45 protein-coding genes (2 of these 45 cut by a window edge) are annotated in these 57,671 nt (G+C 43.3%); 20 read left to right on the top strand and 25 right to left on the bottom strand.

The window, feature by feature from the left end; translation table 11 throughout:
* Positions 1–1,038: the 5' portion of an FMN-dependent L-lactate dehydrogenase LldD gene (lldD, locus tag L4C54_RS15845; RefSeq protein WP_428808921.1), read on the bottom strand. It extends 111 nt beyond the left edge of the window; 1,038 of the gene's 1,149 nt are visible here — the first part of the coding sequence; the start codon lies at positions 1,036–1,038; its stop codon lies beyond the left edge, outside the window.
* Between the two features lie 181 nt (positions 1,039–1,219).
* On the opposite strand from lldD, the gene L4C54_RS15840 reads away from it, so the two are divergent.
* Positions 1,220–2,119 carry a LysR family transcriptional regulator gene (locus tag L4C54_RS15840; RefSeq protein WP_428808920.1) on the top strand — a complete coding sequence of 300 codons (900 nt, stop codon included), beginning with the start codon at positions 1,220–1,222 and terminating at the stop codon, positions 2,117–2,119.
* A 108-nt stretch (positions 2,120–2,227) separates the two neighbouring features.
* Here the strand turns inward: L4C54_RS15840 and L4C54_RS15835 are convergent, their stop codons facing one another.
* From L4C54_RS15835 to L4C54_RS15795, 9 genes are all read right to left on the bottom strand, one after another.
* Positions 2,228–2,827: a thiol:disulfide interchange protein DsbA/DsbL gene (locus L4C54_RS15835; protein WP_428809062.1), complete on the bottom strand. Its 600-nt coding sequence runs from the start codon at positions 2,825–2,827 to the stop codon at positions 2,228–2,230.
* Positions 2,828–2,920: 93 nt separating this feature from the next.
* A complete protein-coding gene (locus tag L4C54_RS15830) occupies positions 2,921–3,250 on the bottom strand; it encodes a hypothetical protein (RefSeq protein ID WP_428808919.1) in 330 nt (109 codons plus the stop codon).
* On the bottom strand, positions 3,237–3,392 hold the full coding sequence (locus L4C54_RS15825) for a hypothetical protein (RefSeq protein WP_428808918.1): 156 nt from the start codon (positions 3,390–3,392) through the stop codon (positions 3,237–3,239). Before L4C54_RS15825 ends, L4C54_RS15830 begins: the two co-directional genes overlap by 14 nt.
* A 179-nt stretch (positions 3,393–3,571) precedes the next feature.
* Positions 3,572–5,050, bottom strand: a complete 1,479-nt coding sequence (locus L4C54_RS15820) for an efflux transporter outer membrane subunit (RefSeq protein WP_428808917.1) — start codon at positions 5,048–5,050, stop codon at positions 3,572–3,574.
* A 12-nt stretch (positions 5,051–5,062) separates the two neighbouring features.
* On the bottom strand, positions 5,063–8,158 hold the full coding sequence (locus L4C54_RS15815; protein ID WP_428808916.1) for an efflux RND transporter permease subunit: 3,096 nt from the start codon (positions 8,156–8,158) through the stop codon (positions 5,063–5,065).
* A gap of 9 nt (positions 8,159–8,167) precedes the next feature.
* Positions 8,168–9,268 (bottom strand): efflux RND transporter periplasmic adaptor subunit, encoded by a 1,101-nt coding sequence (locus tag L4C54_RS15810; RefSeq protein WP_428808915.1) that lies wholly within the window; start codon positions 9,266–9,268, stop codon positions 8,168–8,170.
* A 95-nt stretch (positions 9,269–9,363) separates the two neighbouring features.
* On the bottom strand, positions 9,364–10,245 hold the full coding sequence (locus tag L4C54_RS15805) for a LysR family transcriptional regulator (RefSeq protein WP_428802981.1): 882 nt from the start codon (positions 10,243–10,245) through the stop codon (positions 9,364–9,366).
* Positions 10,246–10,448: 203 nt separating this feature from the next.
* A complete protein-coding gene (locus L4C54_RS15800) occupies positions 10,449–10,766 on the bottom strand; it encodes an AzlD domain-containing protein (protein WP_428808914.1) in 318 nt (105 codons plus the stop codon).
* Positions 10,763–11,515 (bottom strand): AzlC family ABC transporter permease, encoded by a 753-nt coding sequence (locus L4C54_RS15795; RefSeq protein WP_428808913.1) that lies wholly within the window; start codon positions 11,513–11,515, stop codon positions 10,763–10,765. The genes L4C54_RS15800 and L4C54_RS15795 overlap by 4 nt, the downstream gene beginning before the upstream one ends.
* A gap of 369 nt (positions 11,516–11,884) precedes the next feature.
* Between L4C54_RS15795 and L4C54_RS15790 the strand changes: the two genes are divergently transcribed.
* From L4C54_RS15790 to L4C54_RS15775, 4 genes are all read left to right on the top strand, one after another.
* Positions 11,885–12,688 (top strand): ferredoxin--NADP reductase, encoded by an 804-nt coding sequence (locus L4C54_RS15790; protein WP_428808912.1) that lies wholly within the window; start codon positions 11,885–11,887, stop codon positions 12,686–12,688.
* A gap of 49 nt (positions 12,689–12,737) precedes the next feature.
* Positions 12,738–13,076: a TehB family protein gene (locus L4C54_RS15785; RefSeq protein ID WP_428808911.1), complete on the top strand. Its 339-nt coding sequence runs from the start codon at positions 12,738–12,740 to the stop codon at positions 13,074–13,076.
* Between the two features lie 157 nt (positions 13,077–13,233).
* Positions 13,234–14,226 (top strand): 2-hydroxyacid dehydrogenase, encoded by a 993-nt coding sequence (locus L4C54_RS15780; RefSeq protein WP_428808910.1) that lies wholly within the window; start codon positions 13,234–13,236, stop codon positions 14,224–14,226.
* Between the two features lie 246 nt (positions 14,227–14,472).
* Entirely contained in the window at positions 14,473–15,054 is a 582-nt protein-coding gene (locus tag L4C54_RS15775) for a sugar O-acetyltransferase (RefSeq protein WP_428808909.1), read from the top strand.
* A 91-nt stretch (positions 15,055–15,145) separates the two neighbouring features.
* Here L4C54_RS15775 and L4C54_RS15770 read toward each other — a convergent pair whose 3' ends face one another.
* The 5 genes from L4C54_RS15770 to L4C54_RS15750 form a co-directional block, all read right to left on the bottom strand.
* Entirely contained in the window at positions 15,146–15,649 is a 504-nt protein-coding gene (locus L4C54_RS15770) for a hypothetical protein (protein ID WP_428802974.1), read from the bottom strand.
* Positions 15,650–15,917: 268 nt separating this feature from the next.
* Positions 15,918–17,243 carry an ethylbenzene dehydrogenase-related protein gene (locus L4C54_RS15765; RefSeq protein WP_428802973.1) on the bottom strand — a complete coding sequence of 442 codons (1,326 nt, stop codon included), beginning with the start codon at positions 17,241–17,243 and terminating at the stop codon, positions 15,918–15,920.
* Positions 17,233–17,769: a cytochrome b gene (locus L4C54_RS15760; protein WP_428802972.1), complete on the bottom strand. Its 537-nt coding sequence runs from the start codon at positions 17,767–17,769 to the stop codon at positions 17,233–17,235. Before L4C54_RS15760 ends, L4C54_RS15765 begins: the two co-directional genes overlap by 11 nt.
* Before the next feature lie 489 nt (positions 17,770–18,258).
* A complete protein-coding gene (locus tag L4C54_RS15755) occupies positions 18,259–18,891 on the bottom strand; it encodes a response regulator (RefSeq protein WP_428802971.1) in 633 nt (210 codons plus the stop codon).
* On the bottom strand, positions 18,891–20,267 hold the full coding sequence (locus L4C54_RS15750; protein ID WP_428802970.1) for a sensor histidine kinase: 1,377 nt from the start codon (positions 20,265–20,267) through the stop codon (positions 18,891–18,893). The genes L4C54_RS15755 and L4C54_RS15750 overlap by 1 nt, the downstream gene beginning before the upstream one ends.
* 609 nt (positions 20,268–20,876) lie before the next feature.
* Here L4C54_RS15750 and L4C54_RS15745 point away from each other — a divergent pair.
* Positions 20,877–22,220: a carbohydrate porin gene (locus L4C54_RS15745; RefSeq protein WP_428802969.1), complete on the top strand. Its 1,344-nt coding sequence runs from the start codon at positions 20,877–20,879 to the stop codon at positions 22,218–22,220.
* A 189-nt stretch (positions 22,221–22,409) separates the two neighbouring features.
* Positions 22,410–24,446, top strand: a complete 2,037-nt coding sequence (locus tag L4C54_RS15740; protein ID WP_428808908.1) for a methyl-accepting chemotaxis protein — start codon at positions 22,410–22,412, stop codon at positions 24,444–24,446.
* Positions 24,447–24,498: 52 nt separating this feature from the next.
* Here L4C54_RS15740 and L4C54_RS15735 read toward each other — a convergent pair whose 3' ends face one another.
* The 3 genes from L4C54_RS15735 to L4C54_RS15725 form a co-directional block, all read right to left on the bottom strand.
* Entirely contained in the window at positions 24,499–25,629 is a 1,131-nt protein-coding gene (locus L4C54_RS15735; RefSeq protein WP_428802967.1) for an HDOD domain-containing protein, read from the bottom strand.
* Positions 25,610–27,676 (bottom strand): MHYT domain-containing protein, encoded by a 2,067-nt coding sequence (locus L4C54_RS15730; RefSeq protein WP_428808907.1) that lies wholly within the window; start codon positions 27,674–27,676, stop codon positions 25,610–25,612. The genes L4C54_RS15735 and L4C54_RS15730 overlap by 20 nt, the downstream gene beginning before the upstream one ends.
* 75 nt (positions 27,677–27,751) lie before the next feature.
* Positions 27,752–28,936, bottom strand: coding sequence for an HD domain-containing phosphohydrolase (locus L4C54_RS15725; RefSeq protein WP_428808906.1), 1,185 nt, complete (start codon positions 28,934–28,936; stop codon positions 27,752–27,754).
* A 463-nt stretch (positions 28,937–29,399) separates the two neighbouring features.
* Here L4C54_RS15725 and L4C54_RS15720 point away from each other — a divergent pair, with 463 nt between their 5' ends.
* From L4C54_RS15720 to L4C54_RS15690, 7 genes are all read left to right on the top strand, one after another.
* Positions 29,400–30,407 (top strand): LacI family DNA-binding transcriptional regulator, encoded by a 1,008-nt coding sequence (locus L4C54_RS15720; RefSeq protein ID WP_428809061.1) that lies wholly within the window; start codon positions 29,400–29,402, stop codon positions 30,405–30,407.
* Positions 30,408–30,425: 18 nt separating this feature from the next.
* Positions 30,426–31,670, top strand: a complete 1,245-nt coding sequence (locus tag L4C54_RS15715; RefSeq protein WP_428802964.1) for an ABC transporter substrate-binding protein — start codon at positions 30,426–30,428, stop codon at positions 31,668–31,670.
* Positions 31,671–31,736: 66 nt separating this feature from the next.
* A complete protein-coding gene (locus L4C54_RS15710; protein WP_428808905.1) occupies positions 31,737–32,726 on the top strand; it encodes a carbohydrate ABC transporter permease in 990 nt (329 codons plus the stop codon).
* A 73-nt stretch (positions 32,727–32,799) separates the two neighbouring features.
* Complete coding sequence (locus L4C54_RS15705) at positions 32,800–33,621, top strand: carbohydrate ABC transporter permease (protein ID WP_428809060.1); 822 nt, start codon at positions 32,800–32,802, stop codon at positions 33,619–33,621.
* Between the two features lie 14 nt (positions 33,622–33,635).
* The gene (locus tag L4C54_RS15700; protein WP_428808904.1) at positions 33,636–34,988 is read left to right on the top strand and encodes a GH1 family beta-glucosidase; all 1,353 of its coding nucleotides are present in this window, start codon (positions 33,636–33,638) and stop codon (positions 34,986–34,988) included.
* Entirely contained in the window at positions 34,988–36,088 is a 1,101-nt protein-coding gene (locus L4C54_RS15695; RefSeq protein ID WP_428808903.1) for an ABC transporter ATP-binding protein, read from the top strand. The genes L4C54_RS15700 and L4C54_RS15695 overlap by 1 nt, the downstream gene beginning before the upstream one ends.
* Before the next feature lie 122 nt (positions 36,089–36,210).
* Positions 36,211–38,628, top strand: coding sequence for a glycoside hydrolase family 94 protein (locus tag L4C54_RS15690; protein WP_428808902.1), 2,418 nt, complete (start codon positions 36,211–36,213; stop codon positions 38,626–38,628).
* Positions 38,629–38,707: 79 nt separating this feature from the next.
* Here L4C54_RS15690 and L4C54_RS15685 read toward each other — a convergent pair whose 3' ends face one another.
* Positions 38,708–39,670, bottom strand: coding sequence for an aldose 1-epimerase (locus tag L4C54_RS15685; protein ID WP_428808901.1), 963 nt, complete (start codon positions 39,668–39,670; stop codon positions 38,708–38,710).
* Between the two features lie 67 nt (positions 39,671–39,737).
* On the opposite strand from L4C54_RS15685, the gene L4C54_RS15680 reads away from it, so the two are divergent.
* A complete protein-coding gene (locus tag L4C54_RS15680; protein WP_428808900.1) occupies positions 39,738–42,815 on the top strand; it encodes a GH116 family glycosyl hydrolase in 3,078 nt (1,025 codons plus the stop codon).
* Positions 42,816–43,063: 248 nt separating this feature from the next.
* On the top strand, positions 43,064–44,077 hold the full coding sequence (locus L4C54_RS15675; RefSeq protein WP_428802957.1) for a LacI family DNA-binding transcriptional regulator: 1,014 nt from the start codon (positions 43,064–43,066) through the stop codon (positions 44,075–44,077).
* Positions 44,078–44,263: 186 nt separating this feature from the next.
* Here the strand turns inward: L4C54_RS15675 and L4C54_RS15670 are convergent, their stop codons facing one another.
* The 4 genes from L4C54_RS15670 to L4C54_RS15655 form a co-directional block, all read right to left on the bottom strand.
* Positions 44,264–46,801, bottom strand: a complete 2,538-nt coding sequence (locus L4C54_RS15670) for a choice-of-anchor D domain-containing protein (protein ID WP_428808899.1) — start codon at positions 46,799–46,801, stop codon at positions 44,264–44,266.
* A gap of 176 nt (positions 46,802–46,977) precedes the next feature.
* Positions 46,978–48,297 (bottom strand): TRAP transporter large permease, encoded by a 1,320-nt coding sequence (locus tag L4C54_RS15665; protein ID WP_428808898.1) that lies wholly within the window; start codon positions 48,295–48,297, stop codon positions 46,978–46,980.
* Positions 48,287–49,012 (bottom strand): TRAP transporter small permease subunit, encoded by a 726-nt coding sequence (locus L4C54_RS15660; RefSeq protein ID WP_428808897.1) that lies wholly within the window; start codon positions 49,010–49,012, stop codon positions 48,287–48,289. The genes L4C54_RS15665 and L4C54_RS15660 overlap by 11 nt, the downstream gene beginning before the upstream one ends.
* 52 nt (positions 49,013–49,064) lie before the next feature.
* Complete coding sequence (locus L4C54_RS15655; protein WP_428802953.1) at positions 49,065–50,081, bottom strand: TRAP transporter substrate-binding protein; 1,017 nt, start codon at positions 50,079–50,081, stop codon at positions 49,065–49,067.
* Positions 50,082–50,316: 235 nt separating this feature from the next.
* On the opposite strand from L4C54_RS15655, the gene L4C54_RS15650 reads away from it, so the two are divergent.
* From L4C54_RS15650 to L4C54_RS15635, 4 genes are all read left to right on the top strand, one after another.
* A complete protein-coding gene (locus L4C54_RS15650) occupies positions 50,317–51,744 on the top strand; it encodes an NAD-dependent succinate-semialdehyde dehydrogenase (RefSeq protein ID WP_428808896.1) in 1,428 nt (475 codons plus the stop codon).
* A 66-nt stretch (positions 51,745–51,810) separates the two neighbouring features.
* Entirely contained in the window at positions 51,811–53,097 is a 1,287-nt protein-coding gene (gene gabT / locus L4C54_RS15645) for a 4-aminobutyrate--2-oxoglutarate transaminase (protein WP_428808895.1), read from the top strand.
* Between the two features lie 146 nt (positions 53,098–53,243).
* Positions 53,244–55,016, top strand: coding sequence for an aminotransferase-like domain-containing protein (locus L4C54_RS15640; protein ID WP_428808894.1), 1,773 nt, complete (start codon positions 53,244–53,246; stop codon positions 55,014–55,016).
* A gap of 149 nt (positions 55,017–55,165) precedes the next feature.
* A complete protein-coding gene (locus tag L4C54_RS15635) occupies positions 55,166–56,146 on the top strand; it encodes a DUF4382 domain-containing protein (RefSeq protein WP_428808893.1) in 981 nt (326 codons plus the stop codon).
* 76 nt (positions 56,147–56,222) lie between these two features.
* Here the strand turns inward: L4C54_RS15635 and L4C54_RS15630 are convergent, their stop codons facing one another.
* Positions 56,223–57,299 (bottom strand): GGDEF domain-containing protein, encoded by a 1,077-nt coding sequence (locus L4C54_RS15630; RefSeq protein ID WP_428808892.1) that lies wholly within the window; start codon positions 57,297–57,299, stop codon positions 56,223–56,225.
* Positions 57,300–57,332: 33 nt separating this feature from the next.
* Positions 57,333–57,671, bottom strand: the 3' portion of a protein-coding gene (locus tag L4C54_RS15625; RefSeq protein ID WP_428802947.1) for a putative pterin-binding protein. It continues 135 nt past the right edge of the window; 339 of the gene's 474 nt are visible here — the last part of the coding sequence; the start codon falls outside the window, past its right edge — the gene reads right to left on this strand; the stop codon is at positions 57,333–57,335.

Genomic DNA, 57,671 nt, shown 5'->3' with positions numbered 1-57,671 from the left:
GTTCTCGACACCCGCCTGACCTTGCGCCGCTAGAGCGTAGATGAATGAGCGGCCGAGTAGGGTGCAGTCTGCGCCCAGAGCGAGCATTCTCACCACATCTAACCCTGACCGAATGCCTGAATCGACGAAGATTTTTAGATCCCCTTTCACTGCGTTTGCAATGCTAGGAAGCGCCTTAGCGGTTGACAAAACCCCATCAAGTTGGCGGCCACCGTGGTTAGACACCACAATACCGTCCGCACCGAAAGAGACCGCATCTTTGGCATCTTGCTTGTCGAGAATGCCTTTAATGACCATCGGACCTTCCCAGTAATCTCTAATCCATTCTAAGTCTTTCCATGAGATGGATGGATCAAAGTTATCACCGAGCCAACCGATGTAATCTTCGAGTTTGGTTGGTTCACCTCGATAAGTCGATATATTACCGAGATCGTGTGGCTTACCGAATACACCGACATCGAATGCCCATGTTGGGTGACGCATGGCTTGAAATACACGACGAGCAGCGGCATTAGGGCCGCTCATGCCGGAATGCATATCGCGGTAGCGAGCACCGGGTACGGGCATATCAACGGTGAAGACTAAGGTTGTGACGCCCGCGGCTTTTGCACGTTCTAAGACATTCTTCATGAAGCCACGGTCTTTTAACACGTAAAGTTGGAACCACATCGGACGTTCAATAGCCGGAGCGACTTCTTCAATTGGGCACACCGAGACGGTCGACATGGTAAAAGGAATGCCTTTGTTCTCGGCGGCTTTCGCTGCGAGAACCTCGCCTCGTCGAGCGTACATACCAGTGAGACCAACAGGTGCTAGTGCGATAGGCATGGATATTTTCTCACTAAAAACTTCGGTTTCAAGGCTCAGATCTTCCATGTTGTTCAGCACCCGTTGCTTAAGCGCTATGTTGGCAAGATCTTCAGTGTTTTTTCTAAGGGTATGCTCACCGTAAGAGCCGCCATCAATGTAGTGAAATAGGAAAGGGGGTAATTTCGCTTTCGCAGCAGCTCGATAGTCAGTAGAAGCAGAGATGATCATGGTTCAATCCTATTAATGAGTTAGTACGACTGCTTCTGGTTGGGAGGGGCAGGCTCATCCCATTACCTGTTTCATCTTTTCGAAGAGTGCCGTGATGTTAATGTTATGTAAATTACCTCTTTCAATTTTGTATATATAGGGAAATAATGAAAATGATTATTTCCAAAATTGGCATAATGAGATGCGAGCAGATGATTTGATCCTGTTTTCACAGGTCGTAGATCTAGGCAGTTTTAGTAAGGTAGCTGAGCAAAATAACCTTACAAATTCGGTGGTTAGCAAAAGAATTGCTCGCTTGGAAGAGCAGCTTGGCGTTCAGTTATTATATCGAACAACGCGTAAATTGACGCTAACTGAAGCTGGAAAGGCGCTGCTGCACGGAGCCAAAAATGTGAAGTTAGCCACGCAAGAGGCTATGGATGCAGTTTCAGGCTTTGGCGAAAATATCAGTGGCCATATCAAAATGTCGGTGCCTACAATATCGGGTGATTTGATCTTGGCGGACGCGGTTGCGGAGTTTTGCGATATGCACACTGGGCTCAGTGTTGATATGTCGTTAGACAATAAGTTTGTTGATCTCGTCGATGGGGGTTTTGATCTGGTGATTCGTACCGGATATTTGGAAGATTCAAGTCTGATTGCACGCCATATTCTCGACTCGCAGTGGGTCGTTTGCGCCTCCCCTTCTTATATTGCCAAGAATGGTAAACCTTTACAGCCTAAGCAGTTGGCGGAGCACAATTGCCTGCAATACGCCTATCAAACCACAGGGGCGAGTGAGTGGGAGTTTAAGGGTACAAAAGGGAATTACATTGTCCGAGTTTCGGGCAGCTTTACTACCAATAACGCGACAGCATTGCGTAAAGCGGCACTAGGTGGTTATGGCATCGCCTACGTTCCACGCTGCTTGGTTTACCACGACATTCGAAGTGGTGAATTGGTGGATATTTTTCCTGAACTGGTTGGCAAAAAACTTGGCATTTATGCGGTCTACCCGTTTACTCGTCAACCGCCAAATAAAGTGAAGCTATTGATTGAGCATATTCGAACCCGTTATTTAGCGATTTCTCACTATTTTTAATAGCCTTCTATCTTGATAGAAAATGAAAAGGGTAAGCTGATATGAGCCTACCCTTTTGGTTTATTTGAGATTTAGACTATTAACTTCACACCTTTCTCAATGGTGCGATTACAGCGTAAGAAGGTAGTTCACAAGCGCGTTGTACTCATCAAAGCTTTTGATGTTGTCTGGCTTTACAATGTATTTGTTGTTGACCAAAACGCCAGGTACACCCGTTAGCGTGCTCGCTTCAAATTGCTTGTCGAATTTACGTTGCATAGAATCAACGACAAAGCCGTTGTAAGCAGAGTCAAACTTCTTGCCATCCACACCGTAATCAACGAATAGTTGGCGAAGTGCAGCTTCATCTTTTGGTGCTTGGCTTAGCTGGTGGATCTGCTTAAACATCGCTGGAACCATCTCTTTTTCCACATCTAACGCGACCATCGTTGCGTACGATTTTGCCATTGGAACTGCCATGTTATTGCCCATAAATGCTACGTGAACTTTTTCAAATTTAGCATCTTCTGGTAGCGACGTTTTTAGATGCTCAACCACGCCTTCAAACTTGTAACAGTGTGGGCAGTAGAATGAGAAAAACTCAGTAACGACGGGCTTCTTGGCTTTTTCTACATCCAATATTTTGAAGTGTTTTCCTTCTTCAAAATCAGCGGCATTAACGGTTAAGGCGATAGCCAGTGTAGTAACAAGCGTAATTAATTTTTTGATCATGATTCATTTCCAAATGTAGATAAACAGACGCAACAAGTCACTTGTGCGTTTAATCGATATTGACTTGGCACCCTTTAAAGAGCGCGTAATTTAAGCTGGATATGAATGAATAGGGGGGCGATAGAGTGTATCGATCCGAGCTTGCGTGGTCGGGTTTTGATCGGGCACTATAAGAGCAAGTGAATGTGACTGAACTGCCAAAATAACGCCAGATTGACTCGTTGGTATTTTAAAAAGGCATGATGACCCACAACCGTGTTTGCTTTGCGCGTTGTGAGAATTCTGAACGGGGTGTTCTTGATCTGGGCAATCTGAATTTATCGAATCAACGATAAAGTTACTTGAATCCGAAGGAAGGCGGCTCGCGTTTGCTAGTGATTGGCCAACCAGTGAAGGATCTGATTCGTTACTTTGATTCATGCCAATTGGAGTTATCTTTATAGGCGCGACTCGGGTGACCTGAGCACTGATTACGAATGTTGTAATCATCATCAGAGTGAGCAGCAAAAAAGATAACCAAATAGGTCGAGAAGCCTTGTTCATGAATCGCAGTGTGTTCCATACAGGTTGAGAGCCTGCATCATACCCCAATTGCGATCGTGAATTAAATAGTGTTGTGAGAAGATAGGTCACACTCTGACTTTGAATCGCTAGAGGTGACCTATGTTGTTGTCGGGAAAAATCGGCTCGAATTTATCTAGGCTGACGTTATACAGGGACAGTTTATAAAAAAGAGTCTGGTTATATCTGCCAATCGCCCCCTAGCGCCTTATACACCAACACGGTAGCTTGGGCTGTTTGAAGGCTTGCTGCGATTTTTCTATCTTGCATCATCTTTTGTTGTCTTTGTGCATCAAGCACAGACAGGTGATCGACGAGACCTGCTCGATAGAGTGATTTGGCTTTGCTGACCGCAACGTCAGAAGCGTTATTTGCACGAGCAATACGGTCGTGATTCTCTTGAGCTCGGCCATAATTAAATAAGGCAGAATCTACCTCTGCAAACGCCGAATCAACCGCATGTTGATATCTCATGGCGGCAATCTTAAAGCGAGACTCATTGAGCTCTACCATCGCTTCACCACGCCCCCCATCAAAGATATTCCAACTCACTCCAGCTGCGCCAGCCCAACCAATTGAGTCGCTACTAAATAGGTCATCAAAGCTGCTTGCTGTTACACCGGGTGCTCCTGTTAAGAAAAACTTCGGATAGCGATTGGCAATAGCAGCGCCAACTTCCTCATTAATCGCAGCCATCTCTCTCTCTGCGACACGAATATCAGGGCGACGAGTGAGCAGATCAGACGGCAATCCAGTTGGGATCACATCATTCATTTGTGGAAGTGATTGATGTGTAGCTAAGCGAACGTCGACCTGAGAAAGCGGCTCGCTTAAAAGAATTGCCAAACGATGTTTGTGAACCTGTTGCGCGCTTTCAAGCTGAGGGATCATCGATTCAGTCGCAGCCAATAAAGCTTGAGCTTGGGCCAAATCTAGCTCAGAACCATATCCGCTATTGACCACCTTTTGCACTAAATCAAGTGTCTTTCGTTGATCTTCAATATTAGCCTGAGCTAACTCTGTACGTTCTTGGGCACCTCTGTATTGTAGGTAGTTATGGATTAAATCCGAAGTGATGAGCGTTGTGAGTCCACTTTGGAAAATCTCAGCTTGTTCTACTCGTATTTTCGCTGCATTCGCTTGTCTATCTAAGCGGCCGAAAATGTCGGCCTCCCATGCAATGCTTGCCCCAATAAATCCGCCATCGTGCTGATTGTCGCTTAGTGTCATTGCCCCAAGCTGTGGTGGCAAACCGCCAACGCTATCACCAATTGGATTTAGCGCAGGGCCAAGCATCGAATCGTTCTTAGAGAGCTGATAATTAAAGTAGCCCGCGCCAATATTAACCGTAGGAACCTTAAAAGATTCAACAATAGATTGATAAGAGTTCGCCATTGAAATTCGCTCAGCCGCCACTGTTAGTGGGATGTTTTGCTGCTGAACATCTCCAATCATTTTGTTGAGGGTTTCATCGTTAAATTGATGCCACCAGTAATCGCTATCGGCATGCTGCTCGCCACTGGAATACTGCTGATTATCGGCATGAATGTAGGTGGTTGCTAAATCGACCTCTGGTGGTTGATAGTCAGGACCAACGGCGCAGCCTGTCATCAACATCGCAATAACGATAGGGGTTAATTTATGAGTAAGTGAAGTCATATTAGTCTTCTCCTATGCGTTATTAACGTTAAGTTCAGGGTTGGCCATTACTGAGCTTTGCGTATTGTCATTATCAGGCTCAGAAGTGACGGGCACATCTTTATGACAGAGGCGATATAGCGCCGGCATCACGACCAAAGAAAGTACTGTTGCCGCTGCCAATCCACCGATAATCGTTGCGGCCATTTGGTCAAACAATCGGTCGCTAATCAGGGGAATCATGCCTAGAGCTGTGGTGAGAGCACCCATTGAAATAGCCATGGTTCGGTTAACGGTGGCTTCTTTGACCGCATCTGCTAGTGCTCGGCCATTTTTTCGCTCAAGCTCAATTTGGTCCATCAAGACGATGCCATTTTTTATGATCATCCCGGTTAGGGTGACCGCGCCAATCAGCGCCATAAAGCCAAATGGTTTATCAAAGCCAATCAGTGCAAATGTGGCTCCTGTTGCTGCAAGTGGTACGGTAAACAAGATAATGGCAGGTTGGACAAAGCCGTTAAACATCGCGACTAGAATGATCACCATGATCAAAATGGCTTTTGGTAGTTGCAACAAAATATCGGTGACGGCTTTATGCTCGTCGTAATATTCGCCTCCCCACTCCATGCTGTATCCGGGTGGTAGTTTAATAGCTTCTATCTCAGCGATCACCGAGTTACGAACAATTGCAGGGGTAGTATGGCTAGCAATCCCTGCTTGAGCAGTAATGGTTTTAACCCGGTCGCGACGCCAGATCATCCCTTGCTCAGTTTTAAGTTCAAAGCCATCAATGACCTGACCTAAAGGCACAGTATGTAGACCAACTAAAGATTTGACCGGTAATGTTTCTAACGACGCCATGTCTTGGTTTGACCCGCGCAATTGAATTGGGATCAACTCATCATTGAGGTTCATTAAACCCAGTGGCATTCCGTCGGACGCACGCTTCATCGCAAATGAGATATCAGCACGATTAATGCCCGCTTTTCGAGCCTTCTCTTGATTGATGATGGGTACGAGCACTTTGCTTTCTTGACGCCAATCGTCTCGAACATATTTTGTATCAGGGTTTTGAGAGAAAATAGCTTTCGCTTGGTTAGCTAGTGTATACAGAACATCTTCATCTGGCCCTGAAAAACGGGTTTCAACTGAGTATTTGTCAGATGTGGCTAGCTTCAAACTGCGGAAGCGAGGCTCAGCATTAGGAAAGCTCTCTGCGATCCAGATATCCCCGCGTTTAACCAACCCTTCAATTGACTCAAAGTTCTTAGCGTTGACTAAGATCTGACCATATGAAGCATCAATCGGCTCTGGTTCAACCGTAACTGAGAAGCGAGGTACGCTGGCACCAACCGCTGTTGAAAGGCTGTCTACTTCTGGCTGCTCTAGTAGCCATGTTTCGATTTTAGCCATATCTTCAGAAGTTTGTTCAATGCTCGCTCCGGTTGGTAGCCAGTAATCTAAGAAGATAATTGGGCGGTCTGACTGTGGAATAAAGTTTACTGCAACATGAGGGATAGCTAGAAACGTTGCTAATACCAATGGCGTTAACGCAGATAGAGATTTAATTGGGTTATCGACACTCCAGTTAATAAAGCGGCGATAAACACTTGGTTTGCTCTGCTCTTTTTGTTTGATGGGCTTTAGAAATAGCCAACATAGCAATGCTGTGAAGGTCATGGCAACAAACCAAGACAGCAGTAGGGATGCAGCGATGATATAAAAGACGGATTGAGCAAATTCTGCCGCATCAGTTTGAGAAAATAGTACCGGGCTTGCACCCATAATAGCAATGACTGTTGCGCCAAGTAGCGGCACTACGGTCTCTTTTACCGACTCGATGGCAGCCTGTGTTCGTTCCATGCCACGATTGAGCTTAGCTTGCATCATATCGGTGATGACAATCGCGTTATCAACCAACATACCCAGTGCGAGAATAAACGTGCCAAGCGATACTCGGTGAAGGTCAATTTGGTTGATGTTCATGTAGATCAGTGTGATCAAAATGGTGAGTAGTAAGCTACCCCCAACAATGGATGCGCTTTTGAGCCCCATAAAGATCAGCAAAACAATAAAGACAATCGAGACACTTTCAAGCAGGTTCATGACAAAATCATCAATCGCTTTTTGTACTTCTTCGGGTTGGTAAGCTACCGTTGAAATATCCACACCGAGTGGCAGTTGTGCCTGATAGTCGTCTATTACACTGCGAATAGTGTCACCAAGTGATACAACATTGATGCCGTTGACCGGGCTGACAGCAAGTGTCACCGCAGGCTCACCGTTAAAGCGATTCTCAGTAAGCGCAGGGGTTTGGTATCCCATCGTCACATCAGCAACGTCACCCAAGCGGATCAGCCCTGAACCCAGTTCACTCACTCCCCCTTTTAGGATTAGGTTCTGGATGTCTTCGAGCGATTGCAGCGCACTGCTATTGTGAATTCGAATGCGTTCTTGACCTGCATTGAAACTGCCGGTTTCAAAGGTCAAGTTTTGGGTATTCAGTTGATTCCAAACTTGAGCAACGGAGAGACCATACTGCGCAAGACGTTCGTCGGCCATATCAATATAAACGGCTCTTGGTTGAACACCATGAAGCTCAATCTTTTTAATTCCATCGACGGCTTTGATGCGGCGTTGCAGCTCTTCGGAGTAGCGTCGAAGCTCTTCAGGAGTTGCATCTTGACTATGGATAGAGAACAGCATGCCATAGACTTCTGAAAACTCATCTTGAACAATACTAATCTGCGCGGTTGAAGGTAGAGTGAGTTTCACATCGTTGACTTTACGGCGCAGTAAATCCCACTGTTGAGGTAGCTCTTTGGAACTCAAGCTCTCTTTGAGATCAACAAAAACCATTGAAACACCAGGGCGAGAGAGGGACCGCAGGCGATTAAGCTCACCCATCTCTTGCAGCTTCGTTTCAATGGTATCTGTAACTTGATGTTCGACTTCTTCAGCAGACGCTCCGGGGTATAGGGTGACCACGACGGCCGTTTTGACTGTGAAACTTGGGTCTTCAAGCTTTCCAAGATCAAAATAGGAGTAGAGACCGGCGATCACACACAGTACAGAGAAAAACAGTACAAAAGTACGTTGGCGGATCGCGAATTCAGCTAGGTTCATCATGCTCATTCCTTATAACGTTCGCTCAATGACGTGAAAAACCGCTTCACCATCTTGCAAGTAAGCTGAGCCGCTGATCACAGCAAGTTCACCGTTATAGAGTTTGCCCGAAACACAGGTATGGTGGGCATCAATAGTCTCAACATTGACAGGAACGGATTCAATTTCATTTTCGCGAACGACATTGACATGCAGTGCTTGTTTTTGACCGACTAACGCAGAGTAAGGCAAGCAAAAAGAGCCCTTGCTATCATCTAAATGAGTGGTAACGGTAACTGACTTTCCGGGAAATAACTGAGCATCACTTGAATTATTGGCAGCAGCATCAATGGCGAAAGTCACCGTATAGGTCTGCTTAATACGGTCAGGTAGGGTCGTGAGTTCAGATACGGTGGCATTAATCTTTTGATCAGATTGATACCACGAAACTTGAGCATCTTGGCCAATGGCGAAGTGTTGAATTAGATTTTCGGGTACGTCAATATTAACCTCAACGTGGTCCGTTTGATGCAGAGTGAATGAGGCGATGCCGGGCAGTACTTGTTCAAACTGTTCCACAGAAATATCACCAATGACGCCATCGAAAGGGGCAGTAAGAATCGTGTATCCAAGGGCATCTTTTGCTCGTCTAATGTTCTTATTCACGACCTTTACTGCTGATAAGCTGCGCTCGTATCCACTTATTGCTCGGTCAAGAGTGACGCTTGCGATAGCATCATCGGCAATGGCTTGTTCTATGCGTGTTTTTTCCGCTATGGCTAGCTTGTGCGCAGATTGAGCTTCAAGCATTTTGGATTCAAGCTCTGCGACAACCAATTGATAATCGTGCGGATCAAGTTTTGCGATGACTTGACCTTTCTTAACGCGGTCACCTCGATTGACTAAAACATTTTCAACGGTTCCGGGGACACGAAATGATAAATTAGCTTGCTCTTGTGAATGGACAACACCATTAAAGCGTTTGGCTGAAAGAGAGGCCGAGTCGGTCAGTTTCACCACTTGCAGCGGGCGGGCTTGAGGCTCGATAACTTGTACCGAAGTAGGGCCTGTTTGATTACAGGCGGTGAGACTAAGTAGTATGGCCCCACATAGAATGTTTTTTGAATAATTCATGATAAAAAGCTCCTAATGTTGGCGCTATTTTATCGTTGATGCCCAAGAAGATAATCGAGCGTTTGATAGAATGACTGTCTCAATAAATGAGACAATTAAAAGACCTTTGGAATCTCTGTCACAAGGTGGTTAATCATTAATCGACAAGTTTGAGTGAGTGTTTTTGCTTGCGTATGAAGTAGCCAACCATGCTCTTCGATAGGGGTAAGGTTGGGTAGCAACGCAACGAGCTGTCCACTTTCTATATCTTGCTCTATGAAAATTTTGGGTAAGAAACCAATACCACGATGACGCAGAACAGCGCTTTTAATAAATCCAACGCTGTCGCTAATGATCTTAGGTGATACGGTGATGTTGTCGCCGTTAAAGTGCCAAATATTGTCGACATCCCCATTTGGCCAGCGGAAACAGATGCAGCTTCGTTGGTGAAGTGTGCTTAGTTCGTTTATTTCACCGGCTCTATCTAAGTAGGTAGGAGAAGCGACTAATATACGGTCAAGCTTGATTAATTTCCTGGCGACAATATCAGAGTCTTTCAGTGGCCCGCCATGAAAGGCAATATCTAGCCCTTGAGGAAACATATCATCAAAGGCGTTACTGATATTACGAATATCCAACTCGACTTCAGGGTATTTATCTAAAAAGGTAAAAAGCAGCGGCTGTAGTAGATCGTAAGTTTCAGGTAATACTCCAATTTTTATTACGCCTCGAACAACATCCGACTGTGTCGCGACGTTATGATGAGCCGCGTCAAGCATATCAAGCGCTTTAACCAGTTCATCCTTGTAAGCTTTGCCTTGGTTGGTCAATGACAGGCTGCGTGTGGTTCGATGAAATAGAGTGGTGCCTAGCTGCTTTTCAAGGTCGCCAATGCGTCGGCTTACGTTTGCTCTCGGGATATCGAGCGCATTGGCTGCTGCGGTAAAACTGCCTAGTTCAATCACTTTGATAAACAGTTTCAAGTCGTCAATCTTCACTCTATATTTCCTGTTCTGTACTAAAATCGCTATGCAATTTGTTCAGTAGATGTTTGTATCCGACACTATCATTTGTCTGGAAATTAGAAAAGATATGATTGGAATTAGTGACAATTGCTTAGGTTGGAATCAACTCAATCTCAATAGTCTCTTGGTGCGTAGGCTATTGAGATCGTTCTAGGAAGATACTGCTATCAATACAGCTACAACAGCCAATTATGTAACGTGAAAAACAGCATCATGCTAATGACTGTTGTGAGTAATACATTGCCTGTTTTCCATGCCAAGATGACCGCTAGAATGGCACTGATTAAATAAGGGTTTACCAAAGGCAGCAACTCGTGTGTTTCTGCATCCAAAGCCATAATAGGCGCAAGAATGGCAGTTAGAATCGCAGGGCTGGAGAACTTGAGAAAGCGCTTCACCTCATAGCTTAATTTAAGTGGAAGGGTGGGTTCTAAAAAGAGGTAGCGGCTTAGAAATACAACCACAGTCATAGCCAAAATTGACAGTAAGATCATAGTTGCTCTCCTTGTTTCTCGTCAGATACTTTATTTACTTCCTTAGGTGGGGGGGAGAATCGTTCGGCCAAGTAACCCACTGACATTGCCATCAAACTAGCGATGACCAGTGCGCCGTTGACTTGCCACTTATGCAGCAGGATTGAGCTAATCAAAGCTACGATGACGGAAAGAAAAATAGGCTTAGATTTTATATTAGGGACCACAAGAGCAATGAAGGTGGCGACTATCGCAAAATCTAATCCGAGTGAATCAAGGTTGGGTATGTAGCTACCACCGATAATGCCAACGAACGAAGCAATGTTCCATATAAGGTAAAAGCTTAAGCCTGCCCCAAGCGCATAGAAACGGTTAAACTCTTTTGGTTTGTGTCCAATAAGGGCAAAAAGCTCATCAGTGAGTAAGAACCCAAGACCTAATCGCCAGCGTAGTGGCAGTGGACTAATGGTGTCTCGCATTGCAACGCTATATAACAAGTGACGAGAGGTGATGAAAAAGGTAGTGACGAGCATAGTGACTAAGCTAGCCCCTGATTTAAACATGCCGATAGCAACGAGCTGCGCTGCACCTGCAAACAAAATAGCAGAGAGGGCTTGAGCTTCAAGAACCAATAGACCCGACTCGACCGCGTAAGAACCTGCCAGTAATCCCCATGGAATAACGGCAATACTTAACGGCATCATAGCGAGTGTGCCGCGCCACATTTGCTTCCAGATACTTACCTGAGCTTGATCCATCATTTCTGACATTAGTTTTCCTTTTCGCTCTTCTCTCTAATTGAGAGATTCATCAACTCAGATATGAGGCATATGTTACGAAACTTCAAGTCTTGTTGGTTGTTTGTGGTGATCTGTGCGCTTCCCATGCAAATAATCAGGAATCTTGGTTTCAACACGCTCCATCTTCCTAATTGTTTGTGTTATTTGGATTCTTTATTGTCATATGGACTTTATTTGGCTTGGTCATTTTGACACGAAATAAATACTTATTTGTATGAGCGGTAGTATTGATAAGCATTCTCATTAATGGCATGGTAAATGCAGCTCCAAAAAGCAGATAGTTGAGTATGCTTAATTAGATAACTTTCCTAAGCAACGTAAGTAAGCAAAGGTGATGATATGACAGATATTCCCCATGGTTTAGTCACAGGTAAAGTCGTGCACAAGACGCAATGGACCGATCAACTGTTTTCACTCCAAGTAAGCGCGCCTGTGTCACCTTATACAGCGGGTCAGTTTACCAAATTGGGTTTACTAAACAGTGACGGTGAATTTGTTAGGCGCGCCTATTCGATGGTGAATGCGCCAGAGCACAGCCTCGGGCTGCATCACCTTGAGTTCTTGATTATTAAGGATCAAAACGGACAACTCTCCCCGAAGTTACATCAACTCAATGAAGGGGATGAAATATTTGTCGGGAAAGATCCAAGCGGATTCATGACGCTAGAAGAGATTCCCTCTACCGTGAAAGATCTATGGATGCTCTCTACTGGGACAGCTGTCGGGCCGTTTATCTCTATTCTTGAAAGTTTGCAGATACAGCAAGAAAAGAGTGAAAACTCAACCGCCTATCGAACATTCAACCGTTTGGTTTTGGTACATGCGGTAAGAACCAAGCAAGATCTCACCTATCAAGACCGTATTGCTCAACTTGTTCAACATTACCAAGGGAAACTCATTTATGTGCCAATTATTTCTAGAGAATCAGTCACCGGAGCTTTGCGCGGACGAATCCCAAGCTTGCTACTTGGAGGCGGCCTTGAGCGAGCCGCGTCTAGCACTATCAATAAAACCGATAGTTTCATCTACCTTTGCGGTAATCCGCAGATGGTTCGTGATACAAGCGAAGCATTAAACACACTGGGGCTAGAGAAGCATTTACGCAGAAAGCCCGGCCATTACAGCAGTGAGAACTACTGGTAATTCAATGCGTTTTTTACCGATCATACAGAACAAGCTAGAGAGGTTATCTATGAGTCATTTAAGAATTCCGTCACACTGGAAAATTCAACGTTCAACGCCGTTTTTCACCAAAGAGAACATACCAACTGCGTTGCTTAATCATCACAACACCGCAGAGGGTGTGTTTGGCCAAATATGCGTCATGGAAGGCACGGTAACCTTCTATGGCTTTGCAGATGCCGACGCCACTCAGCCTGAAAGTGTTATCGAAATAACAGCGGGGCAGTTCGCTACAAGTCCACCTCAATATTGGCATCGCGTCGAGTTAAGTGACGACGCACAATTCAACATTAACTTTTGGTCAGAAAAAGAGACGAAGAAAACGTTTAACACACGCAAGGACAGATAAAAAGTCTTGTTGGGTGACCTAACTAAAACAGTAGATGATAAATAACCATAATAAATACAATGACTAATGATGATAGACAAAACAATAAAACGCGACATACTGAAGGCATTGTTCGTTTGAACACTTGATGTTCATATTTTAGGTAAGAGAGGAAGCCATGATCAACATTGCTTTTTTTAGCTCAAAATCATACGACGAGAAATCATTCCATCTTGCGAAAGGTGAGCTCAAGGCAGAGTTTCATTTCCATGATTTCAGACTTACAACCACCACCGCAAAAATGGCACACGACTGTGAAGTTGTGTGTGCTTTTGTCAATGATGATTTGTCACGAGATGTCCTTAAAATTTTGGCACAAGGTAGCACTAAGCTGATTGCTATGCGCTGCGCTGGGTTTGATAAAGTGGACCTTGAAGCTGCCAATGAATTTGGCTTGCAAGTGGTGCGAGTTCCGGCTTATTCGCCAGAGTCGGTAGCTGAGCATACCGTGGGTATGATGATGTGTTTAAACCGTAAACTTCACAAAGCGTATCAACGAACTCGTGATGCTAACTTTTCTCTTGAGGGCTTGGTCGGTTTTAACTTCCACGGAAAAACGGTAGGGGTTATTGGTTCAGGAAAAATCGGGTTAGCGACAATGCGTATCTTGAAAGGGCTAGGTATGAACATACTCTGTTATGACCTATACCCTAACCCATTGGCTGAAGAGCTGGGTGCTCGATATGTTGAGCTTGATGAGCTTTATCAAGAGTCAGATGTGATCTCTTTGCATTGCCCGATGAGTGAAGAGAACTACCATTTATTGGATGAGAAAGCGTTCAATAAAATGAAAGATGGCGTAATGATCGTTAACACCAGTCGTGGCGAGTTGCTTGATTCAACTGCGGCCATCGAAGCCTTAAAACAAAGTAAAATTGGCGCGCTTGGATTAGATGTTTACGACAACGAAAAAGAGCTGTTCTTTCAAGACAAATCAAACGATGTAATCGTGGATGATGTGTTCCGCCGCTTGTCTGCGTGTCACAACGTATTGTTTACAGGACACCAAGCGTTCTTAACCAAAGATGCTCTGTACAACATCGCACATACCACGCTCACCAGTGTCGATGCTTTCTTTAGCAATAAAAAGAGCGGTAACGAACTCATCTAAACTTAGCCGTACGAATAGAGCCACGATGACGCTTCAAAGGATGCGAAGTCGTGGCTTTTTAGTTTATATACGCTTTTGTCGTTAGCATGTTTATTTCGTGAATAAGTTGTTTCACAAGGTTTCATCAAGCCTGTTTAGATGTGAGCGATTAGACAGGTTTTTTCTTTAAGGATTATTCTACTTTCTCCAAGGGAGGATACCCTTTATAACAGGGTGAATAATTGAAGTTTGATGGAATTTACTATTATGTCTGAAGAACGGAAAAGTATGTCTGAGAAGCAAAAAATGCTCGCTGGTGAGCCTTACCAAGCATGGGATGAAGAGCTATTCCAATCACGAATAGAGTGTCGAAAAATTCTTCGAGAATTGAACAACAGTATTCCTAATACCAGCGAGTGGCGAGCAGCTTCAGATGAGCTGATCCCAAATGCGCCTGATGCGTATCTAGAGCCACCTTTTCGTTGTGATTACGGTTCGAACATTAAATTAGGTAAGAATTTTTACGCCAACTTTAATTGCGTGATGCTCGATGTTGCCGAGATTACGATTGGTGACAATGTCATGCTAGCGCCAAATGTACAGCTATATACCGCAAGTCATCCCTTAAATGCCAAAGAGAGAGTCGTCGATGGCGTAGAGTTTGGCGTACCGATCACCATTGGTGATAATGCGTGGCTTGGTGGTGGCGTGATTGTTTGCCCAGGTATCAATATTGGGGAAAACAGTGTGATTGGCGCTGGTAGCGTAGTGACAAGGGATATTCCTGCCAATGTTGTTGCCGCTGGGAACCCATGTCGTGTGATCCGTGCTATCAATGACGATCAATAGATATTGATTGTGATATTTGAGCTTAACAAAACACCAGATAATGTGTCGGAACACTATCTGGTGACTTTCTTAAAAAGTAGTAGAAAATGAGTTATTCAGAAGGGGATGATGCTGTCACTACCATAGATAATACGTCGCGGTCAGTGTCTTTTTCTCCCCAGCCGTAAGATTTGATAGCAAGATAGTTGTTAGACTCTTTCATTAATGCCCAGTCCCATTGATAGCCATCGTCAAAAGCCAAATGCAGGTTTCCTTTATCAGTGAGTGACCAGTTAATGGTCTCTGAGAAGTCTTTATCAACTTTCGTATAGACTGCTGTACCGTCCTCATTTAGCGTCATCATCCGTTTCTTTTTCCCTTTATTAAATGAGAAGCTTAACGTTTTATCAATCAGCATATCTTCGGTGAATATCTCATACCCACCGCACTCCATTATGGCTGCTTTAAACGCATCCATTGTGTATTGTGTTCCAGAGCCATCTCCCGTTATACAAAGGTTTGATGTCATGGCCTCTTCTTCTGGAGAAGACGAGGTTGATTGGCACCCACTCAGGAAGACCAATGTTGCTGTTGCAAGCAATAATTTATTATTCATAGCCATTTCTCGTTGTTAGTTTTGTATGTTTTATAGGTGTTGTCGATTTACGACTCATAAAGAAAAGGCTAGGAGTTAGGCTTCGTCAAATAGGGATGCATGTCACGTAATGAAACTGTGCTCAGTGCAACAAATATACAAATATTGTGAGTTGAAACGCGTTATTTGCTTGGTTCTTGCATGGTCAACGTATTGAAGAAGTTGGGAATAAAAAACCAGCGCTATTGAGCAAATAGGCTGGCTTAATATTAGTGAATGACAGTTATGATTATTTAACGGTTGTCGTTACGACATCACCTTGAGCTGTTTCACCTATACCAACAGTAAATGGGAAGGTCACATAGTGAAAACGTGTGGTTGTTTGACCATCGTGGATTGCGATGTTGAAGTCATACGTTCCGCCTATTTCCATGATTTTGTCATCTTGTGGATGACCAGTATCAAGCTTACGTTTGAATATCACTGTGTATTGACCATCTTTCCATTCAGAGAAGATCTCGTTGTTATCGCCCGCAGAGCCTTTACCTAGGCGGTTTATACGCCCTTGCAGGTACTGACCTTCTTCGATCTTGCTTGCATCGTATGGCATGGTGTTCACGCCTTCAATGAGAGCAATGCGTTTCGTTAGGTCGTCGAAATCTTCTTCGTTAAGTGCGTAGAAGCCCGTAACCGACTTATCGAACATGTACTTAGGTAAGTTTGTTTTGCTGTCGAAGTTCCATGCGAAGATGTTTGTACCTTCATCAAACAGGCGATATTCCAGTACGTATCCATCATCTGCGTTATTGTTCGGCGCAGAACGAGTTGAACGCCACTGCATAAGGTCAACAAATTTACCGTCAGCTTTTAGTTGGTCGATTTCTTCACGCGTCTTAACTTTATCCCAGTTTAGACCGTAACGTTCAATGCGAGTGTCTGGTAGATACTTACGAATGTCTTTCTTGTTGAGATCGCCTGCACCAATTACATCCAGTGCTTGTACATCACGGGCGGTTGCTTGACCGAGATCGCGCATCCCTTGGTGACATGACATCCAGCAACCTTGTTGGGTGAACTGGTCTACTTTTCCATCATCAATCATGATAGAGAAACGATCTTCATAGATTGGTGAATATGGATTCTTACCACGGTCACCACCAATTTTGGTCCACTTCTTACCATCGTAAAGGAAGGTATCATGCATACGCGCGGGCGCTGGCGATTGTGTCTCCCAAGTTGCTTTCACGTAAATGTGTTCTACGTCGTTAGCAAATTGGAACTCAGCGTCAACAAAACCTGCTTTATCAATCATTTTGTCTAATCGGTCATTTTTAACAAGCTGTTCGCCTAGCCCTTTCTCTTCACCTTGGTGACAGCTAGAGCAGCTCTTGGTTTCGAAACCATCACGCTGACTGCCTTCGTGCGCAGGGGAATTGATCCAGTCGTAAGTAATCAGTCCTGGGAAAAATAGCGTTTTTTCGATAACGGGAACATTATTCCATTCGATGTTTGGTTCAATGTTTTCTGCACTCATATTGTATGCGTGAGCACTCATTGATGCGCCTGCTATTAGTGCCAACAGCATGCCTTTTTTATTAAAGAGTTTATTTAGCATCTTTGTTTGCTCCCATCATGCGAATGAATGTGCCGTCTTTCTTAACAACGTGGTGTGACAGAGTGCCTAAGATATGGGCTGCGATTAATACGTAGCAAGCAATCTCAAGTAGAGAGTGAACTTGGTAAGATATTTCAATGAGGCCAGAGTTACGTTCAGCAAAACCAGGAATAGTGAAAAGACCAAATATAGAGGTGGATTTGGCTTTCGCCATGGTGATGAATAGACCAGAAAGTGGCATAGCGACAATGATGAAATACATGGTGAAGTGAGCCATGCGAGCAACAAACTTGTCCATTTGATTGCCAAGTGCTGGTGGATGTCCTGTCCAGTTCAACCATGCGATACGCACAACGTATAAAGCAAGTACAATCATGCCAAACGATTGATGAAGCTCGAAACCTAATGATGTTGCATCAGGTGACCAGAGCATAATAAGTAGCGCAGCAATGAAAGCAAAAGCGGATACATGATGCATCACCTTACTCGCTGTGCTGAAGTGTTCGACAGGGCCAGTTATCTTCATATTAAAATTCCTAAGTTTGTTATTAATTATTATCGAGTAGCAACACTACCTCTTAGGGGGTATTTTAATTTTTTTGATGAATAGGTGGGATTGATTAATATCAATTAGCCCACCAGATAGAGTTTAATATTAAATAATATGTCTTACTTAGAGGTATTTATATATATTTAGGCAGTGAAAAATAGATAATAAAAATTCCACATAAGTTTTATTATCAGTTAAGAACAAAATCTGATAATAAAACTTATCAGATTTTATGTGGGATATTATGAGTTGTAATAAAAGTGTGACGTAGATTTTTAACTGTATGATATTTTTGGAAGTGACGAGTCACTTGGACCTCTATTTATCATTATTAGTTAATTTAAACTCTATACTGGTTGCATTAATGTTAATATAAAACGCTACTATTATATAACATGATTCAATATTATCTACTAACCTTCCAATTGTTAGGTTAGTTGTCATTAGTTGAGCGTCATCACGGTATTATTGAAGCATCCCAGAGTGAACCTGTAATCCGGTATTGGTTAATGAGTAAATGCGCCCATCACCTTTCGCAACCAGTCCACTATTTACCAGCTGTCGAAGATGAAAGTTAAATTTAGTGTGATCTTCAACTCCAACGACTCGGCATAAATCCATAAATTTCATCTTGCGATGAATTTTAAGCTGCTTTACGACAGAGCGACGGATTGGGTTGGAAAGTGCACTGAAGATTAAATCGCTATCGCGTTCATCAATAGATGCTTTTGGAGAGCGTTCTGCATGCACTCGCTTTAACGTTACTGACAGAGCGGACAAATTAAAGGGTTTTGTTAGAAATTCATCGGCACCTTTCTTCATCGCATCAACCGCGACATCAACCGTTGCAAAAGCCGTGGTAATAATGATGCCAATGTTTGGTTGAGAACGTCGGAGTGAAGACAGTGCTTCAATCCCGCTCATCCCGCCCATCACCACATCAAATAAAGCCAGGTCAAAAGGTTGCTCTGCTGCTGCATCCAGTGCGTCTTCTGCGCAACTAAAAGCCGTTACATCAAATGACTCTAACGATAACGCTTCTATTAGTGTTTCTTGAAGCTCTTGGTCATCTTCAGCGAGTAATAGTCGCAATGTCATTACATGCTCCTTGGGAGTTTGATTTCAGCGGTTAAACCAAGGCTATGATTGTGCAAAGTGAGTGCCCCGTTATGTTGTAGAATAATCTGTTTAACAATAGCGAGCCCCATTCCTGTACCTTCACCTTTGGCTTTAGTGGTGAAAAAGGGTTGTGTGGCTTTATCTAATGTAGAATCACTCATACCACCACCGCTGTCTGATACTGAAATTACCGCGTTTAGCTTGTCTTGGTAAGCTCGAATATAGATGGTATTACCGATGTCACTAACATCAATTGCATTTGAGATGAGATTGGTTAGAACTTCTTCTAGTAAGCCTGCATCCCCGATAATCGTGAGATCAGAGTCTGTGTCTATGTTGAGCTGATACGGCTCTAAGCGAAACTGATTTAGAGAAAGGGTAGAGCCAATGAGAGTGTCTATTTGAATGGCATCTCGCTTAGTTGGGCGCTGATGAGAGTAATTGAGTATCTCTTGGCTAATATCCGCGGCTCTTGTCAGCCCGTGGCGTATTCGGCGTAGCTGTCTTTGCTGTACTTCATCTTCAGTTAAATACCTTTCTAAGATATCGCAACTCATCATTGCACTGCTTAATGGCGTTTTGACTTCATGAGCCACTGCTGAGGTGAGTTCTCCGAGTTCAATGAGTTTCGCATCGTGAAGCGATTGACTTAATGTCTGTTCAATTCGTTTATCGCGCTCTTTTCCAAATACTTTTAACGCGTTTAACAGGGTTATCCAAATCGCGAAGGCACACAATGTACGGACTAATATCACCCACAACCCCATGCTTGATTGCAATACACCGGTACTAAACCCATAGCAAACAAACGCGATACCACACAGCTTAAACGGTAGCGATGCATCATGCCCTTCGCGTTCCAAGACATTGGCATAACTATAAATGGCAAGACCGGCCAGTGATCCTGCTCCTAAACCGAAAATCAACCGGATATGATTGGCGGTATTGCTCAGGTAAAGAGCGTAATCTTTGTTACCGAAACGAACAACGAGACTACTGATAAAAAGGATAAGCACACCGCTTATCACAATCTTGATGACTCGTTGCTGTGGCCAAGTAGTGAGTGACAGCATTTTCCAAGCAAACGCACCTAACGCAATGTAGGAAACCCAAAGTTTAACCGTCTTAAAGGTATGAAGCTGAGTGAGGTCTGTGAACTCTTGATGATAAATGATGAGGTAAAGTTCAGACCACTCGTGGAGACCGTGCAGTACACCGAATGTGGCTAAAATAGGAAGGGTATGAGCAATACCGATGCGACTTTTACTCAAATCTTGAAAAAGAATAGAAAAGAAGATGGCAAAGAACGCCAACCCGTAAACAAGATAGAGATTAAAAGTCAGTAATGTCTGCATTTAGATATATTAATGGAGTTGGAAACTCGCATCAATATAAAAGCAGAGAAGAGGCTAATTTAGTAAAAGAGCGATGAAAGGCTCCTTACAAAATTCATCAGAGAATATGTATGCGCTTACGTGGATATTCATATAATCGATAGATGCTTTTGTTGATGGTATAGTTGGTGTAAATGTGTGTTAAATATTAATAAATTTATTAAAAGCCCTGAACTATTGCGCAGCCTAGTAGTCATAGTTAACAGCAGAGACATTTTTCCTTCCATTATTTTGTCATTAAACTGTCAATTTCAAACATAATTCATGAAAACTTTCATAGTTATGAAACCTTTCATTTTAGCCTGTCAAAATATCCGGTTTTTCTATGCACTTTTCGTGATAGATCCCGTCAAATCTCATGAAATGAAACCGATTTCAAGTAATTATCATTAACAATAAATGGCTCTAATCTATTGAAGTTATTGGCTTGTATTAATTCATACGTTGTATTTGTTGTTTCATGACTTATTCACGCTATTGCTGATGTGAAGCATAACGCTATTTTCAGTTGTTTCATTGCTTATTATTTTCCCGTACCAAAACAAATCTAAAGAATAATAGGGAAATAAAATGAAAAACTTCAAGCTTTTGCCAATCAGTATCGCAGTGGCAGCCACACTTGCTTCCGCCTCTTCTTTTGCAGCAGATGATGTCTCTGCACTAGAGCAACGTATCCAAGAACTAGAAGCTAAGGTTGTCCAACTAGACTACGTTGATGACCAGCAGCAGACTGCTTTACCTGCAGATGTAGTAGTTCCACAAGGTGTTATTTTCTCTGGTTATGCTCGTTACGGAGCACTTTACCAGTCTGGTGATGCCGCAACTGTGGGCATTGGCAGTACGGGTGCTGCTGTTGGTCGTTTAGGTAACGAGGCAAACGGTGGTGAGTTCCAACTGGGTAAAATCTTTGAATCTGAAAGTGGCGTTAAGTGGAACCTAGCAGTAATGCTTGATCACTGGAACCACACTGATTGGGGTTCTTCTGGTGATGTTAACCTTAAAAAATTCTACGCTGGCGCAAGCAATATCTTTGAAAGCCAACCAGACCTTTACATGTGGGCTGGTCGTGACTTCCATCAGCGTCCACAACAAGGTTTGAACGATTACTTCTGGATGTCTCACGATGGTCAAGGTGGTGGTTTCCAAAACCTTAACTTAGGCGGAGCGAAATTTGATTTAGCATTTGTTGGTGCGGTTGCGGGTGGTGAAGATTTTTACTGTAATGATGAAGATGGAAATAGTCTTGATGACGATGGTAACGCAATCAAATGTCAAATCGGTGGTGCGCAGGGCAATGATAACGGAACATACGCAATTACCTCTAAACTCCACAGCATTGACGCAGGTATCGGTAATCTAGATATCTACGCTAACTACGGTTTCTCTTCTGATGATGCAAACAATGAAACTTCAGTTCTTGTTGGTGCAACACTTGGTCTAGGTTCGTCTAACAAGCTTGTTGTGAAATACGGTGATGGTGCGGATAACTCAGCATTTGATTTAGCAGGCAAAAAACAAGTTCTTTACACCAGTATTGAAGGTGGCGTAAACCCATCAGACAACTTGTACATTGATTACCTAGCATCATACAAAGACATCTCTGGTGACGACGTAGATAACGAGTCTAAAGAGTACTCTGCAATTGTACGTCCAATGTACAACTGGGATAACACGCACTCTACATGGCTAGAGGCAGGTCTTGCGATGGTTGATTACGAGGATAATTCAGAGCAGCAAGCATGGAAAGTAACACTTTCTCAAAACATCTCGCTAGGTGGCCTACCTTGGAGTCGTCCAATGCTTCGTTTCTACACGACTGTAGGTGATGTTGAAACATCAGGCAAAACAGACACAACAAAGAACACAAATGTTGACACAGTAAGCTTCGGCGCAATGTTCGAAGCATGGTGGTAAACCACTGCTAGTTAGCTAGGTTCTTAACGGAACCTAGTTTGCTGAAAGTTTTAGTAATTAATTTTACTGTCCATAATATTAGGCCCTGAAGGCAGACATTGGGGCCACTATTAATCATTGATTAACTCCATTCCCCCGGGCACGAAAGTGTCCGTTTTTTTTCCTAAATTTAAAATGACAGGTGTTCCTATGCAGTTAACATCACTTGTGTCTCGGGTTTACTTGGGTTTCTTTATCTTAATCTCGATAATGCTAGGTTCCGCTTGGTTTTCAATCCAAGGAAATCAGCAGGTTACTTCAAGAATTGAATCGATTACCCAGCAATCCACACCAATGATGGTTCGCTCAGCAGAGCTGACTATAGCGTTTTTAAACATAAACCGAAGCCTATCCCCTTATCTTTCAGCAATGTATATCGATGAGCTGGATCCGTTAAGAGCCGATATTGAAACCAATATAGATGAATATAAACAAAGACTTGCTTGGTTTGATGAGCTGGCTAAAAACAATAGTGATGTAGCAGTAGCGGTTGATGAAATTAAGGTAACCAGTAGCCAAGTGCTGAGTGCATTAACACTGTTACTTGAAACCAACGTTAACTACTTAGACACCAAAGACCAAGACTTATACAGTCAAACCCGCTTTCAACAGCTTTCAGGGCAACTAAGTAGCAGCTTAGTGAAAGCGTTAGCTGGTGCTAAGCCAAATGAGCAAGTTGCGATTGAAGCCGTGCTTTCTCAAGTGAGTTTATTAGTGGGTGACGTTTATGAGGTTTTTTCACTGCAAGATATGTATGAGCTTCGTTCGGTAGAAAGAGCCTTCAGTGGAAGAAAAGAGCGCTTTGACGAAGCAGTAATCGATCTGAAAGCGGTTTCTAGCCCGATTTATTCGCGCCTCAACCAGTCGCTAAAACTGTTTGAACAACAAGTCTTTACTAACAAAGGTGCAGTAAGCCTACATGTAGAGTCGGTACGAATAAATGAAGAGCTAACTGAACAACGTGTTGCGTTAGAAGCACTGATTGATGTTGAGCTTGAGCAGATTGATGTGCTTTCAAACTACGCTGCGAATGTTGGTCATGAAATGTATGTTGAATCAACACATCAATCGCGCCAAACACTGATTACCCTATTTACAATTTCAGCCATCTCCGTTGTGCTAGCTACCTTCATCGGGATTAACATTGCTAATATGATCAGAAAACCGGCGAAGCTGGTGAATTTAGCGTTAGATCGTGTGGCTGAAAAAGATCTGTCTGCGCGTGTTGAATACAAGGGAAACAATGAGTTTGGGCTACTCGCTACCAAGGTCAACTTGGTGATCGATCATCTATCTGAGATGATTGAGCAGATAAAAAGCTCTTCCTCGCAACTTAATCACGCGTCGCTAGAAAATCAAAGTACCAGTGGGGCATTGAATGTCGCCATTGATGAACAAACTGCGCAGACTATCCAAGTGGCCACAGCTCTAGAACAGATTGAATCTTCGGTCGCTGAGATCGCTCAATCGGCTAATGCAACGTTAACACTGGTGACTGATGCGGTTACAAGTTCAACTTCTGGCCAAGCACTCATGGGCGACAATGTTGCTATCATCAATCAGTTATCTGAAAAGCTTACGGCATCAACGCAAACTATTCATCAAGTAGAGCAAGAGAGTGGCAGTATTGAAACCATTCTTGATGTGATTACTGGGATCTCAGATCAAACCAATTTACTGGCATTAAACGCTGCCATCGAAGCAGCAAGGGCTGGAGAACAAGGACGTGGTTTCTCAGTTGTTGCTGACGAAGTACGAAATTTGGCCGGAAAAACCAGTCAATCGACGCAGGAAATTAAGAAGAAAATCGATCAGCTACAAGAGAGCTCTAATCTTGCGGTATCTCAGATCAATGAGTGCGTTGACTATATGGCAAACTGTATTTCTCAGGCTGATGGCGTAAATGAATCGTTGCACAATGTTCATGAACTGCTAAATAAAGTGGAAGACCGCAGTCATCAGATAGCGTCTGCGACAACCGAGCACCAATCGGTCGCGCAAGAAGTAACGCAGAACGTGAGCCAGATTCATAGTTTGGCTGAGCAAAATACCGAGCGTTCAAAACAGCTTGCAATGCATGGTGAGCAGTTAGAAAAAATGGCCGAGACGCAGTCAGAATTGACAGCACGTTTTAAACTTCATGAAGAAGAGACTGAGCTTGAAGATGAACAGATAAGTATTGGGTAGTTTGCTGCAATTATAGAAAGAAAATCAAAAGGGAAGCAGGTGCTTCCCTTTTTTATTCGGGCTGAGCAAATGGCTCTTTCCACTCTTCGAGCCTATCTTCAAGCCCAAAGTGTTGAATAAATGCATCATCAATGGGTTTATTTTTGATTAAGTTGCTGGCCACATAAACGGCACAAGAAGGACCAAAAGGTTTCTCTCTAAGTTTTTCAGGGTCATTGTAAGTCAAAATACTCTCAATAATGTAAAGCGGAAATCCCCAAAAGTGCAGCAGGTAACCGCCAAGCTGTTCCGATTTTGTATTGAACAGGTACTGTTCTAAATGGGATAGTTCTTGCCCCTTATTATTGACATCGACGTAGGCATTCATTAAATCGCTGACTATCATCATTCGCACATACTCCCCAATACGGTGCAGGATGCCAATCAGGAAGGTGTGGTCTTTTTGAGCTCGACTGACGAAAGAAGAAGCGAGTACGGCCACTCTTAGGCTTTGTGATTGTAGCTCTTCGAGTGGTTGACTGGGTCTATTCATTGAGACTGAATAAACCTCAAGCATACCAATAATACTACTGACAACCTGACCACCAAGGCGAGTAATAGCCTCATTGATGCTGCTGATCTCCTTGTTCCCACGAAATATAGTGTTGTTCGACGTATGAATAATTTTGGCGCACATTGCAGGGTCTTGACTGATGAGCTTCGCAATGTCGTGCATAGAAGAGTTGTCATCCATTAATTTTTGTTTCACTTGGAAGAACAATTTTGGCGCAATGGGGAGAGAGGTAATGCTGCCTATTGCACTTTGAATTACTCGGTCAGGAAACAAGCCTAAGATGGCTGAGATACGATTCACTTCTTGCTTGATGATAGTGGGATCGCATGGTTTCATAAATGCCTGATGGGCAAAAAATCCACCTTTGACAGTAATATCTGGATCAGAATAACCAGAGAGTGATGCTCTAATAATAGATGGGTAGGTTTTGCTGACGATTTCGAGTAGTTCAGCGCCATTCATCCCTGGCATCAACATGTCGGAGATAATGAGGTCAACATGATCTGTTTCAAGTCTTTTTAGTGCTGATTGACCACTCTCTTCGGTAAAAATTGTCCAACCGGTCCCATACAGCGCGCGTTTTAGGCCATTTAGAATGAGCGGTTCGTCATCAACCAACAGTATTTTCATTTTTTGTCCCTGATTTTTCTGTTGCGTTTAATGTATCCGTCGAAGCAAGGCTAACAGGAAGTTTGATGGTAAATTCCGTGCCTGCTCCAAGCGCACTATCGACTGAAATTTTCCCTTTGTGGAGCTCTACAATGACGGAGTAGGCGATGGATAAACCTTGCCCAGTCCCTTTACCCACTTGCTTAGTCGTAAAGAATGGGTCAAACACACGCTCAATGATTTCTTCGGGTATACCTGTACCATCGTCTGAAATTTTTATAACCGCCCAATCTTGCTCTAAAAAGGTCGAGATATTAATTAACCCTAGTGTATTTTCGTTCGCTTTATATTTTTCCTCGATAGCGTGTGCTGCATTTATGATGAAGTTCAAAATTACTTGATTAAACTGATCTCTATAGCAGGGGATAGTTGTGAGCTCTGGAGTGAAATCGGTAGTAACATTGGCGACATAACGCCACTCTCCGCGGGCAATCGTGACGGTTGATTCGATCGCCTCTGCGATATCGACTTGCTGCATCTCGTTGTTATTAGAGTGAGAGAAGGATTTCATTGCGCTTACGATTTTGCTTATTCGAGTTAACCCTTCTAAAGATTGATCTAGCGCGAGTGGGATCTCTTCTGCGATGAATGGAATATCATTTTTTTCTATCGACGCATCTATCGATGTTAAGACCTTAGAAAACTCATCGCCGCTTTCTTTAGATTCAGCCAAGTGCAGCTTGGTAAGGGCTTGAATCTCTGTAAGAGTCGCTAAACAGCCTTGAAATGCATCTTTAAGAAAAGTGGTATTATCAGATACGTACTGAGTTGGGGTATTAATCTCGTGAGCAATTCCCGCAGCGAGCTGTCCCATCGATTCGAGTTTTTGCGCTTGGCGAAGTTGATTCTCTAATTCAATCCGGCGTGAAATATCACGTACTACGCAATTGTAGAGGTGTTTATCATTACTCAGCGTTGACATGGTAGAGACGCTTAATTCTACTGGGAAAGATTGCCCATTCTCTTTGATTCCCTCTAAGGTCATGATGTTCCGTTGGGCGGCGAAGCTGAACATGTTATTTGTGACTGCAGTTAAATCAAAGCTCGGCATTAGCTTATTGATATTAAGAGGCTCAGTATCAGATTGCTGAGACTCAAACATTTCCCACCCCTTGTAGTTTAAGCTTTCTATGGTGCCTTGCTCATCAAAAATGATAAGACCGTCAGCTAGGTTATTCACGATGTCTTGTTCTCGAGTTATGCTGGCCTGTATCGACGATTCGGCAGATTGTAAGCGTGCATCAACGATGGAACATAATATCGTAGCCGCTACGATTAACAGTACGAATGCGGCGACAACCAACGCAACGATATGCGCGTTGGTGGCATGTAGATGATCACTCATAACGCCTTTATTGGTATAAAAACTTGCAGCTTGCATTGCTGTGTAGTGCATTCCAGCAACAGAAAGCCCCATGACACTGGCAATGATTACCCGTTTGTTAACACTAATGTTGGAAAAGCGTCGTTGAAGCTTAATCATGTAAATAGCGATACAGGCGAATAGGTGGGCAATAACAATTGAGGCTAAGAACCACATGGGGTTATAGGTGAGTATGACATCCATTTTCATCGCTTCCATGCCGAGATAATGCATGCTGCCTATGCCTAAGGCTAGATAGAGCCCACCAACTAGAATATCTACGGCAGTGAAATTCTGCTTATAGAGTACTTGGAATGCGAAGAATGCGCCTATCATCGGCGGAACTAAAGAGAATAAAGTAATACCGAAGTCATAGGTCATTTGATGGTGAATATCAAAGGCGAGCATACCTGTGAAGTGCATTGCCCAGCACCCTAGCCCGAAAACAACACTGCCAAATAATTTCCAGAGTTTTATAGTTTGTGGGACATTTGAGTGCCAAATACGGTCAACCACAATCAAGCAAGAATAAGCAGCCATGCTTGAAATGATAACCGACAAGGCCACGAGATACAGATTGTAGTCGCCTTGAAGTAGGGTATATTTTTGTTCATCGATTGGTTGAAAGCGCCAAAAGTCCATCATGATTGTTATGCCTTATTACGTTGTAGTGCTATCTAATGAATAGCGATTGCATCTCGAAAGTGGATGCTTGTTTAATTACACTGCTGTTTTTTGTGCGTTACTTTCTGGCTGATTATCTTCAGGTTGTTCTTGCTCAACCATCACAACTTCAACTTGACCGGATATGGCTTTATTTTGAAGGCAGTGATGAATGATCTTAAGTAAGGCTTCGGTCACCTGTTGATCTTTTCCAGCGACCAATTGATCCCGGTTAGTCCAAATTTCTTGTTTTAGAATCATTTCGATGGTGAGCATAGCGATATCGACGAAAGTTTTTGGTGGCGTCAGCGTCAACGTTGTTTTGAATGCATTGAATACGTCGGGGTCGTAGCGCTCAGCTTGCTGTTCTAGTGCTTCTGCTGCCCGATCCGGGTTAAATCCTTCTTTTTCTAACCTGACATAGTCACAAACAATTTTGAGCATGCGAGAGCCCAAGGGTAATGATTTCCCTTTTAAGTCATCATAGGGTGCGCCATCGCCATTAAAGCTCTTTTCTTGATACAGGATTGTTTTTGCAATGGATTCCATACGAGGGATTTTTCTGAGTAAATCGTAAGCAAGGCAAGGATGTTGAGCGAAAAGTTGCCGATCTTCTTCCGTTATCACTTGTCCACGACTCATGTTTTTAAGTGTTGAGGGTGGAAAGGCGATATAACCCAGTTGGGAAAGATGAACCATGGGTTGAAAGCTCCAGTGTTTGCGTAATTTAAGCGCTTTCCCAAGCTGATTCATATGGAACTGAACACGATTGTTATGCTCGTTTATTTCCGGGCTAACTAAAGAGAGAACTTCATTTAATACACTGATCGTCCCGCTGAGTGTTTGGTTGAGAAGGACCTTCTCTGCGACGATAAGGTCGTGTTGACGAAGTGCCGCTTGAATAAAAACCAGCAATTCAGGGGGGGAGCAAGGTTTATTAATAAAACGAAAGACATCGCCAACGTTCACAGCATCAACCGCAGTTTTTTGATCGGCATTACCAGTAAACATCATTCTTACTGTATCTGGCGAAATATCTTTAACGATTTCTAAAAGCTCTAACCCATTCATTTCAGGCATCTGCATATCAGAGATAATTACGGCGTATTGTTTATTTTCGATAAGCTCAAGCGCATCCTTTCCGGAATTTGCAAGGTCAATATCAACTTGGTTACGTAAGGTCCTACGAAATGAATTCAAGATGTTGATTTCATCGTCAACTAATAGAACAGAGTTTCCCATCAATTAATACTCAACTGGTTGTATTTGATTATTAATTGTAGTGCAAATTTCAATTTTTCAACGTATTTGTCAAAGCCATTTCTAGTACTTACCGTTAAGCGTGATAGCTTGAGCGCATTTTCGTGCGCTTGCTGTCATTTAGGTGAAACCGAATGTAAGGGATAATGGAAAGTAATACACCGATTTACCCATAATTCTGTGTTAATTTTTGCTAAGTCATTCATTTGCTAGGGTTATACTTTAGGATTCGAGCCATATACGTTCGATGGATGGAATCTCGCTTCCATGAAACTGTTTCATGGCGTGAAATGAAACTGCAATAACTCTCAATATTTACCAAATTGACATTTTAGCGCCAAGTCTTGTGTGACCAGAATCACGCAAATACCCCCCAAGATCCTCAATACTCAACCTGTAAGCGGTTTCAAGTGCCGCATTTGTGAATAGAAATTTCGAGGTTCCTTTGGCAACTATCAAGCATGTATCTGAATACGCAGGCGTATCACAAGCCACAGTATCTAGAGTCATTAATGGCACTAGCAGAGTCAGTCATGACAAGAAGCTAAAAGTGGAGAAAGCAATTAAGCATTTAGGGTATCGCCCAAATTCAATTGCTCAAGCATTAGCATCAAGCCGAACAGGAAGTATTGGCATTATCGTTCCTGAGTTAGGTGGACCATTTTTCTCGGAAATCTTACATAACTTAGAAGACAATTTTCGACGCCTTGGGTATCACGTCGTGGTAACCGCAGGGTCAAACACAGAAGAAGGACAGCAGGAGTCAGTTGAATTTTTATTAGGTCGTCGTGTGGATGCCATTGTGTTACACGCTCAGCAACTTACTGATGACTATATAATTACTCTGGAAGAACAAGGTGTGCCAATTGTATTGATAAACCGGTTTATTCCAGAAATCTCAACTAGCTGTATAGATGTTGATAACGAGCTTGGGGGCAAACTTGCTACTCAACATCTATTAAAAATGGGGCACCGCCAAATCGCTTGTATTACAGGGCCGCTCGATAAGTCAGACGCACGGGGGCGTCTGCAAGGATATCGAATAGCACTGGAAGAAGCGGGTTTGCAATATAACGAAGCGTTGGTTTCTGAGGCGGGCTTTACTGAGGAAACAGGTGTCAGTGCGATGAAGAAGTTGTTAAAGCGTGAGTGTGAATTCACTGCGGTTTTCTCTTCTAATGACCACATGGCATTTGGAGCGTACGAAGTGTTAAAAGAGGCAGGAAGGTTAGTGCCAGAGCAAGTGTCACTTGTTGGCTTTGACAATATTCTTTTTGCTCGTTATCTCACTCCTGGGCTTACCACAATTAACTTCCCTATTGAACAGATGAGCGTTGAAGCAGTACAGCTCGCTATTCAAAAGCTAAATAAAAACAAAAGAGATGTGAATTTCAAATTATCACCATCATTGGTGGTCAGGAATTCGGTCAAGGACTTACTCAATACCCTATAAAAATATTAAGGATAACACATGAAATTTAAGACCTTAGCGCTAGCTAGCGCGGTTGCTCTTGGACTTGCTGCTACAGCTAATGCTGCTGACAATCAAATCCGTTTCGATGGCTTTCCAGATTTTGATAGTAGCTTAAAAGTACTACTGCCTGATTTTGAAAAGAAAACGGGTGTAAAAGTAGATTACCTAATGAACAACCACGGTGACCACCACACTAAGCTTACTACGAACTTAGCAACAGGTTCTGGTGCGGGTGACGTTATCGTTGTTGACGTTGAAAAAATTGGTCCATTCGTAGCATCTGGCGGTCTTGTAAACCTTTCTGAGCAATATGGCGCAGACAAGTTTGAGAAAAGCTTTGCACCGTATGCATGGGCTCAAGGTAAAGGCGCTGATGGTGGCATGTATGGTATCCCAGTTGATTTAGGTCCTGGTGTTATGTATTACCGTACAGATGTGTTTGAAAAAGCGGGTATTGATGTAAACGAAGCAATCAAGGATTGGGATTCTTACATTGCAGCGGGTGTGACTCTAAAAGAGAAAAACGTTCAGTTAATCGCATCAGCAGCTGACGTAGCACAAGCGATTATCTACACCACGGTTCCTGAAGGTGAAGGTCTTTACTTCGATAAAGATGGTAACCCAGTTGTAACGTCTGAGCGTTTTGTTCACGCATTTGAAGTTGCTAAGAAAATCCGTGAGAAAGAGCTTGATGGTCGCATCCTAGCTTGGTCTAACGAATGGTACGAAGGTTTCCGTAACGGTACGTTCGCAACTCAACTATCTGGCGCATGGTTGCTTGGTCACCTAAATAACTGGATTGCTCCAGATACAGCGGGCAGCTGGGGTGTTGAGCACCTTCCAGATGGCATCTACGGTAGCTGGGGTGGTTCATTCCTTTCAATCCCAACGCAAGCTGCTAACCAAGATGACGCTTGGAAGCTGATTGAGTACATGACAACAGATCGTGATGTTCAACTTAAGAGCTTTGAAACAATTGCTGCATTCCCAGCAAACGTAACTACTTACGATGATGAAATGTTTAACGAAGGTGTAGATTTCCTTGGTGGCCAAAAAGCGCGTCAAGTATTTGCTGACGTAGCGAAGAACATCAAGCCAGTACAACCTGCGAAAGGCGATCACGTTGCTCGTTCAATCATCCTAGAAAATGCTCTGATGGAAGTGCTTGATGAAGGCAAAGATATCAAAGTAGCTCTAAGTGAAGCTGAGCGTCTAATTAAACGTCGTACACGCAATCTTTAATTTATAATTTTAAGTAAGTAATCAGGGAGACGTTGAAAAACGTTTCCCTGATAAGAGGTCGTTACTATGAATCAAGCAGCGAGCAACGTCATGGATACATCAGAAAGTAAAAGCTTTTTTTCTCGTCTAAATTTGAAAGCGCTTACACCGTATGGGTTCCTACTGCCGTTCCTGATCATTTTTTCTGTTTTTGGGATTTTCCCGTTACTGTTTTCCGTCTTTCTTTCGTTTCAAGTGTGGAACCCTGTAGAGGGTATGGACGCAATGCGATTTGTAGGTTTTGAAAACTACTCTATTGCATTAACCGACCCGTGGTTGTGGCGCTCACTAAAGAACACACTTTGGTTAGCGGTTACATCTGGTGTCGCGCAGCACTTGGTGGCGATTCCTGTTGCCTACATTTTAGTGTCAATGAGTGACCGTATGCGTCACTGGCTAACGTCGGCGTATTTCCTACCGTTTATTACTTCAACGGTTGCGGCGTCACTTATTTTCTTCAACATGTATTCACCGAACTCAGGCATCATCAACCAAACGTTGATGGCGCTAGCTGATAGCACACTATTTGGTTGGGCATTTGCTTGGGTTGATACAGCCATGCCAATTCGTTGGCTAGACGATGCAACGATGATCAAACCTTCTATCGCTATTGTTATCTTCTGGAAGTACACCGGTTTCAACATCGTGCTTTACACCACTGGCTTAATGACGATTCCAAAAGAAATTTTAGAGGCGGCACGTATGGACGGCGCGAACGCTTTCCGTCGCTTTTGGAACATATCACTACCGATGATTCGTCCATTCATTTTCTTTGCAATCACTATGACAATCATTGGTAACTTACAAATGTTTGAAGAACCGTTTGTATTAACACGTGGTAGCGGTGGTGTTGGTCAATCTGGTCTAACAATTTCTATGTACCTCTACAAAGTGGGTTGGGAATGGTTAGAGATGGGTACTGCATCTGCAATCTCATGGTTACTATTTGCATTAATCGCGACATGTACAGCTGTTCAATTCTTATTCTTTGGTAAGAAAGGTCTAGGGGAACAATAAGATGACGACTACAACACAAGCAAAATCATCGCCTCTAGCCGGGCTAACTCCAAGCGATCGCACGATTCACATCATGACTAAAATCGCGATGGTGATGTTAGGCATATTGTTAATTGTTTCTGCGATTATTACTGTATTCCCTTTTGTATGGTCTGCACTGTTATCAACACGTGACCGTAGTGAAATTTTCGGTACAGGCATCAGCTTTGCTATCGGTGACAGCTTGATGATCAACTATGCAAAACTGCTAGAGATCATGCCGTTTTGGAAAGCAATGTTTAACTCAATTTATGTGGCTTTCTTAGGGACAACCATCTCGCTACTGTTTTGTAGTATGGGTGGTTACGCATTTGCTGTATTTAAGTTCAAAGGCAAAAACGTTCTATTCGGTATGCTGGTTGGTTCTATGGCGATTCCGCCAGTACTGAGTCTTATCCCTTACTTTATGATTGTGAAGTTCCTTGGGCTACTTGATAACCATATCGCGGTTTGGCTACCGTTTACGACAACACCATTTGGTATCTTCTTGATGCGTCAGCACGTGATTGCATCGATTCCCAAAGAGTTATTGGAAGCTGCAAAACTAGATGGTGCTGGTGAGTTTAGAACTTACTGGAGCGTGGTACTGCCACTGATGAAACCGGCATTGGCGACACTAGCAATCGTCCAATTCGTTTTCTTCTGGAACATGTTCATGCAGCCACTCGTTGTATTGAACTCACCAGATAACTACGTAATTACGCAGGCGCTACGAAGTGTACAAGGCATTCCAAATACCCCTTGGGGCGCGGTAATGCTAGGCACGACGATCTCAATTATGCCGCTGGTTATTACGTATCTGTTCGCTTCTAAACAGATGATTTCAGGACTTACCTCTGGCGCGGTTAAAGGTTAGAGACGGTGACGACAATGAATAAATACCAACTTCCAAATGATTCAAAGCTGCTTCAATCTGACTTTGTCTTTGGTGTTGCGACGTCGTCTTACCAAATTGAAGGTGGTGCAGCCGAAGGAGGCCGTACCCCATCAATCTGGGACACGTTCTGTAATACACCGAACAAGGTTGATAACGGAGACAATGGTGATATCGCTTGTGACCATTACCACTTGTGGAAAAACGATATTGAAATGATTCAAGGTTTAGGCGTTGATGCTTACCGATTGTCAATCGCTTGGCCTCGTATTATGCCGAAAGACGGTGTGGTGAACGCTGAAGGGCTAGCATTTTACGAACAGATTATCGATGAGTGTCATGCTCGTGGTATGCAAGTGTACGTGACACTGTATCACTGGGATCTGCCTCAATATCTTGAAGATAAAGGCGGCTGGCTAAATCGTGAAACGTCGTACAAGTTTGCTGAATACGCACAAGCAGTCAGTGCGCATTTCGGCAATAAAATCGATGTCTACACAACATTAAATGAACCGTTTGTCTCTGCTTTCTTAGGCTATCGCTGGGGCATTCATGCGCCGGGCATCAAGGGTGAAAGAGAAGGTTTCTTAGCTTCACATCACTTAATGCTTGCACATGGATTAGCAATGCCAATCCTGCGTAAGAATGCACCAGATGCTAAGCATGGCATCGTGTTTAACGCTACACCGGCTTACCCAGAAACGCTTAAAGATCAAGGCGCAGCTGATTACAGTGAAGCGGAGAATTACCACTGGTTTATGGACCCTGTATTAAAGGGCGAGTACCCACTGTTGGTTGTTGATCGCCAAGCAGAAAATATGCCGATGATCCTAGAAGGTGACTTAGACATCATCAGTGCACCTGTGGATTACGTTGGCATCAACTATTACTCACGTGACGTGATGCGCTACAACGAAAACGGCGACATTGAAAAAGTAACGCAAGAAGACGCTGAGCATACCTACATTGGGTGGGAAGTTTATCCTCAAGGTCTGACTGACTTACTCATTCGTATCAACGAACGTTATGAAAACATTCCACCACTATACATCACTGAAAACGGTGCTGCGGGTGATGACAAAGAAGTGATTAATGGCGAGGTCAACGATGATCAACGCGTTCGTTACTTCCAGGCTCACCTAAACGCAGTCGACCAAGCTATTAGAGCTGGCGTTAAGGTCGATGGATATTTTGCATGGAGTTTGATGGACAATTTTGAATGGTCCTTTGGCTACTGCCAACGTTTTGGCATGGTCCACGTCGATTACCAAACTCAACAAAGAACACTGAAACAGAGCGCAATTGCGTATCGAAATACGCTGCTAGCGCGCGCTGAGGAGAACAAATAATGGCTAAAGTAGAATTTAAGAACATCAAAAAATCATTTGGTGATGTAGAAGTAGTAAAGCACTTTGATTTCACGGTAAACGATGGCGAATTTGTGGTTTTCCTTGGCCCGTCAGGCTGTGGTAAATCAACAACGCTGCGTATGCTTGCAGGTCTTGAAGATATCTCGTCTGGTGATATCTACGTTGGCGATAAGCTGATGAATAAGATTGATGCGAAAGATCGTGATCTTGCAATGGTATTCCAAAGCTACGCGCTTTATCCGCACATGACCGTGTATGAAAACATAGCATTCGCATTGAAGCTGAAAGGCATGCCTAAAGCTGAAATCGATGTTGAAGTACGTAAGGCGACGAAAATGCTTGAGCTTGATCCACTGCTTGAGCGTAAACCAAAAGAGCTATCTGGTGGTCAACGTCAACGTGTAGCGATGGGTCGTGCGATGGTTCGTACTCCGAAGGTTTTCCTATTCGATGAGCCGCTATCTAACCTAGATGCGAAACTTCGTGGCGTGATGCGTGAAGAGATCAAACACCTTCACCGTGAGTTAAAGACAACCACCATTTACGTAACACACGATCAGATTGAAGCGATGACGCTTGCTGACCGTATTGTGATCTTAAAAGACGGTTACGTTGCTCAAGTGGGTACACCAACTGAAGTATTCCAACGCCCTGCTAATAAATTCGTTGCACAGTTCATCGGTAACCCTTCAATGAATATGCTTGAAGCACAGCTTATTGAAAAAGAGGGTGAATTCTTTGTCGAGCTAGGCGACGTTCAAATCCCATTGCCAGAGCGTTTCAAAGCCCATGCATCCAAGAACTTAGCGCTTCACTTTGGTGTTCGTCCAACGGACATTCACTTACGTAAAGAGCAAGTGGACCATGATCGTGTGTTGCCATTCCCTGTAAAAATTAAAGATAAAGAGCTACTTGGCGCAAGCATTCTACTGAAAACAGAAATTGGTGATCAGCCATTGATGGTTGAAACCCAAGCGGCGGAAGTGGATGTGGATTCATTAACAATGTATCTGGATCTTGATGCTTTCCACCTATTTGATGCACTAAGCGAAAACTCGCTAGCAAGCTCTGAGCTTTAATTTATCGAATAAGTGATTTAGATAAATAAAATGCGCGGGGGTAGCACTCCCTCCCGTGTGTTGAATCAGATTTAATTTTAACTTCAGCTCTCTCAATTGAGGCAGGGCTAGGGATAGTGACGATGAAATTCGGATATTTTGACGACAATAACAAAGAATATGTCGCAACAACGCCATGTACACCAATCAAATGGTGTAACTACGTAGGTACGCTAGATTTTGGTGGCATTGTCGATAGTAACGGTGGCGTGCTGCTGTGTAAGGGCGATCCTGCTCTTAACCGCATCACTAAATATATTGCTCAACTGCCAAATTCAGATTTTAAAGGTTCAACACTTTACCTTAAGGTTCGTGATTCAAAAGGTAACGTAGAAGTCTTTTCACCGTTCTACACACCAACGCTAAAACCGTTAGACAAATTTGAAAACCACACCGGTCTTTCTTACACCACCATCATTGCTGAAGCGTTTGGTGTTCGTTGTGAAGCAACGTTCTTCGTTCCTAACGATGCACCAGTACTATTGCAAGATATCAAAGTCACTAACATCAGTGATCAAGAGCTGCATGTAGATGTTGTTCCCGTATATGAATTCACTCACTTTGATGCGCTAAAACAGTTGCTTAACGCCGACTGGGTTCCGCAAACAATGACGTTGAATGCGCATAAGCAAGAATCAGGTCATACGGTACTAGAGCAGTTTGCCTTCATGAAGCGCGATTACGCAGTGAACTTGATGACGGCGGATCGCGTAGCAACATCGTTTGATGGTGATCGTCAAAAATTCATTGGTAACTCTGGCTACGGTAGTTGGGCTGCACCGACTGCGCTTAATGAAGAAGAGCTGGGTAACAACGAATGTTTACGTGGTGACAATATTGGTGCTTTAAACCTACGATTAGGTTGGTTAGCGCCAGAGCAAACAGAACGTACTATTGTTCAGCTAACGCAAATGGAAAGCTTCGAACAAGCGGAACCAATGCTAGCGAAGTATCGCGATCATGCCGTTGTGGATGAAGCCTTTGCTGCACTTGCGACACAGTGGGATAACTACTTAGCAACAGTACAGGTTGAAACGCCTGATCCGGCAATGAACTCAATGCTCAATGTTCATAACCCTCGTCAGTGTCATACAACTAAAAACTGGTCTCGTTACCTATCACTATACCAACTTGGTTATGGCGCGCGCGGTATCGGTTTCCGTGACTCGTCTCAAGATACGCTGGGTGTTATTACTCACATGCCAGAAGAGGCTCGCGAGTTTATTGAGCGTCTATTGTCGGTTCAAAACACCGACGGTTCAGCGATGCACCAGTTCTTCCCATCAACGATGGAAGCGAACGCAGGTGACTCTCGTGAAGAGGAAGATCGCCCTGATTACTACGGTGATGACCATCTATGGATCATCTATGCCGTTACGCAATATGTGAAAGAGACGGGGAATGCGGCGTTCTTAGATAAAGAGATTCCGTTCTACCAGAAAGATAAAGAAGGCAATGTTGTTGAGTCGGCAAGCGTGTGGGAACACTTATGTCGTTCAATTAACTTTACCTACAGCAATACCGGCGCTCATGGCTTACCACTATTAGGTTTTGCCGACTGGAACGATACAGTGAACCTGCCAACAGGTGCTGAATCTATTATGGTTGCGAACATGTACGGTAAAGCTCTGCTTGATATGCTGGACTTATGTGAACTCCGTGAAGAAACAGACTTGGCGAAGCAGTTCCAAGGTCAATACGAGCAAATGCAGTCAACTGTTAATGAGTGTGGTTGGGATGGTGAATGGTTTATTCGTTACTTTGATGAAGCCGGGGCTCCAATCGGCTCACACACCAACGATCAAGGTCAAATCTACACCAATGGTCAAAGCTGGCCTGTTATTTCTGGCTTTGCTCCACAAGAGCGTGCAACTCAAGCTCTAGACTCTGTCTACAACAAGCTGAACACGGCAAATGGTATTAAGCTTTCAACGCCAGGTTATAACGGTTTTGATCCAAAACTGGGCGGTGTTTCCACTTACCCACCAGGGGCGAAAGAGAATGGCGGTATCTTCCTTCACTCTAACCCTTGGGTAATGATTGCAGAAGCGAAGATGGGTAACGGCGAGCGTGCTTACGAGTACTACCGTCAGATTAACCCTGCGTCTAAAAATGATGATATCGACACCTTTGAGTCAGAGCCGTACTGTTACCCACAAAACATCTTGGGTGATGAGCATGAACAGTTTGGTTTAGGCCGTAATGCTTGGTTATCAGGCACGTCTTCTTGGACTTATGTTGCTGGTACTCAGTGGATTCTTGGTGTACGTCCAGAGGTTGATGGCTTACTTGTTGACCCTTGTATCCCAAGTGAATGGCCTGAATTCAAGGTGCGTAGACAGTTCCGTGGTGCGGTGTACAACATACATGTAACCAACCCAAATAACGTATGTAAAGGCGTTGTTGAGATGCGTGTTAACGGTGATTTGATTGATGGTAATAAAGCGCCAGTCTTTACCTCTGGTGAACATCAGATTGAAGTTACCCTTGGCAAAAAGTAGAAGCTAAAAACGTAGGGCACTCATTGAGTGCCCTTTATTACTTTACTGTTCCATTTAAACGAACATGAACACCGCGTGGCTAGGCTTTATAAAGAGCCTGACATTGCCATTGAAACTGGCTTCGCTGATGAGGGTGAAGTGTCAGTAGACCGATTCGATTATTGAATGCATTAGCAGGACAAGTCATCGGTTCGATAGCAAGGCTTGATTCGTTATCCGGCGTATAAAGCTGAATAAATGGATAACTCGTATCTTGTTGGTAGTGAAGAGCTGTATTTCCATCTTTACTTTGAAGCGACAGCTCAATTGGGCTTTGAAGATCAAATTCAAAGCAATGATTTAGCGACACATTAGCAAGAGAAGACGGGGTACTAAAACGGTTGAACGGGTACTTATTACCACTTGGAAGGTCGTTAATGTGTTCGAGTTCAACGCAGTTTGGCATTGTCAGTAAGCACTGCTCGCGAGGAACGTTCAACGTAAAGTAAGGGTGCCAAGCATCTCCATAAGGAAAAGATTGAGAGCCTAGGTTCTCTATGGAAGTAGAACAGCGAAGTTGACCCGAAAGGTCAATCTGATAAGTAATATCAAGAACAAACGCGTGAGGAAATTGAGGATGTAATGCATCCGTTTTATAACGCAACGTGACTGAGGCTTGGTTGTTATCAGCCGATGAGTTAATTACGTCAAAGGGTTGGTTATAAAGCAGTCCATGAACCGCGTGCTCAGACCAAGGGAAGTTGGCCGGTAGCTGATAATGTTGATCATCAAATTGATATTCACCATTAGCAAGGCGGTTTGGAAATGGGAAGAGCTTCGCACTACGAGAAAAGTAGGGGTTCTGGTCGGTCAGTTCTTGAGGGTTTGAATAGCCTTGAATAAATGAAAATGGGCTATGGTTTACGATGTATTTATTAATAATCGCGCCAAATCCATTAATTACTTGCAGTTCTATACCGTGTTCGACATTTAATATTGTGACTGAGTCGTAATTACCAAATGTTTCTTTTTCTATTTTAAACGGTTTATTTGTAGTTAACATGGTTACTATCTCCATTTTATAGAGATAGTAACAATCAAAATAAAATATACAATGTTGGATTTTAAAAATGATGAATAAAATTCCATATACAAGCTACCAAGGTAGTGCAAAGACATTATGCCAGAAAGGCGATGCGGTTGAATTTATCCAACCATGGTACACGCCTATTTCTACAACCCCAGAAAATACGGGGATGGCGGTGGGTGGTATCGGTAATACGTTCACACTGACGCCTAATGGTGATACACCTAATTTTAGCTTTATTCCCGGTATTTTCATTGACTGTACTGAGGAAGGAATCCACTTTAATGACTTCTACGCATCGGTAATGAGTCCGGCTTCCCTTGATTGTCTGGAAATTAGCGATCTAGACAAGGTTAAAACGTTTGTAAACTATTATCCTGCCTTATTTGATGGTGTGGAAATTGATTTTTCTCAAGGTATTGATGTTGTTGGTATTATTAAATCTGCGTTGATTAATCGACGATTTTACCTAGAGAATAAAGAGTGTTTCTTACGTTGGAATATAGAGTTTTCAAGTAAAACACAATTGTTTATTGATGAAGATCCAAGTTCATTTAGCACTCAAATTCATGTTGCATTGGACTTTTTCAACGGATTGTTAATCAATAATACAACGAAAGCGTTGTCGCTGACCGCGAATGGGCAGTCAGACGTTGCCTCTATTGATGGTGAGAAGATTCACTATCAAGCACTGTATCCAATGGCTCAATACAAGTATGACAGCTTTGATGAGGTAAAAATCACTCGTAAAGTGTTGTCTCCGCTGGTTAAAGACGACAAAAAGCTGTGTTCATTACCTCTGCACTGGAACCATTTCGAACTAAAAAACCGTTCCGATAAAACTCGGATTGTTACCTTGGTTCAGCCACTCGCCAACCTGATTGGATCAACGTACAAAAAAGGCCGAGATGGTATTCAAGACTCGGCGTGTACATTGACGCAAAACGCCATAGCTCAACGCCACGAAACCATCGGTTTTGAACATGAAGGAACACTTTTCTCGGGTGTCTGTTTAGAGAGCGATTCACCTTATCAAAGTGATGTTGAAGGTCAGGTTATTTACGGCGTGCAAGCTGATAAAGCACAAGTTAAATCCGGTAAAGTGTCTGTGTCTGTTAAGCCGTCAATTTATACAACGAAGGTGCAAGATCAGGTAACGAGAGCGCTATATAGTGGCCGAGTAAACAGTGAGTTTGCTAAAGGAATCTACAGCGGTCGTGAACCATTAAGCGCCGTAGTTTCTGTGCAAGTTGAACTTGAGCCGGGTGAATCGGTTGAACTACGCTTTGCACAAGTAATGGACCACAGCAAGATCTCGCTAAATGGTTGGGAATCAAGTAAAGCGTACACTCAATTCTTCCCTCAAGAGAGTAAAGCCAAAGCAATTTTAGACGAGTGCTTGCCTCAGTTAGCATCTATTGAGCAGCGTATCATCGCTCAGCAGCAAGATTTAATTGCTGATGCACGTAAAAAGATTACCGACGCAGATACGACACTTCGTTTCTCGACAATGGCGATGAATACCTTGTCGTTTTTGTCAGAATCGACGGTGTGGGATTGCCAAGATAAATTCCTAGTTAAAGAGTGCGTGGACTATCCATTCTTTAACTCACTTGATGTGTATTTCTACGGCTCTTTCTCTCTACTCTACTTGCTACCTGAGTTAGATGGTTGTGTGATGAAAGAGTTCGCCAATGCCATCCTAGCGCAAGACGATACCGTTCGTCGTTATTGGGAGTACGAAGATCAGCCTAACGCTGAGCTGTGCGATGATAAATTCCAAGGAACACGAGCGATTCGCGGTGCGGTTATTCATGACTTAGGTAGCCCTTACGACATCCAGCCAGATGCGTACAGCTGGCACAATGTGAAAGAGTGGAAAGACTTAGCGCCGAAGTACATTCTTATGGTTCTTCGTCACTACAAACACAGCAACGATCTGTCAGTTGTTCAGTCTTGCTGGCAAGCGGTGAAAGAGAGTATCGATTTCCTATCTGGGCTGATCGAAGAAGGTGACACGTTGCCGCTAACTCGTGGTACCGATGACACATTTGATAACCTCTCTTCACACGGTATCTCCATTTACTGTGCAAGTTTGTGGGCTGCAGGTCTTAAAGCGGGGAACGAACTTGCACTTCTTATGGGTGAGGAAGAGTTAGCACAAGACTATTTGACTCGTTCAGAGCAAGCGCTAGAAACGGTAGAGCAAAGCTTGTGGGACGAACAAGCCGGTTATTATCATTTCTACGTAACGCCGATTCAAGCTAAGCACCTAACGGGTAAAGGTTATGAGCAACTTGAAACGATTGGTCTATCGTTATCAGGCAATGCGATTGATGATAAAAATCTACTCAATGATTATTTGAATCAAACCGATACAAGCAGCCCTTTAAGCAAAGTAGAGCAACGTCTGTTTAAAAAGCAGCAGCTATCTGAAATCGCACCGAACGCATTTACGGAGTCTTACCAGTCGTTGTTGCTTGATTCAGATAACAGTTTCGGTGATGCGTTGCTTGCGGACAGTTACCTTAAACTTATTGGTTTAGACGGACTATTCCCACAAGAACGTATTGATCGCGCGTTGGATTTTGTATACGAGCAGAATTTTGTTAATAACAGCCCTCAACTGGGTGTGGCAAACATGACGTTGTCGGATGGCGCTCCACATGAAGCGTTTCAAGCGCAAGACGTTTGGATTGGTGTGCAGTTTAGCGTCGCAACAGCGCTTAACCTAGCCGGTAAATACGACAAAGCACAAACATTAATGGACACTGTATATACCGCTTTATACCAGTACGCGAAGATCCCTTTCGCAGCACCAGAAGGCTTCAACTGCTCTGTTGCGGTGGATGAAACCATGTTGGTTGATGAGTTTACCATTGAGCCAGAGACCGCAGCTGCTTGGTTAAGTGGCTTAAAGCAGACACATTGCTTATTGGCTGATGGTCGAGTGAACCCGGAGCTTACAACCGATACTTACGCGTTTAGTACCTTGATGACACCATCTGTTGAGCATGGAATGCAAGAGTGCCTACATAAATATCTGTTAAGTACGGGATTAAAATATACGGCTGGTCGTTACTTTAGACCTGGAATGATCTTCGCGTATCTTTATAAATAAAGACGTTAAGTTCACGAGCCAAACGTTTACTTGCGCTATGTTTATTAAGTATGCTTACTAAGGATTTTATTAATAGTGCGGGTAAACATTGGTAAGGGAAGGAGGTGGAAGACTTACGATATGGTTAAATGGAAAGCAGTTAACCGAACGGTTTTCCATAAAGATCCCGTTTTGTGGTTACGCTGATTGAATTCGTAAATTTCATGAGTAATCTGCGTTTCTTGCTTGCTAAATGAGGTGTATATATTATGACAAAAAAGACCAAAACACCGACTGTTTACGATGTTGCTAAACTTGCAGGGGTTTCGCCGAGCACAGTATCTCGCTTTTTAAATCGTACGACTTACGTGTCAGACGATAAGAGCCAGAATATTGAACAGGCGATTAAGACAATAGGGTACAAGCCGAGCTATCCAGTGCAGCAAAAGACCAATCGTCGTTCAATGACTATTGGTGTTTTAGTTCAGCATCCAGATAGCCCTTATACCAGTCGTATATTAAATGATATGGAGAAGACACTGATCGCTCAGGGTTATTCTTTAGTGATCGCGACAGGGCACTGGCAGAGTAAACTTGAAGCGCATGCACTTGAGTATTTGACCAAGAATAATGTCGATGGAATCATCATTGTTACCGGCCATTTAAAACAAGAGGCCATTTTAAAAACAGCGGAATCAATTCCTGTTGTCACCGTTGGCTATGATGTGGAAGGTAAAAACATTCGTAGTTTGAACTTGAACAACAACTTAGGCGGATATATTGCTACCTTGCACTTGCTTCAACAAGGTCACGTGAATATTGCTCATATTAAAGGGTTATCCAGTCAACCAGATTCGAGTGCTCGTTATGAAGGTTACAAAAAGGCCTTGGCGGAATCGGAAATCAAAGTTAATCCGAAACTGGTAAAGCAGGGTAACTTTAGTAGTGAGATGGGTTATGAGAAAACCATTGAATTACTGGATTCTAAAGTTCACTTCTCGGCCATTTTTGCCGCAAATGATCAAACCGCTTATGGCGCGATGAAAGCCTTAACAGACCGTGGTTATAAAGTGCCTGAAGATGTTTCAATCGTTGGATTTGATGATCTTCCGGAATCTAAGTATTTCACTCCTGCGCTCACTACGCTGCGTCAGCCAATTGAAGAAATTGGTGCTGTTTGTGCCGAATCAATTTTAAATCTACTTTCTGGCGAAAGGCACGACGCGCGTTTACCACCGATTGATTTGATCGTTCGTCAATCAACTAAGTCGATTTATCGATAAGGTTATGTTTACCGTTGATGACTTGAGTATTGCGGGGGCTTTACTTAAATAGTCGATGGTGAATGAACTGACAAAAATGAAAGCCAAGCAGCGTCTCAATGACTTTGCTTGGCTTTTTTAATGGCTTTGATTTGACTGTTTCAGCTGAGTTAGCTTAGTTAGATAGCCAAATTGAAAACAATGGGTTTATTGGCAGTAAGCGTTCAGTTTTCCTGCCTCGGTAATCGCTAAATCCCATGCAAACTCATTGTTGTCACTCACGTAGTAGTAGATAACATCATTAGGGAGCATCACAAACTGAATACCACCGTAACCTGACATGTAAGGTACGTAGGTTTCACACCCTTGTGAGACGGTTTTCAATTTCGCCCATACGCTGTTGCTGTAGTATTTACTGTCGCTACGAACATCAAGTGGTGGTGAGGTCGAATCGTTAAACAGGGCTATCTCTAACTCACTTGGATCAAGCATCTGCTGACCATTGATGACTCCTCGGTCTATCGAGGTAAACTTCACAATTTTTACAATATCATCGCGCAGATAGGTTAAGCCATATCCTCCAAATGGCATCGCTTCTGAATCGTAAGTTCGACGTGTGTCTTTTGTCCCTTCATCAACGTTAAGTGGTGTCCAGATGTCCTTCACTATGATGTCATCAAAGATATCGGCTTGATTTCCTCTCTCTCCTTTTATGAAGTTTTGCGCAGCCACCGTCGCGATATAGGTATCAGTAGTGTGGTAGTTAAAGAAGGTGCCCGGTGTTGCCTTACGCGGGTAACGGCTCAGTGAATAATCGAGCTTTCCAGCATGATCAAGTACTAAGAAGAACCCTGTATCGTTGGCCGTTGAATATTCATCACTCAAATAGCCTGACGATAAGCGGTAGTTACCCGTTGCCATATCAATTGCATTGTTTGGTGTAACGTCGTTCCAATCACCATCAGGATCATTCGCAGCTTGTGGAATATGATCGGTCAATTGGCTGTCCATGTAACCCGGATACAGTGTTTCTAGGCGCATTGACGCTGTACCTGCTAACGCTGTTTTCGCCGTTGAGTAGGAAGGGACTCTCAATCGGTCGCAGTATGGGTGCGTGCCTTGCCGTGTTTCACAACCGCCAGAGTAGTGAATACCGTTGTAGTAAACCCCATAGACTGACATGTGATCCGGTGACACTTCACTTGAGTGACCAAAGTTAGCAGCGTCTACTCCTGAGCTTGGGTAGTCTGTGGCGAGCTCGCTGATTGGACGCATTTCGATTTTGCTGGATTCGTACGTCTGGTGGGCCTGTTTAATCTGTAAGCTATTGGTAACGGTTTGCTGTGTGTATTGCGCATCGACACTTCCCCACATATCAAATTGGTAGTAAAGACAAGTTTCAGACGCGATTTGGTATGAAACCTGACTAATAGATAGATCATTAAACGTAAAACTCATGACACCATTGTGAACACAGTTGGAATTCTTTTGCATCAGAGAAAAAGGCAAGGCGGCACGTGAATCACCGTTGTCAGAGTTCTCTTTCCAAACGCGTCCTGGCTCTAAAATGTACTCCCAATATTCGTGAGAGCTTAATTGGATTCCTCGCTGTACAGGGATTAAGTGTGTTCCACTTTGCACAAACTCAAAGTCAAAATCTGGGATATGCTTACGTGGATCGTCAGCGTTAGACGTGTAGCGGAAAGTATCCTTGTGCTCAGTAAACTGACCGATACCGGATGTTTCTGGCGAACTTAATTGAATACGCCCTTCGAGCTGATGATCTGGCTGCGCCGCTTCACTGGGTACAGCAACAGTAGAGGTTTGGGTTAGGTATGTGATTGGATTATTACTGTTCAGCTCTTGGTGCGTTAGCTCTGTCCGAGAGACATTTCCACTGCCATAAAGTGGATCATAATTTTCAACGTATCCTTCACCTTGATCCGCAGTTCCACTGCCCGTTAACGAGACTTGCGCATTGGGTGTATTCGGATCGTTGCTTGATATCGTCAAATTACTATTATGTGTGCCTGAAAAAGAGGGAGTAAAAGAGAGGGTGAGCGCACATGATTGGTTCTGGCTTAATGTTGAGCTTGAGCAGTTATCTTGCGTTATTGCAAAATCCCCGTTTGGTGGTGAAAGACTTGTGATGGAAAGATCTTCGGTTCCACTGTTCGTGATATCAAGGTTTTGGCTGACATTGCTATCGACTTGGATTGAACCAAAACTGATGGTGCTTGTTACGTCGATGCTTGGTTGTGGTGAGCTTGTTTGACCATCACCGCTAACTAGTACGTCTTCAACATAACAGTGGTCGGCCGTACCAGTGGCCGCTCGAAAACGTAAATCGAGTGTGTTGGCATTGGCAATATTGGCCGAGTTAAAGACAAAGTTGCCATTGTCTTGCCCGTTGCCTAACGAAGAAAGTTGAGTGTAGTTAGAACTGCCATCAAGTGCGTACTCGGCATAACAGTAGTCAGCACTCTCAAGTAACCTAGCTGCCATGTAATAGCTTACCGACACATTGGAGTGATTGGAGACATCAATTTGCCTGTTAATCTGCCCCGTTTGCTTTAAGTACGCCGATAATCCATCAATCACAACATTGCTGTTGGTTGATGCGTTACCGCTGGCTTGCCAGTTTGATAGCCCCGCATTGAAGTTATCCTCAAAGAGGGTATCCGCATGGGCATGAGTGACCATCATTCCACTGATTAGTAATGGAATATAAGTTGAGATGTTCATCTTTATTTCTCCATTTTAGTGAGCTGAGACTACTGCTATTCAAGCCCGGATTTTGCTGGGTTTTCATAACCTTCAGTTTTTGTAATGCACAGGTGTAAAGCTCCCCTTCACGTTAGTGACGTTATTAGAGAAGGAGAGCAAGTTTGTTGTCTAGTTGGGTGTCGGTTTTAGATTTGTCAGTTCATCATTTGATTCGGCAGCCACAAGATGGTTTGTGGAAAGGCCATGCAAATTATGAGAACAAGGAATTGAACCAAGATAAATGGAGTCACTGAACGATAGATGTCCATCATAGTGACACCTTTTGGAGCAATGCCTTTTAAGTAAAACAGCGCGAAACCGTACGGGGGTGTTTGTACAGCAATGACGATATTCAAAATCATCAATACGCCAAACCAAATTGGGTCATAGCCCAACATGACTGCAACAGGGGTAAAGATGGGCGCGCACATCAGTACGATGATGAACTCATCTATGATGAAACCAAGCAACAACATAACGACTTGGAACATGATGATGATCATAATAGGCGGAAGGTCTAGCCCGGTGGCAAACTGAGCCACCATATTTTGCACACCCATTAATAGGTGGAAGTTACTGAATATGGATGCGCCTAATATTATCCACATTGCTACGCTAACAAGCAGAGCCGTTTGGATGCCTGCTTTGTGCATCATTTGAGGTTTAAAACGTTTAAACAAAATCGCCAATATAATCGCGCCGACCACACCGATAGCACCTGATTCCGTAGGCGTTGCTATCCCCATGATGATGCTTCCGAGTACTGCAACGATTAAAAGCAGTGATGAAGCGCCATCGCGTATGGTATTGAACTTCTCTAATCCGGTTGGAACTTCTATTTCATTTTCTTCATCACGAGGTGCTCTGCTAGGGTTCAATTTGCAAGAGATAACGACATAAGTGATCAATAGTGTAATGGTGATTATTGCCGGACCAAGCGCCCCTAAGAACATTCGACCTACAGAGTTTTGCGTAGCAGAAGCAAACATTATCATTGGGATGCTCGGTGGAATCAAAATGCCCAACGAACCGCCCGCCATAATGACGCCAAGTGCGAGTTTTTTATCGTAGCCACGATCGAGCATTGGTTTTAATGCAATGCTGCTTGAGGTCATGATACCTGCGCCGATAATACCGACCATTGCACCAATCATAGAACAAACGCCAATAACACTGATGGCAAGTGAGCCTCGAACTCGGCCAATCATCAATTGGCTTGCGTTGAACATCGCATCACCAATGCCTGAACGGGTTAACAGTTGACCCATGTAGATATAAAGGGGGATAGCGAGAAGAATGAAACTAAAGAATGTTGATTCAACGGTGGTGGGAATGATGTTAAACAGAGTGTCACCCCAAGTGAGGTAACCAATCCCCATTGCGATACCGGCTAGCGCAAGTCCAACTTGAGCACCTAATGCGAAGGCGACTAATATACACGCTAATAGAACTAGCGTTAGCGTTTCAATTCCCATGTTCGCCTCCTACAGAAACATTGACAGATTCAGCGTGGTTGGCCGATTTTTCGTTATCTGGTTTTTCTTTATTCGCTAACTTCCCTTGGTTTATTGACTTCGTATCGGCATTATCCGGTTGGTTTTGCGCTGCGTGTTCTTCTTGGTATAAACCCGGAAGTAACTCACGACCTGTGATAAGAGCAAAACAGTGATTGATAAATTGCACGGAATATTCGGCGATGAATATGACACTTGCTACTGTGATCATTAACCAGAAATGGTGAACACTAGGTGCCCATTCTGATTGGCGTTTAAAACCGTATTCGAGTGTTTCGAGAAATTTTTCAAAGCAAATATTAGCCATCACGACTAAAAAGCCAACGGCGAGTATGATGGTTATTAAACTGAATAGGCGCTTAACGGTCATAGGCACATGGAGGTAGAGAACATCGACATTAATGTGCGATTTTTTCTGTTGTGCGTAAGCCCCGCCTAATGCTGAGATGTAGCCAAATAGAAACAGAGATGTGTCATAGGCCCAGATAGTCGGTGAGTCTAGAAAATAACGAGCCAAAACTTCATAGGCGACGATGCCAGCCAGTAATGGAATAAGAAATGAAACACTTCGACCGATTGCCCATACAATGTATCGCACAGCTCGGCAATAATTGAGCAATATGGTCTCAAATTTGTTTCGTTCCGATTTTAGGTTAACCCTTGAAGAGTCTAGCATCCTGCCTCCAAAAAAGAGGTGAGCATTACGCTCACCTTATCTTTACTTCTTATTAAAGCTGTTGTAGTTGGTCGATTAGCTTCTTCGAATATTTGTCTTGGTCTGAGTACTCTTTCGCCAATGTTTTACCTGCATCACTCCACGCTTGGATGTCAGCGGCTGTTGGTTCAGGACTCCATTTCAGACCTTTCTCTTCCATTTGAGCCACGGCTTGTGATTCCCAAAGAATAGATTTTGTCATCTGCTGTTGAGCGTGAACGGTTGTTGCAGCACTTACGATTGCTTGAAGATCTTTTGGTAGCTTGTTGTATTCTTTCGTGTTGACAACGATAGGCAATACTTGAGCACCCGCTAGAGGCAGTTTGTACATGTATTTAGCGACTTCTACGTGGTTACCATCGCGGTGATCAATCATGTTAGAACCGATTGAACCGTCGATAACGCCAGTTGCTAGCGATGTGTAGATTTCACTCCAAGATAGTGATACTGGAGCAGCACCTAGATTACGTAGGAACTTACCGTAAGCGCCAGGAGCACGGATTTTTAGGCCTTTAAAGTCTTCAATAGACTTAATTTCTGTTTTAGTAATGATGTAAACAGGTGGCTGGATATAAGGTGCAAGCCATGTCATACCCTGTGAACCGTACGCATCTTTTAATGTGTCTGCCCAGCCTTGCTCGTGGAACAGAGTAGACAGTTTCCCCACATCGGCGGTACCACCCGGAAGGCCAATCTCAACCACACCAGCAGGAAGCTCACCCGCATGCATTGATTGGAACGGTGCGCCCATGGTAACAAGGCCAGATTTAACAGAAGAAAGGATACCGCTGGTACCAACGCCTTCACCTGAATACAGAACCTGTACCTTAATGCGTCCGTCTGACATGACTTCAATGTTTTTAGCTAGGTTTTCGTAAACTTCGCCATAAGCCGTTCCACGGCCATAAAGGTTAGCAAAGCGCCAGTTGTATTCAGCAGCGTAAGAGAGGGTTGAAGCGACTACTGATGTGACACCGATAGCTGCAGCTAGTAACCCACTTAATAGTTTATTTCCTTTCATATTAGACATTTATTTGCCCTCATCCTTTTGTTTTTTGATTTCGCATAATCGAGATATGTTACGCAAATGTTTCATTTATCAATATAGAGAGAGTTGATTCATGGTGTTAGAACCAGATGAGAACTTCATGTGGTACCAGTCAAAAAAACCTTGGTACCATCGTTAAACCTCAACTGGTTCTTAGTGTTTCTATCAACCTAGCTTATGATTTTTATAACATCCGGTATCAATGGAGCTTTGTGAAATGGAATTAATTGTAAATAAGTTGTTACTATCAAAATTATGTGCGGAAGGTGATAACTCTATTGCTGTATATAATCCCGCAGATGACAGCGTTGTAGGTTATATACCTTCATTAACGAGTTCAGAGATCTATCAAAAAGTTGAACAATCTAAAGTAGCTCAGCAGCAGTGGCAGAAGAAAACCGCATCAGAGCGTTGTGCCGTTCTACAGCGTTGGTACCAGTTAGTGCATGACAATGCAGATGATCTGGCACGTATCATGACTCTAGAGCAGGGAAAACCATTGGCTGAAGCGAAAGGTGAGGTGATGTATGGCGCTTCATTTATTCAGTGGTTTGCTGAAGAGGGAAAACGAACGTATGGCGAAACTATCCCAACGCCAGCGGCCAACAAACGTGTGATGACGATTAAACAACCGGTTGGTGTCACAGCCTCTATCACGCCTTGGAACTTTCCTATCGCGATGATTACACGTAAAGCCGCGCCAGCATTGGCGGCAGGTTGTAGTTGCCTTGTGAAACCGGCGAATCAAACGCCTCTATCTGCTTATGCAATTGCTGAACTTGCTTATCAAGCGGGTTTGCCAGAAGACTTACTGGTGGTCGTGAATAATCACTCATCAGTCGTGGTAGGGGATATTTTTAGTAATCATGAAGATATTAAAAAGCTCTCTTTTACTGGTTCAACAGAAGTGGGTCGAACGCTCATCAAGTTAACAGCCGATACCGTTAAACGCACATCAATGGAGCTAGGTGGTAATGCCCCATTCATTGTATTTGATGATGCTGATCTTGATGCTGCTGTTACGGGAGCGGTTGCTTCTAAGTTTCGAAATGCGGGTCAAACATGTGTTTGCGCCAATCGCTTTTATGTTCATGACTCGGTTTATGATCAGTTTGTCGATAAGTTTATTACCGCAGTGAGTCATTTAAAAATTGGTAATGGCTTAGATGAGGGCGTCTCGATTGGTCCATTAATCGATAAAAAAGCCAAAACTAATATTTTGCGTCTTTTGGATCAAGCGCAGGCGCAAGGTGCTGAGCTGCGTTTTGGTGGTGAAAGCCTAGAAGGCAACTTCATTCAACCAGCGATATTGACGGAAGTGACTCAAGAGATGAGCATTATTAGTCAGGAGATATTTGGGCCGATCGCGCCAGTGGTACGTTTTACTGATACGGACGATCTTATTGAAAAAGCGAACGATACCATTTATGGACTAGCCAGCTATTTCTATACCAAGGATCTTAACCGAGCTTTCAAGGTTGCAGAGGCGCTTGAATATGGCATGGTTGGAATCAATGAAGGGATCATCTCTACAGAAGTTGCGCCATTTGGCGGAGTCAAACAGTCTGGATTTGGCCGCGAAGGGGCAAGACAAGGAATTGAAGAGTATTTGAGCACCAAGTACATCTGCCTAGGTGGTATGTAGGCGAACCATCGAATTCGCACAGCGGATTTTTGAATACGGATAAATGGAAGAGAAGGAAAGCGTATTATGAGCAATATGCAGTGGCAACAAAGAAAAGAGCAGGTGATTGCTAGAGGAATGGGCAACCTTGCTCCTATTTACGCTCAATCTGCATCAAATGCAACAATCATTGATGTTGAAGGAAATGAGTATATTGATTTCGCTGCGGGTATTGCTGTTACCAACACAGGCCATTCGCACCCCAAAATTATAGAAGCGGTAAAAGCTCAACTGGATAACTTTAGCCATACGTGTGCGATGGTCACACCTTATCCGAGCTTTGTTGAGCTAGCTGAAAAGCTGGTGGACCTCGCTCCCGGTGATGGTGAGAAAAAAGCGATTTTTTTGACCACAGGAGCAGAAGCGGTTGAAAACGCAATCAAAGTAGCGCGAGCGCACACCAAGCGAAGCGGTGTCATTGCTTTTAAAGGTGGCTTTCATGGTCGCACCAATATGTGTATGGGGCTGACTGGAAAGGTTGCACCCTATAAAGCGGATTTTGGTCCATTTCCAAATGAGATATATCACGCGCCTTTCCCTAATCAATACCACGGCATAAGCAACGAACAAAGCCTAGCGGCGTTAGATGATTTGTTTGCTTGCGCTATTGAACCTAGCCGTGTTGCAGCGATCATTTTTGAACCTGTTCAAGGTGAAGGGGGCTTTTATCAAGCGCCTAAAGCGTGGGCACAGCAAGTTCGAGCGTTATGTGACAAACATGGAATCGTATTAATTTGTGATGAAATTCAAACAGGTTTTGCGAGAACAGGGGCGATGTTTGCTTCTGAACACCTTGAGATAACGCCAGACTTAACCACCATGGCAAAAGGCATCGCGGGTGGCTTCCCAATCTCTGCTGTTGTGGGTAACTCTGACATTATGGACTCCGCTAACCCAGGCGGTTTGGGTGGCACTTACGCAGGTTCTCCATTGGCTTGTGTTGCTGGGCTTGCTGTTCTTGAAGTTATTAGACATGAATGTTTATGTGAACGTGCCAATGAAGTGGGGGGGGAGTTCAAACGTCGCTTAGACCGAATGCAAACAGAGATCCCGGAAATTGGTGATGTTCGTCAAATCGGGGCGATGATAGCGATAGAGCTAAATGATCCCGATACAGGCGCTCCATTAGTCGATATAACTAAAGGGTTAGTACAAGCAGCTGCGAAAGAAGGTTTGATCTTGCTCTCTTGTGGCGTTAAGGCCAACGTGATTCGCTTTCTTCCGCCATTAACAATTGATCAAGACGCTATTAATAAGGGCTTAGATATTGTTAATCATGAACTCAATAGATTGCTTGTTAGTTATAATCCTTAAATAGGCCACTCTACGTATAAAAACACTTAGTGCTCTTCACTCTTGTGGAATTGGCACTAAGTGTTTCTTATTTGTGAGACTTTAATCTCGGATATTAACATTTTCATAACCAATACTAGTGACAGTTCATTCAGTTTCGAGGAAGTATGTTAGAGAAGTATATTCACATCGATCCCAATCATACGTTGTCACTTCAAGACCAAATCAAAACCGGTATTACCCAAGCGATTGTGAGTGGTTTCCTCGATAGAAGTTTACCAGTCACATCTTCTCGAAAGCTGGCGATGAGCTTGAAAGTATCGCGTAATACCGTTTTGCGTGTTTATGACCAACTCAGTGAAGAAGGCTTTTTCATTTCAAAAGAGAGAAAAGGCTACTTCATTAATCCAGAATTTATCCTCAGCACTCCTAAGGTTACACTGAGTTCCACATCGGAATTTAACTGGGATAATTATCTAAAAGCCGATGATTCCAATTATGAACGAGCAGCACAGCAAGGTGGCAATTATCCATATCGATTTATTCATGGCATGGTTGATGAGTCTATTTTCCCTGTGGCTGAGTGGCGAAAATGCGCGATTCAATCCCTCAATAAAGCCAACAGTCGGCAGTGGACGTCAACCCACGATGATTATGAAGAGTTAACTGAGCAGATAAGAACACGTGTGCTACCTAGGCGAGGTATCTTTGCCAAGTCACAAGAGATTATGGTGACCATGGGTAGCCAACAGAGCTTACACTTAATTAGTCGATTATTGACCAGTGGAACATCTATCGTCGGTATCGAGAACCCGGGCTACCCAGAAGCGTACGCTCAGTTCAGTGCTAAGCAGCCGATGATCTTGCCGCTTAATATCGATGAGCAAGGCTTGGTGGTGGATGATAACGTTGCTCAATGTGACATTGTATATACCACTCCCAGTAATCAGTTTCCGACCACCGTTCGTATGCCAACGGAGCGAAGAAAACAGCTGATCGAGAGCGCCAAAGAGCATGACTTCCTGATTGTAGAAGATGATTTTGAGCATGAAGTTAACTTTATGGAACAGGATATTTTGGCGCTGAAAGGAGAATACTCCACCGAACGCGTTATTTATCTATCGAGTTTCTCATCAACGATTGCTCCGGGACTTCGAATCGGATTTATTGTCGCTGCTGCGCCTTTAATCGAACGTGCGAAACTGCTGCAAAGAAAGAGTCACACCTATCCACCGAAAAATAACTGCCAAACCTTGGCGTTGTTTATCAGCCTTGGCTATTACGATGGGCTGATTCAAAAGCTACTAAAAAGCCTACGCAGTAAATGGTTGACCATGGAGAAGGCGCTGAACTATTACTTTCCTCAGTCTGGTGTTATCCCATCATTGGCCGGTACCGCATTTTGGATCAATTACACTGAAGGATTTGATGCGATCAAACTTGCCCGATTAGCGGAAGAGAAGGGCATATTAATTAATTCTGGTGAACAGTATTTCTTTACCAATCGCTGCAACAATGGTTTTCGACTTAGTTTTAACTCGATTGATGAAGTGAATATTCGTGAAGGCGTTCGTCAGCTATCGCTACTTGCAAAACAGATATTGCCATTAGAGCGGTTAGAAAATAGTAAAGGCCTGCGATTAACGGGAAAAGGCATCCGATCAGTCTTAACTGAGAATTTATTGCTAACCAGTGATTGTTTCAATATTCCTTATCGAATTACCTTCCAAATAGACGGGCGTATGCATGGGTTATCCGATAGGCCTAATGATATTGATGAGGGTTATTGGTGGGTGGAGGATGACCGCTTATGTTACCAATGGAAGACTTGGCAATTTGCAGATATTAGATCGCTCACATTGGTACAAGATGGCCAGTATTTGAGTCGATTTGATGCTGATGGGTATTGTGTTAGTCGTGGGAAACTCGTTCCTAATTAAAACAAGCTATTAGCTTTTAATGGCTTATATTGATAGTTAAATCATTAGCATGTTTTTGTGATTCGATAGCACTAACTTGTGATTTCGATACGTCGAGACTGAATCTTAGCCATACTTACATTTGATTTTGCCTATAAACGGTGTGTGGTATGTGTAATTATCGTCTTGTTGTTTACTTCATTATGTCTCTATTTTTAGTGTCATGCGGTGGCGGTAGTGGCGGATCATCGACATCGGCCAATTCATCTCGTGTTTCGTTTTCAGTTTCTGACGCCCCGGTAGATACAGCTCAAGAAGTAATGATTTCCTTTGATCAGGTTGAATTAGTCGTCGACGATGAAACGTCGATATTCATCGATGTTAGTGATGGGCAAAACGATTATGTTCAAGTGAACTTGCTTGATTATCAAGGAACAGATGCTCTCTTGATTGTCTCTGATGAACCTATAGCTGTGGGTGTGTATGAAAACTTAATCTTACATGTTAGCGATGAAGATAACGTTAATTATGTACTTGAAATTTCCAATGGCGATCCAAAATCGCTAAAACAGCCAAGTAATAAGCTGAAATTAGGATCGTTTGAAGTCAGCAGTGAAAGCGTTCAGAGCTTTACCATAGAGTTTGATTTGCGCATGTCGCTTGTGATGAGAGGTAATCAAGGTAATAACAACGGCTATATATTGAAGCCGCATGGAGTGAGTATTGTCTCAAATGCGAACTCAGTGACAATAAGTGGAACGGTTGATACTAACCTCTTCGACGAAGGGACTTGCGATGGTGATGATGCTTCAATGGTTTATCTTTATGAAGGGAATGGTTTAGATTCTACGCAGTTAATTGACCTCATTGATCCTGATGATGAAGAGTTTACAGGAGACCCTGCGATTCCTGATGGCAGTATAGCGCCAGTTGCTTCTGTTCAAGTAGAGGAAGACGGTAGCTACCAGTTTGGTTTCTTGGTCGAGGGTGATTATATGGTTGCGTTTGCTTGTGATGGTGAAAGCGATGACTCCATAGAGTACGACCCAACGATCATAATCCCAATGGATCCAACGGTCGCTTTTCCAGATCCCAAATATGCCGATGTTGTATTTGATCAGGGCGTGGGAGTTGTTAACTTCACGAACTAGACTTAACTTTTATGAAAATAAACCCAAGCCTTAAAAGCTTGGGTTTATTTGTATAGCCTGCTCTCGAGCTAATCATCTAGGGGGAGGGCTTTTTATCCGCGAACTTCATTCGATACATATTATGATCAGCAATTGAGATGAGTTGATTAATCTCGATGGAATCGTTGGGGTAACGGCTCATACCAATACTGCTACCAAGACGAATGTTGTAGCCACCATCAAGGTGGATAGCCTCTTCAAAACACGCATCTATATGGCCTGTCATGTTAAGGATTTCTTGTTCATCATTGGAATTCAATATTAGTGCGAACTCATCACCTCCCATTCGATAGATATTGTAGTTCTCAATCGGAATCATTGTATTGAGACGCCATGCTATTTGAGAAAGGGCTTCGTCACCAGCTTGGTGTCCAAAATTGTCATTAACAGATTTAAAGCCATTGAGATCGAGTAAAAATAGGGTGAATGGCGAGTCCTTTTTATAGTTATCCAACGCTTCAAACAGTGAAAACCGATTTGCAATGCCTGTGAGAGTATCTGTAAACGCCAGCTGTTTATGATGTTTGGATTCTTGATAGAAAATGTAGCTTACTAAAGCGATGCAGCTAAAGAGTAATAAAAACAATAAGTACTGAATGTAAGTAAGCTGCTGGGCTTGCTCGATGCGCTTTTTGTGGACAGGGTTTTTTAGTCGATAGTTCTCGTTAATGAAGGCGATCATTTCTGCATAAAGAACGTCGAGTTCTCCGCTGAGTGCTTCTAAGCGATTAGGGTTGTTGACTTGATTGTATTTTTTTTCAAGAGATTGGAATCGAATGAATAGCTCTTCAAAAAACTCTTGAGCGCCAGCTAAAGACATAAATCCATGAGATTCTTGATTGTATAACAGAATATCAAATCGACTCCAAGCCAGTTCATACTTAAGCCATGTCTGTTTATATTCCTTATCCCCATCAAGCATATAAGGCGTTATTGCTTTGAGTTCGGAAAATTCTTTTGTTAGCTGAAACAAGAACCACGTTGCTTGATTCTGTTGGTTAGTATAAGACTTGGTTAAATCGCGAGTTGAGGCCAGAAAATAAAAATTGGCCACGATCAAGATGACCGAGAGAACGATCAATAGCGTTTTGGATTTAGATAAAAAAGTCTTCATACGTTATCAGTTTTTCATTCTTTAAGTGCGAATTCACTGCGGTTTCGAGTGAATGATAACTTCGTCAATTTGCCAAACCATCTGAGTGTAAAAGACATCGTTATCGATTTCAGGGTACTTATCGACATTAAAGACCAGCCAATACGGTCCTTTATTTCGTATCTTCATTTTTTTTTCATCCATCATGTAGGCAATGATAGGGTCGTATTCCAAAATATCTTTAATATTAGTATTTGCCGCGTAGTCGTTTAATGCGATAAATGAGACTGACTCAATCGAATCCGTTTGTTTGTCGATGTAGTTTGCTAAGTCGGTGATACGGACACCTGTATACGACTTTGCTTCTTTGTACCAAGGAAGCTTTGTAGTAAA

This window comes from Vibrio lamellibrachiae (genome assembly GCF_050337265.1).
Taxonomy (GTDB): Bacteria; Pseudomonadota; Gammaproteobacteria; order Enterobacterales; family Vibrionaceae; genus Vibrio; species Vibrio kyushuensis.
The sequence above is the reverse complement of the archived record's forward strand: the minus strand, read 5'-3'. Positions and strand labels throughout refer to the sequence as shown.

Bases quoted from the DNA above. Each gene is read 5' to 3' on its own strand.
- L4C54_RS15760 (WP_428802972.1), bottom strand. From the start codon at position 17,769: ATGAAGATAACTGGCCCTGTCGAACACTTCAGCACAGCGAGTAAGGTG.
- L4C54_RS15755 (WP_428802971.1), bottom strand. From the start codon at position 18,891: ATGACATTGCGACTATTACTCGCTGAAGATGACCAAGAGCTTCAAGAA.
- L4C54_RS15800 (WP_428808914.1), bottom strand. From the start codon at position 10,766: ATGATCTTACTGTCAATTTTGGCTATGACTGTGGTTGTATTTCTAAGC.
- L4C54_RS15750 (WP_428802970.1), bottom strand. From the start codon at position 20,267: ATGCAGACATTACTGACTTTTAATCTCTATCTTGTTTACGGGTTGGCG.
- L4C54_RS15840 (WP_428808920.1), top strand. From the start codon at position 1,220: ATGCGAGCAGATGATTTGATCCTGTTTTCACAGGTCGTAGATCTAGGC.
- L4C54_RS15660 (WP_428808897.1), bottom strand. From the start codon at position 49,012: ATGCTAGACTCTTCAAGGGTTAACCTAAAATCGGAACGAAACAAATTT.
- L4C54_RS15705 (WP_428809060.1), top strand. From the start codon at position 32,800: ATGACTAAAATCGCGATGGTGATGTTAGGCATATTGTTAATTGTTTCT.
- L4C54_RS15655 (WP_428802953.1), bottom strand. From the start codon at position 50,081: ATGTCTAATATGAAAGGAAATAAACTATTAAGTGGGTTACTAGCTGCA.
- L4C54_RS15715 (WP_428802964.1), top strand. From the start codon at position 30,426: ATGAAATTTAAGACCTTAGCGCTAGCTAGCGCGGTTGCTCTTGGACTT.
- L4C54_RS15730 (WP_428808907.1), bottom strand. From the start codon at position 27,676: ATGATGGACTTTTGGCGCTTTCAACCAATCGATGAACAAAAATATACC.
- L4C54_RS15810 (WP_428808915.1), bottom strand. From the start codon at position 9,268: ATGAATTATTCAAAAAACATTCTATGTGGGGCCATACTACTTAGTCTC.
- L4C54_RS15735 (WP_428802967.1), bottom strand. From the start codon at position 25,629: ATGAAAATACTGTTGGTTGATGACGAACCGCTCATTCTAAATGGCCTA.
- L4C54_RS15785 (WP_428808911.1), top strand. From the start codon at position 12,738: ATGAGTCATTTAAGAATTCCGTCACACTGGAAAATTCAACGTTCAACG.
- L4C54_RS15765 (WP_428802973.1), bottom strand. From the start codon at position 17,243: ATGCTAAATAAACTCTTTAATAAAAAAGGCATGCTGTTGGCACTAATA.
- L4C54_RS15665 (WP_428808898.1), bottom strand. From the start codon at position 48,297: ATGGGAATTGAAACGCTAACGCTAGTTCTATTAGCGTGTATATTAGTC.
- L4C54_RS15815 (WP_428808916.1), bottom strand. From the start codon at position 8,158: ATGATGAACCTAGCTGAATTCGCGATCCGCCAACGTACTTTTGTACTG.
- L4C54_RS15700 (WP_428808904.1), top strand. From the start codon at position 33,636: ATGAATAAATACCAACTTCCAAATGATTCAAAGCTGCTTCAATCTGAC.
- L4C54_RS15635 (WP_428808893.1), top strand. From the start codon at position 55,166: ATGTGTAATTATCGTCTTGTTGTTTACTTCATTATGTCTCTATTTTTA.
- L4C54_RS15770 (WP_428802974.1), bottom strand. From the start codon at position 15,649: ATGAATAATAAATTATTGCTTGCAACAGCAACATTGGTCTTCCTGAGT.
- L4C54_RS15830 (WP_428808919.1), bottom strand. From the start codon at position 3,250: ATGAATCAAAGTAACGAATCAGATCCTTCACTGGTTGGCCAATCACTA.
- L4C54_RS15680 (WP_428808900.1), top strand. From the start codon at position 39,738: ATGATGAATAAAATTCCATATACAAGCTACCAAGGTAGTGCAAAGACA.
- L4C54_RS15685 (WP_428808901.1), bottom strand. From the start codon at position 39,670: ATGTTAACTACAAATAAACCGTTTAAAATAGAAAAAGAAACATTTGGT.
- L4C54_RS15670 (WP_428808899.1), bottom strand. From the start codon at position 46,801: ATGAACATCTCAACTTATATTCCATTACTAATCAGTGGAATGATGGTC.
- L4C54_RS15650 (WP_428808896.1), top strand. From the start codon at position 50,317: ATGGAATTAATTGTAAATAAGTTGTTACTATCAAAATTATGTGCGGAA.
- L4C54_RS15820 (WP_428808917.1), bottom strand. From the start codon at position 5,050: ATGACTTCACTTACTCATAAATTAACCCCTATCGTTATTGCGATGTTG.
- L4C54_RS15690 (WP_428808902.1), top strand. From the start codon at position 36,211: ATGAAATTCGGATATTTTGACGACAATAACAAAGAATATGTCGCAACA.
- L4C54_RS15790 (WP_428808912.1), top strand. From the start codon at position 11,885: ATGACAGATATTCCCCATGGTTTAGTCACAGGTAAAGTCGTGCACAAG.
- L4C54_RS15825 (WP_428808918.1), bottom strand. From the start codon at position 3,392: ATGGAACACACTGCGATTCATGAACAAGGCTTCTCGACCTATTTGGTT.
- L4C54_RS15780 (WP_428808910.1), top strand. From the start codon at position 13,234: ATGATCAACATTGCTTTTTTTAGCTCAAAATCATACGACGAGAAATCA.
- L4C54_RS15740 (WP_428808908.1), top strand. From the start codon at position 22,410: ATGCAGTTAACATCACTTGTGTCTCGGGTTTACTTGGGTTTCTTTATC.
- L4C54_RS15695 (WP_428808903.1), top strand. From the start codon at position 34,988: ATGGCTAAAGTAGAATTTAAGAACATCAAAAAATCATTTGGTGATGTA.
- L4C54_RS15795 (WP_428808913.1), bottom strand. From the start codon at position 11,515: ATGTCAGAAATGATGGATCAAGCTCAGGTAAGTATCTGGAAGCAAATG.
- L4C54_RS15775 (WP_428808909.1), top strand. From the start codon at position 14,473: ATGTCTGAAGAACGGAAAAGTATGTCTGAGAAGCAAAAAATGCTCGCT.
- L4C54_RS15630 (WP_428808892.1), bottom strand. From the start codon at position 57,299: ATGAAGACTTTTTTATCTAAATCCAAAACGCTATTGATCGTTCTCTCG.
- L4C54_RS15640 (WP_428808894.1), top strand. From the start codon at position 53,244: ATGTTAGAGAAGTATATTCACATCGATCCCAATCATACGTTGTCACTT.
- L4C54_RS15710 (WP_428808905.1), top strand. From the start codon at position 31,737: ATGAATCAAGCAGCGAGCAACGTCATGGATACATCAGAAAGTAAAAGC.
- L4C54_RS15675 (WP_428802957.1), top strand. From the start codon at position 43,064: ATGACAAAAAAGACCAAAACACCGACTGTTTACGATGTTGCTAAACTT.
- gabT (WP_428808895.1), top strand. From the start codon at position 51,811: ATGAGCAATATGCAGTGGCAACAAAGAAAAGAGCAGGTGATTGCTAGA.
- L4C54_RS15745 (WP_428802969.1), top strand. From the start codon at position 20,877: ATGAAAAACTTCAAGCTTTTGCCAATCAGTATCGCAGTGGCAGCCACA.
- L4C54_RS15725 (WP_428808906.1), bottom strand. From the start codon at position 28,936: ATGGGAAACTCTGTTCTATTAGTTGACGATGAAATCAACATCTTGAAT.